This is a genomic window from Streptomyces sp. NPDC001663 (genome assembly GCF_042893105.1).
GTDB lineage: Bacteria > Actinomycetota > Actinomycetes > Streptomycetales > Streptomycetaceae > Streptomyces.
This window is the reverse complement of sequence record NZ_JBIAUR010000027.1, coordinates 56,923-113,234: the sequence shown is the minus strand read 5'-3', so window position 1 is coordinate 113,234 and position 56,312 is coordinate 56,923. Positions and strand designations below refer to the sequence as shown.

The following is a 56,312-nucleotide window of genomic DNA, read 5'->3' as shown; positions in this document are numbered from 1 at the left end:
CTCCTCCTGTATGTCACGGTAGTTGCTGACCAGGAAGCCCTCCATGCGGAGGCTCTTCTCCACGATGTCCGCGTAGTTGAAGCGCGGCGTCGGCGGGTCGGGGTTGTTGTACTGGCTGATCGTGCCGATGCGGACGATGCGCCCGAACTCGCGCAGCGCTCCCACCGCCGCGGCCAGCTGCTCACCGCCGACGTTGTCGACGAAGACGTCGATGCCGTCCGGTGCGACCTTGCCGAGCAGGTCGGCGGCGGGCCCGTCGTGGTAGTCGAAGACGGCGTCGTAGCCGACCTCTTGGATGAGATGGCGGGCCTTCGCCGCCGAGCCCGCGCTGCCCACGAGCCTTCCGGCGCCGAGCAGCCGTGCGAACCGCCCGGTCGCCGTGCCGACCCCGCCCGCCGCGGCCGACACGAACAGGTCCTCGCCCTCCTGGAGCCGGGCGATCCGGGTCAGGCCCACATAGGCGGTGAGGCCGGTGCCGCCGAGGATGCTCAAGTACGCGGTCAGGGGCACCCCGTCGAAGCGGGGCAGCTGCCGGGTCTCCTCGGGCGTGACGACCGCGTGCGTGCGCCAGCCCTGCCGGTGGAGCACGATCTCGCCCTCGGCCAGCCGAGGCGTGCGCGAGGCGATGACCCGCCCGATGGTGCGGCCCTCCAGCGGTGTGCCGAGCGCGAAGCCGCCGGGCAGATCGTCCATCATCTCGCGGTGATAGGGGTCGACGGACCAGTAGAGGTTTTCCACGAGCGCGCTGTCGGCCACGGGTTCGGGAAGCGTGGACTCGACGAAGGCGAAGTGCTCGGCGGTCGGAAAGCCGTGGGGGCGGGCGGTCTGGTGCACGGTGAGCGCGGTCTCGTTCATGACCGGACCGTAGGGCGGGAATGCCCCTGATGGGGAGCCGGTTGGGCTCATGCGAGACCCCCTTCCATGAGCAGTTCTCATACGTTGAGGTGAGCGTCCCGTGGCCCGCACGACCGACTCCGATCTGGCCCCGCACGAACTGCGCGTCCTGGTGGCGGTCGCGGTCACCGGCGGCTTCTCGGCGGCGGCCGGGACTCTGGGGCTGACTCAGTCGGCGGTCTCGCACTCGGTTCGCGGCAGCGAGCGCAAGATCGGTGCCGTGCTCTTCGAACGCGGCCGCACCGGCGCCCGCCCCACCCCTGCCGGTGAGAAGGCCGTGGCCCACGCCCGCCGCATCCTGCGCCTGCTGGACGTCCTGACCACCGAGGTGCGCAGTGCGGCCCGGGCCGATGCCGCGGAGGGGCCACTGCGGATCGCGGCTTTCCGCAGCGCGGCCCTCCATCTGCTGCCGCCCGTCCTGCAGCGGCTGCGCGCCCGGCATCCCGGGATCGAGCCGCAGGTGCGGATCGTACACGAGCTCGGGCGCGGCACCATGGGCGAAGTGGCCGACGGGAAAGCCGACATAGCCATCGCCACGCTGGGCGGCTCCGTACCGCTTCCATCGGGACTGGTCGCGAGCGGACTCTTCGAGGAGCCGTACGCCCTGGTGCACGCGGCAGGTCATGCCGCCCCGCGCTCGCTGCCGCTGGTCGACTGGGCCGAGAACTGCGGCTCGTACACCCGCGACTGGTGGGCCGCACAGGACTGGATCCCGAAGGCGACCGTCGAGGCCGAGGACGACGGAGCGGTGCTCTCCTTGGTGAGCGCAGGTCATGGCATGGCGATCATGCCCTCACTGTCCCTGGTCGGTGCAGCGGACTCGGTCGGGATCACTGATCTCGGCCCGCGGCGCCCGACACGGCAGATCGGCTATGTCACCACCTCCGAACTGGCCGGATCCGCCGTCGTACGCGCTCTGGTCAGGGAATTGCGAGCCACGATTCCCCACAGCGGTACCGGCCGGTTCTGGACATTCACCGGCCCATCATGTCCAGGACGTTGAGAGTGCCCGCATCCCAACTAGCGTCTGGGGGCAGCCCGAACCGACACGAGTGAGGTTTCGATGTCCTCAAGACATGTCCTCGCCGGCCTGGCGCTGGCTCCGCTGTTCGCCTTCCCGGTGGCCGCCCACGCGACGCCGTACGACGGCTCCGAAGTGCCGTACCAAAAGGCCCACTTCGACCTGCAGGCCCATCGCGGCGGCATCGGAATGACGACCGAGGAGTCCCTCGAGGGCTTCGGCAAGGCGATGCGCCTCGGGGTCTCCACGCTGGAGCTGGACACGCACATCACCAAGGACGAGAAGGTCGTCGTCAACCACGACCGGCAGATCAGCTCGGTCAAGTGCCGTGACACGGCGCCGGTCACGCCGGGCGACCCGATGTACCCGTATGTCGGCAAGTACATCAAGGATCTGACGTTGGCTCAGATCAAGACGATGGACTGCGGTTACCAGCAACTGCCCGGCTTTCCCGAGCAGGAGGTGGTCAGGGGCTTCCGGATGGTGGAGTTGAAGGACGTCCTGAACCTGGTCAAGAGCTACCGCGCCAAGCAGGTCAAGCTGAACATCGAGACCAAGGTCGAGGCGGGCGCACCCGAACAGACCGCGCCGCGCGAGCTGTTCGTACGCCGCGTCTACGAGGAGATCCACCGCTCGGGCATCGAGAAGCAGGTCACCATCCAGTCCTTCGACTGGGGCGCGCTGAAGGCGATGCACAAGCTGGCCCCGAAGTGGCCGCTGGTCGCCCTCACCAACTACGACTTCCTCCAGGTCGGGCAGCCCGGCGCCTCCCCCTGGCTCGGCGGGATCGACGCCGACGACTACGGCGGCGACTTCGTCAAGGCGGCCGCCACCATCCCCGGCGTCAGAGCCCTCTCCCCCAACTACGGCTTCCCGCAGTCCGGCAAGGTCGGCGACCCGGACTTCCGCTTCTACGCGGACCGGACGATGGTGCGCGAGGCGCACGCGCGGGGCCTGAAGGTCGTCCCGTGGACCTGCGACGACCCGGCCACCGTGGAGGCGCTCATGGACATGGGCGTCGACGGCATCATCACCAACTACCCCAACCACGTCCGCCAGATCATGGCCGAGCGGGGCATGCGCCTACCCAAGGCGTACGAGCCGCACTGATCTGTCTTCGTACGGCTGTATAGGCCTCGTACCGCCACGGCCGCGATCGTCCTGCTCGCCGGATCACTCGGCCCACGGCCGTCGCTGTGGCGGCCGCCTGCTGGGCAGAGGGAGCCGGCCGCCGTTGATCGTTTACGGTTGAACCGTGATCGTTCTCGCTCTCGGGCAGAGCAACTACTTCCACTCCAAGCTGCGGATGCTCATACCGGCGCTGATCTTCCTGGTGCCGCCGGCCCGCGCTCCGGCCGAGACCGGTCCCCGCTCCGCCGCCGTCGTCCTCGGCTGCGCCTGCCTCTTCGGCTCCTGGTACGGCGCCTATATGCTCACGGCCTGGCGCTATGCGATCTGACCTGCGCAGACTCGCGATCGCCGCCGCGGGCGACGGCCCGGAATCCCGGGGCACCTGCACGACTGCCGTGGTGGTGCCCGAATCCCCGCCCCCGGGCGTACAGAACCTGCATCGTGATCAGCATCGGGGAGCCCCATGACCAGCCAGGCCCCCACCCGCCCGGCATCGAGCCGCACCGCGTCCGCCACCGCGACCCGCTCCACGGGGCGGGCAACGGGCGAGCCGTGCGCGGACAGCAGCGACAGTGCCGCCCCCACGTCACCACCATCCCCACCGGGGTCCGCGGACGAGTCCGCCGCCATGGCCGTACCGAATCCCGGCTCGTAAGGACATCACCCCCGTGCCCAACACCCAGCAGGACGCCCCCACTTCGCTGCTGCCCGAGCCCTCCATACCGGCGCCGGTCGCGCCTCCCCCGCGTGACCGGCGCCCCCGTCCGCCCGGCCGACGCGACCCTTACCTCCTCGCCGGCGTCCTGTTCCTCGCCTACGCGGCCCTGTCCATCGGCCGGTACGAGCATCTGGCCACCCGGTCCTGGGACCTGGGCATCTTCGAGCAGGCGGTCCGCGCGTACGCCCATCTGCAGGCCCCGATCGCCGATCTGAAGGGCCCGGGCTTCAACATCCTGGGCGACCACTTCAGCCCGGTCCTCGCGCTTCTCGCCCCCGTCTGCCGGCTCTTCCCCTCCCCACTCACGCTGCTGCTCGCGCAGGCCGCCCTCTTCGCGCTCTCGGCCGTACCGGTGACCCGTGCGGCCGCCGGGCTGCTGGGCCGACGGCGCGGGCTCGCGCTCGGGATCGCGTACGGCCTGTCCTGGGGTCTGCAGCGGGCCGTCGACTTCGACTTCCACGAGATCTGCTTCGCCGTACCGCTGATCGCCTTCAGCCTGGAGGCGGTGCCGGCCCGCCGCTGGCGGCCCGCGCTGCTGTGGGCGCTGCCGCTGGTGCTGGTCAAGGAGGACCTCGGCGTGACGGTGGCGGCCATCGCGCTGGTCGTCGCCCTGCGCGCCCGCCGCTCCTCCAGGCGGACGGTCCTGTACGCCCTCGCCGTGGCCGTCCTCGGCATCGCCGCCACCCTCGTCACGCTCACCGTCGTCATCCCCGGCTTCAACACCAGCGGTGACTACGACTATTGGACGAAGGTGGACGGCGGCTTCGCCCTCTTCGACGGCACGGGCACCAAACTCCGCACCCTGGCCTGGCTGTTGCTGCCCACGAGCGGTCTACTCGCCCTGCGTTCACCCCTGTTCATCGTGGCCCTGCCCACCCTGGGCTGGCGCTTCCTCTCCTCCGACGAGCACTACTGGGGCACCGACTGGCACTACAACGCGGTCCTGATGCCGGTCGTCGCGCTGGCCCTCGTCGACGCACTCGTCCGGGCGCGCGTGAGCTCCCGGCCCTGGCTGCGCTCGTACGCCCAGCATCTGCCCGCGGCAGTCGCCGGGGCCGCGCTGGCACTCACGACCTCGCTCCCGCTGTCCGCGCTGACGGAGTCCGCCACCTACGAGACCCCGGAAAACGTCCCCCGCATCGAACGCGCCCTGGACCGCATCCCGAACAACGCGACGGTCGAGGCCAACATCGGCCCCAGCAGCCGCCTCACCTCACGCTGCCGCGTCTTCTGGCTCGGCAACACCCGGGGCATCACGCCCGACTACATCGCCCTGGACAACACCACCAAGTGGGTCGGCGACGTGCAGGCGTACGCCCGCCAACTCCATCCGAACACCCGGTACACGATCGACGATGCCGCGTACGGTTACGTCGTCCTCAAGCGCAGTTCGTGATGGGCGAGGAGACCGCCGGCCCCCTGCTCGCCACATCGTGATGGTCGTCATTGACAAGTCGATCATCGAGGGTTGTCATGAGCACATGCTGCGTTGCCCTGGGACCTGCCGCACTCGCCGCGGGTACGGTCGTTGACCGGGCGCCGCGAGCTGCTCGATGCCGCCCGGGCCGAGTTGACGGGTCGTTCGGGAGTGCTCTTCCACGGGCCTGCGGGGATCGGCAAGTCCACGCTTCTGACTGCCCTGTTGGCGTCCTGGGCCGGGCAGGACCGGCCATGCGCGGTGCTGCGCTGCTCGCCCGCCCGGGAGGACGCGCGGCTGCCGTATGTCGGCCTCGTCGACCTGTTCTCGCGGGTGCCGGAGAGCTGCCTGGAGGCCCTGGCGCCGCAGCCGCGAGCAGCGTTGAGGGCGGCTCTGCTGCAGGGCCCCGAACCGGCCGACGACCACAGCCGTCTCGCGGTGCGCGTCGCCGTTCTCGAGGTGCTGCGCGCCCTCGCCGCCACCGGCCCCGTTCTACTCGTCCTCGACAATCTCCAGTGGCTCGACGACCCGAGTGCCGAGGTGCTCGCCTTCGCCGTACGACGTGTCCAGGGCCTCGACATTCGGATGGTCGCCGCCGAGCGGGTGACCGACGGCGAGCAGGCCGAGCGGCTGCGCTGCTGCCCGCCGGACACCGTCGAGTTTCCCGTGCCGCCCATGACGGACGGCGAGGTGGCCCACCTGGTGCGCACCGCGGTCGGGGCCGATCTGCCACCGGCGGTGCTGCGGGCCATTCAGGACACCGCTGCCGGAAACCCTTGGTACGCGCTGGAGTTGGGGCGGGCGGCCCCGCGCGACTCGGCAGCCGTCGGCTTCGGCCGGACGCTGCCCGTACCCCGAAGGCTGCGTGACGCACTGCTGGGCCAGGTGCGTTCGTTGCCGGAATCAGCACGGAGCACTCTCCTCGTCGCGAGCGCCGCCGCCCGGCCCAGCCTCACTGTGCTGCGTGCCGCCGGGCTCCCGGACCCGGCAGCAGATCTCGCGGAGGCCGAGCAGCTCGGCGTCGCGGCGGCGGACGCCGACGGGGCCGTACGTTTCCGGCATCCGCTGATCGGGGCCGCCGTCTACGCCGACGCCCCCGAGTACGGCCGCCGGGAGGCGCATGCCCTGCTGGCGCGCGCGGTCGCCGAGCCGGTGGAGCAGGCCCGCCACCTCGCGCTCGCCCATCCGTACGAGGACGAGGCCACCGCCCGCACGCTGCTGTCGGCGGCCGAGTCCGCACGCCGCGACGGCGCACCCGATGCCGCCTTCGAGCTGGCCGGGCTCGCCGCCCGGCGCACTCCCGGCGACCGTCCCGCGGACCGTGCCGACCGGCTGCTGGCCGCGGCCGAATACGCCTGTGACGCCGGGCAGTTGGAGGAGGCGGGGCAGGCGGCCGAGACCGTCCTCGCCGGGTCGGGCTCCGCACGGCAGCGGGTGCGGGCCCGGCTGATCCTGCTGCGCAACGCCGGGCAGGCCCTCGGAGGCGCCCGTGACCTGATCGAGGAGGGCCTGCGGGACGCGGCCGGCGATCCGGAGGCCGAGGCCTGGCTGCACCACTGGGCGGCCGTACGCGGCCTGCTGTGCGGGGAGTTGGCGGACGCGGCCCGGCACGCCCGGCACGCCGCACGGCAGGCGGAGCGGGCGGACGACACGGACACCCGGATCGGGGCCCTCGCCACCCTCGCCCGGGTGCAGTCCCTGGCCGGGGAACCGGTCGCCGCCGGCGCCGCGATCGAGGAGGCGCTCGCCCTGGCCGGCGGCGCGGGCGCCGGTCCGGAGAGCTGGGGCCTGATCCGGATGCGGGCCATCCTCGCGCTGGACTCCGACAAGGTCACGGAAGCCGGGGAGCAGGTCGCCCAACTCCTCGCGGAGATCGGCGAGTTCGCCGGGGTCGAGGAGGTCATGGCGACCTTGGTCGCGCTGACCCGTATCCAGGTGCGCGCCGGGCACTGCCGGGAGGCGCTGCACACCGCCGCCCGCTGCTCGCGCGCCCAGACCGAGACCGGCGTACAGGCTGCTCCCGCGCTGTATGCGGCGGCGCTCGCGGCGACCGCGGGCGGCAGCGCCGAGGAGGCCCGGAGCCTCGCCGAACAGGCGGTGCGGGCCTCGGAGGCCGACGGCGACCGGCTGTTCCTGCTGCGTGCGCTGGCGGTGCTCGGGCAGGCCGAGCTGCTCGCCGGCGACCCACGGGGTGCGGCGGCCGCGGTCGAGGCGCTGCAACGCGCCAAGGAACTCGGCGAGGCCATGTGCGCCGCCGATCCGCCGTTGCTGCACTGGTACGGCGACCTGGCCGAGGCCCTGGTGGTCCTGGGTGAGACGGACGCCGCCGGAGCCGTGCTCCAGGAGGCCTTTACGCGGATGCCCGGGGACGCGCCCGGGAGCGTACTGGCAGCTCTGGAGCGGGCGGAGGGGCTGCGCGAGGCCGGCCTCGGCCGGGCGAAGGAAGGCGCAGTACGGCTGCGTGCCGCGGTGGACCGTCTGCGTCAACTCCCCCTGCCCGTGGAGCTGGTGCGAACCCTCATCGCGCTCGGCACGGTCGAGCGCCGCGGCCGCCGCAGGAGCGCGGCGCGTGCGGTCCTGGGCGAGGCCATGGAGACCGCGACGCGAATCGGCGCCGCTCCGCTGGCAGTTCGGGCCAGGGACGAGCTGGCGCGCCTGGACGCCGGGGACCGGAGCGGAGAGGCGGGCGCGGGCAGACCCGAACTCACCCCCACGGAAGCCCGGATCGCCGAACTGGTCGGCGGCGGGGCCACCAACCGGGAAGTCGCCGCAGAGCTGTTCATCAGCGTCAAGACGGTGGAAGGCACCCTGTCGCGGGTCTACCGCAAGGTCGGGGTCCGCTCGCGCACCGCGCTCGCCCACGCGATGGCGGTCGCCGTCATCGCATCAGGGGCGGCGGCGTCCGTGAGCTCCGGCGACGACGACCAAGTGCGGCCCACCGTCCAGGCGGTGGCGGTGAGTCAGCCTGGCCGGGTCCGGGGCGGCCGGGCGCTCGACACCCGCCGTTGACCCACCGTTGGCCCGGCGTCCGCGGTCCTGCCTGACATCCGCCGTTGACGTGACATCCGCTGTTAACACGTGATGCAAGGGTTCCCCCGCTTATGCGGGTGGGGCTGATGTTCCTACGTTGAAGCCGTTCCGAACCGCGTTCCGCTTCCGGGACACACCCCCCACTTTCCGGAGGACCTCAGTGAAGTCACGCCTGAAACTGCTCGGTCTGGTCACCGTGCCGGCCCTGCTCGCCGCCGCCGTACCCGCCGCCTACGCCGCCGGCGCCACCCAGTCGCACGCAACTCGCGCGGCCATCACCGGAGATGTCCTGAAGGGCCTGAACAAGAACGCGACCCGCATCGGCAACGTCGCTGCCGGGAAGCGGATATCGGTGGCGATCAGCCTGACGCCCAGAAACGACAAGGCACTGGACACCTTCGTCGCCAAGGTCAGTGACCCGCGGTCGAGTTCCTACGGCCACTACTTGACGAAGCGTCAGTTCGCTGCGCGCTTCGGCCGGACCGACGCCGAGGTCAAGCAGCTCAAGGACTACCTGCGCGCCCAGGGACTCACCATCGGCAAGGTCCACTCCGGCAACCTGCTGGTCGACGCCAGCGGCACCGCCGCCCAGTTGGAGAAGGCCTTCGGCACCAAGCTGTCGACCTTCAAGGACTCGGCGTCGGGCCGCTCGTTCTACGCCAACGACAGCGCACCGACCCTGCCGTCCTCCGTCGCCTCCCTCGTCAGCGACGTGGCCGGCCTCAACAACCGCCTCACGCTGCACCACCAGGCGCCCTCCACCGTCACCCCGCACAACGGCCCGGGCGGCGGCTACACCCCGGCCCAGCTCAAGGGCGGCTACAACGTCTCCGGTACGTACACCGGCAGCGGCCAGAAGATCGCGCTGCTCGAGTTCGACGGCTTCCAGCAGTCCAACATCACCAAGTACGACACCAACTACAGCCTGGGTTCGCCCACGCCGACCGTGCAGAAGGTGGACGGCGGCTCCGGCGCGCTCGGCGACGGCCAGGTCGAGGTCGAGCTGGACATCGAGGTCCTGCACGCGATCGCGCCCAAGGCGAACGTCACCGTCTTCGAGGGCCCCAACTCCGACGCGGGCGAGGTCGACACCTACCAGGCGATCGTCGACAGCGGCATCCCGACCACCTCGATCAGCTGGGGCGCCGCCGAGAGCGCCCGCACCACCTCCGGCATCAACGCCGTGGACGCCGTCTTCAAGGCGGGCGCCGCCCAGGGCCTGGGCTTCTACGCGGCCTCCGGTGACGACGGCTCCGACGACGCGGGCGACGGCGGCACCTCCGTGGACTACCCGGCCAGCGACCCGTACGTCACCGGCGTCGGCGGCACCAAGCTGACGGTGACCTCGTCCAACGCCTTCAGCAAGGAGGTGGCCTGGTCCGGCGGCGGTGGCGGCAAGTCCTCCGTCTTCAAGATCCCCAGCTGGCAGACCGCGGTGCAGAAGAGCGCGGGCGGCGGCTTCCGCCAGGTCCCGGACGTCTCGGCGCACGCCAACCCCAGCCCCGGCGTCTCGATCTACTCGCAGGGCTCCTGGTCCTCGGTCGGCGGTACCAGCGCGGCGGCGCCCGAGTGGGCGGCGTTCGCGGCCCTGTACAACCAGCAGGCCGCGGCGGCCGGCAAGGCCAACCTCGGCTTCGCCAACCCCGCCCTCTACTCGGCGAGCGGCACGGGCTTCCACGACATCACCAGCGGCAGCAACGGCGCCTACTCCGCCGCGACCGGCTGGGACTTCACCACGGGTTGGGGCTCGTACAACGCCGCGACCCTGGCGAGCAAGCTGCTGGGCTGACGGCAAGGCGGCTGAAGACCGACCAACGGGGCGCGGGCCGGGATCACTTCCGGCCCGCGCTCCCGCATGCAAGCGGTCTTGGCCGGGTGAGAAAGTCACCAACTGCGCGCCGCGCAAGCGAGGGCAACCTCGCCGTCCCCTCCGTCGGTCAGTCGACAAACCCGTCCCGTACGGCGTCGAAGACGGGACGGTACGAGTCCCACTGCGCGTTCGGGGCCGACAGGTAGATGTCGTACTCCCGGCCGCCCGCCTTGCCGTACCCGAGGTCGATGGCGCGGAAGGCGCGGGCGCGGCCGTGGAAGGTGAACTCCCAGACCGCGGCCGGCTTGCCCCTGAAGGTGGCCTTCTGGAGGCGCAGCCTGCGGTACGTGGAGTAGTTGGCCTTGGTGTTCGCCTCGATGTCCTTGAAATGCTCGATCGGGTGCGAGCCGGCCGGGTCCACCATGCCGATGGTGATGCCGGCCAGTCCGGTCGGGTCGGCGTAGGTCACCTCGTCGTCCGCCCCCTTCTTCGCCGTCCAGCCGTCCGGCACGGGGAAGGAGACGCCGAGCTTCTGGTCGCGGACCAGGTGGTAGCCGTCGGGGACGGGCGAGGGCGTGACGGATGCGGTGCCGCTGGTCTTGTGCGGGCCCGCCGCGGTCCCGCCGTCGTGCAGGGAGACGTAGAGGGTCACCGCCGTGGCGGACGCGGCCAGGACGGCCACCGCTGCCGGCAGGACACGCCGCCCCCGTCTCCGGCCCCGGCGGCGACCTCGTCCGCCCTTGTCCGGCGGAGCGGGCGGGGCATGCCGGGTCGGGGGCGTGTGCGTCGCGTCCGGGGTGCCGTCGGGCCTGAGGGGGGCGGGAACGGCTGAGGGGGCGGTCGGCGTGCGGCCGGCCCGGGCGGCCTGCAGGGCCCGTTCCGTCTGCTCGGCCGTGGGCCGGTCCTCCGGGTCCTTCGACAGCAGGCTCTCGATCAGCGGTTCCAGCGGACCGGCCTGCCGCATCGCCTCCAGCGGGTCCACGGCAATGGCGTACGCGGTTTCCATGGCGGTGTCGCGGCGGTACGGCAGGCGTCCCTCGACCGCCTGGTACAGCGTCGCGCCCAGCGACCACAGGTCGGAGGCGGGGCCCGGCTTCTGTCCGCGGATGCGCTCCGGGGCCATGTAGTCGATGGAGCCGATCATCTCCCCGGTCTGGGTGAGCGTCGAGGCCCCGGCGGTCTGGGCGATGCCGAAGTCGGTCAGGACGACCCGGCCCCCGTCGCCCAGCAGGACGTTTCCGGGTTTGATGTCGCGGTGCAGGACACCGGCCGCGTGGGCGGCCCGTACGGCGGTGATCATGCCGAGGCCGATGCGGGCGGCCTCCTCGGGCGGCAGGATCCGGCCGTCCTTGAGGGCGTCGCCGAGCGTGGGCGCGGGGACGTACTCCATCACGATGCAGGGCCGCCCATGGTCCTCGACGACGTCGTGGACCACGACCACGTTGGGATGGGCGACCCGGGCCGCGCTGCGCGCCTCGCGACGGGTCCGCTCGTAGAGCGTGGAGACCTCGGCGTCGGACAGGTGTGGCTGCGTATGGAGCTGCTTGAGCGCGACCTGGCGAGCCAGCAGCTCGTCCTCGGCCCGCCACACCGTGCCCATACCTCCACGGCCGATGCGTTCGACCAGCCGGTAGCGCCCGGCGACGAGCCGTCCCTCGTCCGACACAGCCCTGCCCTCCGCCTGCTCTGCCCCCCTTCATGACACTTGGTCCTGCACACTAACCGACCAGGTCAAGAGACCGATGCGCGGTCCGGCATCTGGAGCTGCATGTGGTTGACCTGGGGCTCCGCGGTGTGGGAGATCACTGGCAGGATCCCGCGGCCGGCCGGCGGTATCCGCCCGCCCGATCTCCGTCCTGGCAAGATGGCGGCATGGAACGTGTGCTTGGAATCGGTGGATATTTCATGCGGGCGGCCGACCCGGCGGCCCTGAACGCGTGGTACCGCGATTGCCTGGGCCTGGACGCCGACGAGAACGGCCTGTGGCGTCAGGGAACCGGGCCGACGGTCTTCGCGACGTTCGAGTCGGAGACCGACTACTTCGGGACCCGCACCCAACAGACCATGCTCAACTTCCGGGTCCGCGACCTGGACGCAATGCTCGCGCAATTGCGCGCCAAGGGAGCGGACGTGGCCGAGGAAACACAGGACATGGAGGGAGTCGGCCGATTCGGCTGGGTCACCGATCCCGAGGGCAACCGCATCGAACTGTGGCAGCCCGCCTGACCGGGTCCTCCCGCAGGCGGTGACGCGCTGCCGCCGCAGACGTACCGGAGTTGGGCGTCAAGGGCGCCGCAGGCACCCCTCGGGCAGAGTGGCCCCGTTGCCGCAAAGGTGCTTGATGGCCGCAGCGAAGGAATAGCAGTCGAAGAGTGCCGAATGCTCATTTCCGGCCGCGGGCTTGGGGAGGCCGAGTACCTGCCACAGGCGGCCCACGTTGGCGGCAGTCGTTTCCGGTGCGAGGGTGTTCAGCCAGGGGCGGACATTCAGGAAATGAGCGGCCAGGAAACCGTTCTTGACTTCTTCTCCGCGGGCTCGTGCCCAGCCCACGTTCTCCCCGAGAACAACCATGTCGTTCCCGTAGGAAAGCACCGATTCGCCCCGGCAGAAACCCAGGAAGTCGCCGAGTGCTTCTGCCGGGGAAATCCCTTCCTGATCCACGGTCTCCTGGTCGATACCGGTGAGCTCGGTGAAGTATGCGGACAGGTGCGGGTTCGTCACTGGCCGCACCAGTGCTTCGTACTCCTCGACGACGGAACAGTCCTCGCGCAGGCGCAGCGCACCGATCTGCACGATCTCGCGGAGCTGTCCCGGTGCCCCCCAGTCCCGTTCGAGCGCCCCCGGCCATGACGTGAATTCGAGGTCGAACACAACGAATGTGGGCACAGCAGGTCTCCCTTTGGTGCGAGTCATCGCCAGATTACCCATCTCCATGGCACCCGACCGGCACCCCGCCGTCCGGACCGCAGCAGGTCACAGGGGTCCGGGTAGGGTGCGACAGTCGGCCCAATTGCCGTCAACAGCAGTGGTCGTGCCGTGGACAGCCAGGTCCAGTACAGGAAATGGGATGTGGTGAGAGGTCGAACGGCGAGCGCCCTGTGTGCCGCGGCAGTCGCCCTGCTGGCCGGCGCCTGCGGAGGTGCCCCGAAGGAGCTGCCGCAGGTGACGGCGGCGGACGTCTTGGGTCACTGGACAAGCGACTGCGGATCGACGCTCACGGTCGAACCGGACCGCACCTTCACCGTCCGGGACTTCCCAGTGGATTACGCGCTGGCCTCCGGGGCAGTGAAGCGCCTGGCGGCCGGTCACGGGACCTGGTACCTCTACGCAGGGGGCAAGGGGGTCAGCCCGCAGACTTTCGACCTGAAGATCGGAGAGGAGTTCTACGATCTGGACTACGTCCGCAAGGGGGACTCGATCGGCCTCCGCATCCCACTCGGCGACCCCGACGACAACCAGTGGTGCGAGTTCTCCCGCCGCTCCCGCGCATGACCGGTCAGGCCGGGTGTCCGGCACGCTCACGACTGCCCCCCGCCCCAAGACTGCGCCCCATCTCGCCGAGCGGAACCTCTGCGGCTCCGGGGTGAGAGACCCCGGTGTCGGTTGTCCACGCCGGTTCATGCACCGGCCGACGGGGCGGCAAGCGACTCCCCGGGCAGGGCGTCGACCAGGCTGAGGAGCCCTCGCAGTGCCGGTGCGGCGCCTGCCGGGCGGTGCGCCAGGGCGAGATCCACGGTGGGCACGGGTGCGGTCACGCGTTTGAGTCGTACCCCAGGTATGCGCAGCGCACGGGCACGCCCCTCGGGCACCGGGGCGATGCCCGTGCCCGAGGCGACGCTGAGGAGGAGTTGCTCGTCGTCGGGTTCTTCCCGCACGATGCGTGGCCCACCGTCGGGCCACAGCTGACGGGTGATCAGGTCGTGCATTCCGGGGGCGTTCTCGCGCGGCCAGAGGATCACGGGTTCGGCGGCGATGTGCCCGCGGGTGACCCTTCGTTCGCGGGCGAGGAGATGATCCGCGGGGACGGCCACGAGGAGTTCCTCACGGGCGATGTGCCGGCACTCCAGGCCCTCGCCGTCCAGCGGGGGTCGTACGAAGGCGGCATCCAGCCGTCCGGCGAGCAGCTCGGTGATGTTGTGCGAGGTCCATCCCGTCCGTACGACGAGATCCACGTCCGGATGGTGGGTACGGAACGCACCGAGGAGGGCGTCGACGGGTCCGCCGCGGGCGGAGCGGGTCAGGGCCAGGCGCAGTTGCCCCTGCCGTCCGCCGACGGCGGCACGGATCCGTTCCCGTGACGCCTCCGCGTGAGCCAGCAGTTCGTCGGCTTCACGGGCCACGACCTCGCCGACAGCGGTCAACCGGCAGCCCCGGCTGTTGCGTTCGAGCAGCGGAGCGCCGAAGTCCCGCTCCAGCGCCCTGATCTGCTGGCTCAGGGCCGGCTGGGCGATGTGCAGCCGGTGCGCAGCCCGCGTGAAGTTCAACTCCTCGGCCAGCACGAGGAAGTACCGCAGCCGCCGCAGGTCCATCCGTCAACTATAAGCGCTTCTTATGGCGTTGGACGTTGCTGGTCTTGGACAGGTCGTCAACTCCCCGCCGACAGTGGGAAACACACGGTTCGGCGATCAAGGAGGGGACATGGGCGACAGGTTCGACGCGGTCGTCGTCGGCGCCGGGGTCATCGGGCTCACGACCGCACTGCGCCTGCAACAGGCCGGCGCCCGCGTCGCCGTACTCACGGCCGAGTCGTCGGCCGAGACGACATCCTCCGTCGCCGCGGCCGTCTGGTATCCGACCCGCACCCGGTTCGAGCAGCGCGTACTGGGCTGGGCCGTTCGCACCTACGACGAGTTCGCCCGTCAGGCGGCGGACGGCGTGCCCGGCGTGGTCATGCGCCCCACCCGGATGCTGCTGCGCGGCGAGACCCACGACGTCCCCTGGTGGGCCGCGGCCCTCCCCGACCTCCGTACCCTGCGAAGTGACGAGGTACGAGCCCCGTTCACCGGCGGCTGGGCCTTCACCGTTCCGACCGTGGAGATGTCCCGCTACCTGCCCTGGCTCCAGCAGACCTTCGTCGCAGCGGGCGGCACGCTGATCCGTCGCCGTATCGACGCCCTGGAACAGGCAGGCGTCTGGGCTCCTTCGGTGGTGAACGCCTCCGGCCTGGGCGCCCGCGCCCTGTGCGGCGACACCGAAATGCGGCCGGTGCGAGGGCAGTTGGTGCTCGTCGCCAACCCCGGCTTGCAGATGTCCGTGCGCGACGAGGACAACGCAGACGGCTACACCTACGTCCACCCGCGCAGCAGGGACATCGTCCTCGGCGGCACCTTCGAGATCGGCGAGTGGGACACCACACCTTCCCCGGCCACCGCCGCCGCGATCCTGCGCCGCTGCACCGAACTGCTGCCGGAGCTGGCAGGCGCCCCGGTCCTCGGCCACCAGGTGGGCCTACGGCCGTATCGAGACGGCGGCGTCCGGCTGGAGGCCGACCCGATTCCGCACGGCCGGGTGCGGCGGCTGGTGCACAACTACGGCCACGGGGGCGCCGGAGTCACCCTGGCCTGGGGCTGCGCGGACGCCGCAACCGCCCTTGTGCACCAACCCCGTTAGCACTGCTCCCCTACTCGAGAACCGGGTGTACGCCGATGGATTCCACCGAACCCGCAGAGACCGACACGCCTGCCACGTCGGCCGGTGGGACACGACCGCAACCCGGCCGGCCGCCGATGAGACCCCGCGCCAAGGTGCGGCGCCGCACGCTGCTGCTCGCCGCGCTCGGAGTGACGGCCGTAGCCGTCCCGCTCGCGGTGATCGAGTCGAGAGCCGACGACGACGAACCCCGCAAGGTCGTGTTCACCGTCCCCGACGGCTACGCCTCCTGCGTGGCGTTCAGCCCGGACGGAAAGACGCTGGCTGCCGGCCTGTCCGCGCTCCAGGGCACAGGCAGCACGCTGCGGTTGTGGGACGTGGTCGAGGGCACCGCGACCACTCCCTGGCCCGACCGGATCGAAGACGTGACGAGGATGGCCTTCAGCCCGGACGGCAAGACCCTGGCCACGACCGGCGCCCTCGACGTGTCCCTCTGGACCCTGGGGGATCGCACCGGCATCGCCCTGCCCCATCCCCGGCTCCCCCTGGACCTGGCGTTCGCCCCGGACGGCAGGACCCTCGCCACCGGTGGCCGCTATGGCGCGGCCTGGCTGTGGGACCTGTCGACCCGTACCGTCACCGCCACACTCACGACCCAGGGCATGGCCGTGGTCAACGCCGTGGCGTTCAGCCCGGACGGAAAGACGCTGGCCACGGGCAGCGCGGACCTGACCGTAAGCCCGGTCCGGCTGTGGGACTTGCTCACTCGCACCGTCCAGGCGACCCTCGACGCCCCGCTCTGGCACGGCTTCAAGCCCATCTGTTTCAGCCCTGACGGAAGAAGCCTGGCCACCGGCAGCGCCGACAACATCGTGCGCGTGTGGGACGTGGCGACCGGCACCGTCGTCGCCACGCTCACCGGCCACACAGCCCCCGTGACGACGGTGGCGTTCAGCCCGGACGGAAACACCCTGGCCACCGCCGGCGAGGACAAGACCGTGCGGTTGTGGACACGAGCACGCTCGACGCCGTCCCCATCGACACCCTCACCGGCCACACCGACAAGGTGACATCGGTGGCGTTCAGCCCGGACGGCAAGACCCTGGCCTCGGCCGGCGCCGACTCCACGGTGCGGCTGTGGCCGAGCCGGTGACCCCGACTCCCTTGTAGCCACGTCAGTCGACCATTGAGGGGACCCAGTCATGGCTGTCAGAGATGCGGAGCCCGTAGCCGGAACGATGCTGCGCGGCAGAGGCGGAACCGCGTACCTCGAGCGCGAGGCGGTCGCGCTGGACCGGGCAGGCATCCGGCTGGTCATTCCCCTCGCCGCGATCGAGACCGTCTTTGTCGCCAGGAACAAGCGCCCGTCCGCCGAGATCCTGCTCAACTCGACGGTCGCCGGAGCCGAGCCGGCGACGATCTGTGCGATCAGTTCCCGCAACACCGAGGCTGTGGAGGCCTTCGCATACGCCGTCAACGCGGCGATCCCGCCACGTGACAAGGCCGAAAGACGCATCGACGGTGCGGCCCTGGTGAAGGCGGAGCAGCGTCCCTTCGCGCCCATGACACCGCGCAGACCATTCCTCTCCGCAGGCCAGTGGTGGGCCTGGTCCACACTCACCTGCCTCTTCACCCTCGGCCTGCTGCTCCCCGTGTCGGCGGGCGACGGGCGCCTCGCCCAGTTGTGGGCCGGCACCTTCCCGGTGCTCGTGTTCGGCTGCACCATCGCCCGTGGCACGTGGCGGGCCACGGTGACTTGGTGGCTGTTGCACCGTTACGGCGTGACGACCTCCGCCAGATGTGCGGGCTACAGCCCCCCAGGCGATCCCGCTCACTCCGGAACCGTCCTGTACGCGTTCACCGACACCAGCGGTACGTCCCACACCTTCGAACGCGCGGGCGGCCCGTCGGCGCCCGACATGAGGATCGCGTACGACCCGGCCAGACCCGACTTCGCCAGGGGGCCGGGACACCCGTGGGCCAGAATCCTGATCCTGCTGATCCGCCTCCTCGTCGGCGTGCCGATCACGCTCGTCATGGTGGCCTACCTGGTGTGGTACTTCACGACCGCGACGCACGCGGGAAGCGTGGACTCACCCGGTTGTTTCCAGCGGAACTGGTGACGGAGCGGTCAGGCGGCGCGGCAGAGCACAACCGCGTCGGGCTGCACCTCGGCGTGGGCCACGGCCGCGCGCACGGGACGGGCGGTGCGGGCGGTGGCCGCGAGCTGCAATCGGTTCCGCGCGAAGACGACGAGGCGCAGCACCGCGAACCGCGCGACACCGGCGAGTGCGGAGGCGGACAGGTAGACGACCTGCTCGAGCACCGCACCGGGTGTCGCCACCAGTTGCTGCAGGACCAGCATCGCCACGCAGGTCACCACATACGCGGCCACCGCGGACCCGGCCGACTGCGCATGCTGGCGCCAGGTCGCGCGACCGCCCGCACCGAAGGTGAAGCGGGCGTGCAACTCGGTGGCGAGGAGCGTGGAAGCCGCGGTGATCAGCGCGTTGGCCAGTCCCCAGGGAATCCAGGACGCGAGGGCCGCCACGGCGAAGCTGGAGGCGAGCCCCACGCCGCCGCCGCAGAGCACGAAGCGGGCGAACGCGGTGAAGGTGCCGGGTGCCGCCTGCGGCCGGCTCTGCATTAACCCGTCGTTTCTCATGACAGAAACGCTACGTTGCGTTCACTAATTAGGCAATGAAGTTATTGCGTAGAACCTACATATATGCAGGTGAAAGCCCACAAATTGTTGCAATGACTTGGAGCTAACGCAACAAGCAGACTTCGGTCGTTGCAATGGTGTAAGAGTGAACGCACTAAGCCTCTCCAGGATTGCGTCCACGCGGTGTTCACCAGCTGATTCCGGCAGCCACCGGCAGGTGGTCGCTGCCGGTGGCCGGCAGCACCCACGAGCTGTCCGGCTTCACGCCGTGGACCAGGATCTGGTCGATCCGTGCCACTGGGAACTTCGCCGGCCAGCTGAAGCCGAAGCCGTCCCCGGCCGCGTCCTGGACCGAGTGCAGCTGCGAGGTGATGCCGGCGAACGCGCGGTCGTCCGTGGTGCCGTTCAGGTCGCCGAGCAGCACCACCCGCTCGTTCTTCTCGCCGGCGACGGCCTTGGCGAGCGCCTGCGCGTTTCTGTCCCGGCTGTCCGTCCAGAAGCCCGTCCTGGGAGTCACCCGTACGGACCCCAGGTGGGCCACGTACACGGCGAGAGGCCCGTGGTCCGTGGCCACGGTGGTGCGCAGTGCCCGGTTGTAGGCCAGTTTGACGTCGGCCGGCTTGGTGGCCGCCAGCGGCCCGGCGTCCATCTCGGTGTCGACCGGCCGGATGTCCGACAGTGGCAGCTTGCTCCACAGTCCGACCGTGCCCTGCACCGTGTGGTACTTGTACGCCTTCGCCAGCGTCTTCTCGTATGTGCCCCGGGCCTGCTGGGTGATCTCCTCCAGCGCCAGCAGGTCCGCACCGGTGGCTGCCAGGTCGCGGGCGGTGCCGGCCGGGTCGGGGTTGTCGGCGCCGACGTTGTGACTGACCACGGTGAGGTCACTGCCCGGGTGGGACTTGTCGCCGAGGAGCCCGCCGAAGAGGTTCAGCCACACCAGGACCGGCAACAGCAGCGCGACCACCGCGGAGGCGGAGCGGCGCCACAGAGCGCCGGCAAGCAGCACCGGGACGAACAGGCCGAACCACGGCAGGAAGGTCTCGACCAGGCTGCCGATGCCTCCGGTCCCGTTCGGGATCTTCGCGTGCAGCAGCATGAGCAGGCCGAGCAGCAGCGCCAGCGCCGCGAGCACCGGGCCGCGCTTCCAGGGCCCCGGCCGGGAGGCGATGCGGATCGCCCGGCGGATGCCCGCGCGCCAGGTCCCGCGGCCGGTGTCCCGGTGACCGGCACCGCCCTGTCCGGTGTCCACCGTGTCGACCTGCACCATCGTCTGTCCTCGCTCACTGCCGGTCACTGCTGCATCCTCGGGTCCTGGGTGGGGTCGGCATACATGCGCGGGCAACCGCGATCGGTCGCCTCACTGCGCAATTCGTAATGCCAGGGTTCGTTCCGGTAGATCTGGCACAGCCCGTACGCGGCACCGTGCTTGGACAGCCACGCCATCGCGTCGGCGTGCCCGATGTCGACCGCGTCCCCCGACACGTGAGGAGACGTCGCCGCGGTGGCCACCCATCGGGCGGCCTCTTCTTCGGACCCGTACTTGGCGACGGCCTTCCGAAGAAGCTGATCCTGGTACGCCGGGGAACGCCATCCGCTGGTGACGTAGAACGCGACTCCGTCGTCCGCGGCAGCCGTTGCAGCCTGACGGAGGGCCTTGAGCAGACCTGGATCAAGCTTGGCCACTGCCGGAATCGAGTCGTCGAAAACCGTCACCCTGTCGGGAACGGCACCGTCGGCCTCGCCCAGCGCACCACGGTGCTCGGTGCGAAGAGTGTTCAAGGGCGATGCGGCCGAGGGGAACGAGGGGGACTTCGGCCCCTCGTAGAAGACCGCTGCGGTGATCACTGCTAAGAGGGCCAACAGGCCGACGCCAAGGAGCCATCGAAACCGGCGGGCAGGTGTTCGTGCTGTTGGTGGGGTTCGAGTCATACGGCCAGTCAAGGCAGCGCGGTGTTGCCGACACGTATGCGGTTTTCGATATGCCGACGATATGCGCCGACTCGTAGCCTCAAGAGCATGCGTGTGTTGATTGTCGAGGACGAGCCCTATCTGGCAGAAGCCATCCGCGATGGCCTGCGTCTGGCAGCGATCGCGGCCGACATCGCAGGTGACGGCGACACCGCTCTGGAACTGCTGGGCGTCAACGCCTACGACATCGCCGTCCTCGACCGCGACATCCCCGGACCCTCCGGTGACGAGATCGCCAAACGCATCGTCGCCTCCGGCAGCGGCATGCCGATCCTCATGCTCACCGCTGCCGACCGTCTCGACGACAAGGCCTCCGGGTTCGAACTCGGCGCCGACGACTACCTGACGAAGCCATTCGAACTCCAGGAACTCGCGCTCAGACTCAGAGCACTCGACCGCAGACGCGCCCACAACAGACCTCCGGTGCGGGAGATCGCAGGCCTGCGTCTGGACCCGTTCCGCAGAGAGGTCTACCGCGACGGCCGCTACGTCGCGCTGACCAGGAAGCAGTTCGCCGTGCTCGAAGTCCTCGTCGCCGCCGAAGGCGGTGTCGTCAGCGCCGAAGAACTCCTGGAACGCGCGTGGGACGAGAACGCCGACCCGTTCACCAACGCCGTGCGCATCACCGTCTCGGCGCTGCGCAAGCGGCTCGGCGAACCCTGGATCATCGCCACCGTGCCGGGCGTCGGCTACCGCGTCGACACGCAACCGGAAGCCGGACACAAGGGAGACGGGCGTGGATAGGGCACCAGGGATGAGCGTTCGCCTCAAACTCACCCTCAGCTACGCCGGGTTCCTCATGCTTGCCGGCGTCCTGCTGCTCGCGGCGGTGTGGCTGTTCCTCCTGCGTTACGTCCCCAACCGTGCGATGCTCATCAACCCCGATGACAGGCCCACGGGTGTTTTTCCCATCCGGTCCGTCCTCCTGGACGTCTTCGCTCCGAGGGCAGCCGCAGTACTGGCGTTCCTGCTGGTGTTCGGACTCGTGGGAGGGTGGATCCTCGCCGGCCGCATGCTCGCCCCGCTGACCCGCATCACCCACGCCACCCGCATGGCCACGAACGGATCGCTTTCGCACCGGATCCGGCTGCCCGGGCACAAGGACGAGTTCCGCGAACTCGCCGACGCCTTCGACACGATGCTCGTACGGCTCGAAGCACACGTCGCCGAACAGCGGAGGTTCGCGGCCAACGCCTCGCACGAATTGCGCACCCCGCTGGCGATCTCGAAGTCTCTTCTCGACGTGGCCCGCACCGATCCGAACCGCGACACCGGCGAACTCATCGACCGCCTCCATGCCGTGAACACCCGAGCGATCGACCTCACCGAGGCACTGCTCCTGCTCAGCCGCGCCGAGCAGCGTTCCTTCACCCGAGAACCCGTCGACCTGTCCCTCCTGGCGGAAGAAGCCACCGAAACGCTCCTTCCTCTGGCGGAAAAGCGTGGGGTCACCATCGAGACCGGCGGCGACGTCACCCCCACGAGCGGTTCGCAAGCGCTCCTGCTGCAGCTGACGATGAACCTCGTGCACAACGCGATCGTCCACAACCTGCCCGAACAGGGCACCGTGTGGGTCACCACCCGCGTCCGCTCCACGAGTGTGGTGCTCACTGTCGAGAACACCGGCGATCAGGTCACCCCACAGCTGGCCTCGACCCTCACCGAAGCATTCCAGCGCGGCACCGAGCGCACACACACCGACCACGCGGGCGTCGGCCTCGGCCTGGCCATCGTCAAGACCATCACCCAGGCACACGACGGAACACTCACCCTCACCCCGCGCTCTGGCGGCGGGATCCGCATCACCGTGGAACTACCAGCGATGTCTCCGCACACCGACAGGTGAAGAATCCGGCTCGCCGAACGCACCACGCTCGATGGCAGTTGGAAGCCGTGCGGATGCGGACACGCACCGTTCCGCCTCTACCCGCGCTGCTCGTAGCGCCGCCACTCGCGTCCGCCGTCGCGAGAGATCCACAGCCCTTCGCCGCGTACCAGGTCGTACGTCGACGTCGTCGCGTCCGCGATGCCGTAGAGCGTCGTGCCGTCGACGGTGAACGACGTGAATGTCGCCGGTGTCTTCAGCTCGTGGAAGGCGGTGTTGGTGCGGTCGGCGGCGAGCCAGAAGCGGCCGCCTTCCTCGCCGACGAGCAGCCGCCCGTCGGCAAGCAGTTCCAGGACCAGCGACTCCGGGCCGCGCTTCAGGTCCCTCCAGGGAATGCCGCCGGCGAGGAGCGTCCGCCAGTGCTCGCCGCCGTCCGTCGTCACCAACAGGCCGCGCACGCCCTCGCCTTGGGCGAGGGACAGCGCCGCGGTGCCACCCCGCGCGACAAGGATTCCCCCCGCGTACGGTTTCGGGACGGCCGTGGAGCCGAGGGTGCGACCGTCGCGCTGCCGTACGACGCGCTCGGGGTCCTCGGTCAGGGGCTGCTCCAGGCTCCAGGCGGTGCCTCGCTCGTCGACGGCGAGGCGGACGGCGTCGTCCGGCACTCCGGCAGGGGGCGCCACGGTGCGTGTGGCCGGGCGGTAGATGAGGGTCGGCTCCAGTTCTGCGAGCAGGATGTCGCCGGGGCGGGTGCGCAGCCTGGTCCCCGTGACGACGACCTTGTGCCGCTTGCCGTGCACGTCCAGGGCGTACGCCCCCTCGGCCCCCTCGTCCTGCGGCACCCGCACGAAGCCTCCGTGCACCCCCTTGAACGCGGCCGGTACCGCCTCCGCGTCCCCGTGTTGCGCGTGCTCGGCGACCGTACGGCCGTCGGGGCCGACGATGCGCCAGGCGGTGGCGGCCGGCCCCTCGTCGTCCTCGACGTTGCCGGCGTCGTACGTCAGGAGCAGCGAGCCGTCGTCCGCGAGCACCACGCCGACGGGTGCGCCGGCTGCCTCGATGACGTCGGCGGGGCGCGGGTGCGGGTCTTCGATGACGCGCTTGTACTTCGCCTCGCGGCCTCCGGAGGCAGCGTCGTCGGAGCCACCCGGACCGCAGGCGGTCACCGCCAGCGCCGCACTCGCCGCGGCCACGAGCCCGACCGCCCGCCTCCCGTGTTTCCTCAGCCACGCCATCGCCACATCCTCACATGAGGCGGCCGTGTGATCGACCTTCCCTGGAATGACCTGCCGCGACCGGAATTGGGGGTCTCAGGGGCGCCCAAAACGGGGGCGTACACGGCCTGGGCGGGCCCGCGGACATGCTCCGGACGCGGTGCGCACGCCTGGGGCCGACCATCTCCCGGCAGGCCCGCACCCGCTCTCCCACAGCCTCGTCGTATCGCCTCTGACCTGGTGTTTTACCGGATTCCGCCTAGGCTGGGGTGATCTGCCGGACGCCATGGGAGGGGTCTTCGTGAGTGGAGAAGGCATGAGGTACGACGCTGCCCAGATCGAGGTGCTGGAGGGGCGGGAAGCCGTACGGAAACGGCCCGGGATGTATGTCGGCTCGGTCACGGAACGCGGCCTGCATCACATGGTGTTCGAGGTCGTCGGCCGGGCGGTGAACGAGGTCCTGGCGGCGGGTGCCGGTTCCGTCGACGTCACGCTCACCCCGGACGGTGGGGTACGGGTCGTCGACGACGGGCCGGGGGTCGCCTTCGAGGCCGACACCGGCAGGGACAGCGGCGGCCCGGGCCTCGAAGCGTTGCTGACCAGCCTGCACACCGGGTCCGAGCCGAGTGGTCGGCACAAAGCGGACGTGGCTCCTTTCGGTGCGGGGCTCCTCGTCCCCAACGCCCTGTCGAGCCGCCTGACGGCCAAGGTGCGGTACGAGGAGGTCTGTTGGTCCCAGGAGTACGCGCGCGGTGTCGCGCTCGCCCCGCCCGCCGCCGTGGGACCCGCGACCGGCACCGGGACGACCATCGCCTTCTGGCCCGACGCCGAGATCTTCGAGACGACGTGGTGCTCGTTCGCCGTGCTGGCGGAGCGTTTCCGGCAGGTGGCCTTCCTCAACCCGGGTCTGGGGATCTCGCTGACGGACGAACGCCCGGCGGGAGGGATCCGAGCGGAGCGGTTCCAATTCCCGGACGGGGTAAGGGACTTCGTGGCCGCCCTCGACGCGGAGGCGGGGGCGGTCCTCCATCCGGACGTGATCGGCTTCGAGCGGGAGGACCCGCGGATGGCGGGGACGATGGACGTGGCCCTCCTGTGGGGCCGCTCCCGGGACGAGCGGGTGCGCAGCTTCGCCAACAGCCGGGCCACTGCCGAGGGCGGCACGCACGTGGACGGCTTCCGCGACGGGCTGGCGGCCGCGATCACGGCGTACGCGCGAAGGCTGGGGCTGCTGACGGCGGCGGATCCTGATCCCGTGGCCGACCGGATCGGCGAGGGCCTGACGGCGATCGTGTCGGTGAAACTGGACCGTCCCGAGTTCCTCGGCGCCACGCGCGGACTGCTGGGCGGCCCCGAGGTGCGCAGCTGCGTCGCCGAGGCTGTCCGCGAACATCTCGACGGCTGGTTCGAGGAGCACCCCAAGCGGGCCGCCGAGATCGTCGACCGCATCGTCCGGGGCACCCACCAGGACTGAGGAACAGCGGAAGCCGCCGTCGGAAGAACCGTGCCCTCAGCCGCGCCGAAGCACGGTTGTTCCGGTGGGACGTGGCCAGGCGGTGCCCCGGAAAACGTACGTGCGTACGAGATCCCGGCCGTGCCAGGATGGCGTGGGGAAGCGAGGTCTCGTGGACGAGTTGAGGCGATTTCGCCTGGCGCTGCTCGCGTGGGCGGCCGGCGGAGCGGGTGCGGGTGCGGCCGCGGCGGAGGCGCGGGAGCTGGCCGGCGGTCGTCTGCGGTCGATCATCCTCGTGGAGGGGAGCAGCGATCAGGTCGCGCTCGAAGCGCTGGCCACGCGCTACGGCCGTGACCTCGGCGCGGAGGGCGTCGCGGTGGTACCGCTCGGAGGCGCGACGAACATCGGGCGTTTCCTGGACCTGTGCGGCCCTCCAGGGCTCGGCCTCCCGCTGGCCGGTCTGTGCGACATCGGCGAGGAGCGGCATTTCCGGCGTCATCTGGAGCGGGTCGGGCTCGGGTCCGCTCTCACGCACGCCGGACTGGAGACACTCGGGTTCCACGTGTGCGTCGCCGACCTGGAGGACGAGCTGATCCGCGCTCTGGGGGCCGAGGAAGTGCAACGGGTGATCGAGTCCCAGGGCGAGACGCGCCCCTTCCGCACCTTCCAGAGCCAGCCCGCCCAGCGGGAACGCCCCGTGGAGCACCAGCTGCGGCGCTTCATGGGCACGCACAGCGGCCGCAAGTCGCTCTACGCACAGGCACTGGTCGCACGCCTGGACCTCGAGCGCGTTCCCCGGCCGCTGGAACGCCTCCTCACGCACGTCTGACACGGCCGACGCCGACGAACTGCTCCGCGCCGACGAATGCCGAGCGTGACGCAGGCCATGGCCAACCGGGCGTGGGCCACATCTACCTCCTGCTCTCTGTGTGCAGCGGTGTGCGGTAGGCGGCCGGGGTGACACCGTGGATGCGGGTGAACCACCGGGTGAGGTGGGATTGGTCTGCGAAGCCGGGCTCAGCGGCGGCCACCGAGGGCGCCATGCCCTCGGCCAGAAGCGCCCGTGTTCGACGCAGCCGCAAATCGCGTCGGTAGTCGCCGGGTGCGAAGCCGTACGCCCCTCGAAAGCCCCGGTACGGCGCGAAGCGACGCGGACGCTCGGCCGGAGCTGTTGCGCGCCCGGTCTCGGATTCACCCGCCGTGGGTGAAGTGACGGCCACGGCGCTGTCGAACGCTTGGGAACAGGTACCCGCCCATCGCGGGCCATGGCTCTTCGGCTCCGACGGATGTGCACTCGGAGTGCCGGCGGTCGGATCCGCGCCCGCATGGCGATGCGCGGTCGGGGAGTCGAAAATGAGATCGGGACAAGAGCCACCGGATCATCCGACACGCCGTCGCAGTCAGGTGACCGGCAGCCTCATCGAAGACTCCGCAAGCCGCGAGCGGGACTTAACGGAACTCCCGTAGGTACAGGTAGGAACACAGGTGATCGCTCATGTGCCGATGGCTCGCTTACTCGGGAACGCCCGTGCTTCTCGACACCATCCTGTACAAGCCGGCCCACTCGCTGATCGATCAGAGCCTCCACTCCCGGCTGGGGGTCGAGACGACGAACGGCGACGGTTTCGGCATCGGTTGGTACTCGGAGGAAAGCATCGACACCCCGGCCCTTTTCAAGGACATCGGCCCCGCCTGGAACAACCGCAACCTGAGGGAGCTCGCGGATCATGTCCGCTCCCCGTTGTTCTTCGCCCACATCCGGGCGTCGACCGGCACGGCGGTGCAGCAGACGAACTGCCACCCCTTCCGGCACGGCCGTTGGATGTGGATGCACAACGGTGCCATCTCGGGTTTCCACCTCATGCGCCGCGAGTTGTCCCTGCTCGTCGACCCTGAGCTGTACTCCGACATGGAAGGAACCACGGACTCGGAGGTGATGTTCTTCCTGGCGCTCACCTTCGGCCTGGACCAGGACCCACCGAGCGCCGTGTCCCGGATGGCGGGAGTGGTGGAGCGCACCGGCCGCGAGCACGGTGTGGAGTTCCCGCTCCAGATGACCGTCAGCGTGGCCGACGGCGAGCGTGTATGGGCCTTCCGCTACTCGAGCCAGGGCGATTCCAGGTCGTTGTTCTACAGCACTCGCGTGGACACACTGCGCAAGCTGCATCCCGATATGACGTTCCTGGAGGGAGTGTCCGACGAGACCCGCCTCATCGTGTCCGAACCCCTCGGCGACCTGCCCGGTGCCTGGAACGAGGTACCGGAAAGCAGCTACGGGGTCGTGCAGCCCGGAGCCGACGAGTTGTATCCCTTCGCGCCGGCACCGGCGTGACGCGTCGAGTGAAGCGTCAGACCTCGGCACGGATCAGGACGTTTTCGTGGCGGCCCGCTTCGCGCTTCTGCTCCTGGTGGTGCCCGTGCTGCTTCGACCGGGCTTGGCGGGCACGTTCTTTCGTGTCGTGGCCTTCTCTGTGCCGGCACCCGTCCGCGCTGGCGCTGTAGTGGTCGATGCGGTCGGCCACTTGAACTCGATCTCCAGCTCGATCTCCCCGTCGCCGACCTCGACCTCTATCTCGCTGCGAAGGTCGTCGGGCACCCGCAGGCTCAGCGTCACGGGGCCGAGTTCCAGTTCGGCATCCCCGCCTTCCCTCAGCGCGGCTGCGAGTGCCATGAGCTGGTCGGCTGCCTCGATGCGTGACAGCGAGCCCTTCTGCTCAAACTTGAGGTCCTTCATGGAGGTCTCCGATCCGGAATGGGCAGGCCATAACGCCAATTCTGCGGCCATGCCCGGGATCGGACATCTTCATGGCCGGGCGAAGAACCGGTACCAACGCCTTCGGCGCAATGCGCGAGGCCCGGATCGGCTCTACGGTTGAAGGAAAGCCCCACATTCGCGGAACTCGGTTCCTCTCGCCCCACATCCCTCTCGGGCTCAGAACTCACCAGGAGGACATGCGACATGTCCACTGCGTCGGAAACCCCTGTCCTGGACACCCTCGCCGCCATGACGGTCGACTCGATCGAGCGATGCGGGCTGTCCCCGGACATGCTCATCCTCACGCGCATCGCGGCGCTCGCCGCCTCGGATGCCCCGCCCATCTCCTACGTGGCCCATATCGACCCGGCCCTCAAGACCGGCCTGACCGTCGAACAACTGCAGGACGTCCTGGTCGCCATCGCACCCATCGTGGGCACCGCCCGCGTCATGACGGCAGCAGGCCACATCGCCACTGCACTCGGCATCGCCATCGCCGTCGCCGACGCCGAGATCGAGACCCAGGGCTGAGAGCAGACACCCACCGGCATCGACGATCTGCACGGCCGCCTCGCGACTCAGCGCACAAGACACGGCCGCTTGCTGTCGAACGTCCAGTCCCTGATCAGGTAGCGCATCCCGGCCGCGTCGTCGCGGCCCGACAGTGCCTTCTCGCGGTAGAGGGCTTGGGCCGCGAGGAGGCGGTCGTGGTCGAGGCGGATTCCGAGGCCGGGGGCGTCCGGGACGGCGACCTCGCCGCCGTGGGTCCGCGGCGGTTCGACCGTGAGGCGTTCCAGGCCCTCCTGCCAGATCCAGTGGGTGTCCAGGGCGTTGTACTCCCCCGGTGCGGCCGCCCCGCAGTGCGCCATCATCGCCAGGGAGATGTCGAAGTGGTTGTTGGAGTGGCAACCCCATGTCAGGCCCAGGGAGTTGCAGAGCTGGGCGACGCGGACCGATCCCTGCATGGTCCAGAAGTGCGGGTCGGCGAGCGGGATGGAGACCGACTGCAGGGCCAGGGCGTGGGTCAGCTGCCGCCAGTCCGTGGCGATCATGTTGGTCGCCGTCGGCAGTCCGGTGGCCCGGCGGAACTCCGCGAGGATCTCGCGGCCGGAGTAGCCGCCCTCGGCTCCGCAGGGGTCCTCGGCGTAGGCGAGGGTGCCGAGGAGCGGGCGGCAGAGCTCGACGGCCTCGCGAAGGGACCAGGCACCGTTCGGGTCGAGGGTGATCCGGGCCTCCGGGAAGCGCTCCTTGAGCGCCCGGACGGCCTTGACCTCCTCGCTGCCCGGCAGGACGCCGCCCTTGAGCTTGAAGTCACGGAAGCCGTAGCGCTCGTGCGTGGCCTCGGCCTGGCGGACGATCGCCTCGGGGGTCAGCGCCTCCTCGCGGCGGATGCGGTACCACTCCACCGTCGAGTCGCCCTCGCGGACGTAGTCGAGGTCGGTGCGGTCCGGGTCGCCGACGTAGAAGAGGTAGCCGAGGACCCGTACGGCATCGCGTTGTTTGCCGTCGCCCAGCAGGGCCGCGACGGGGACCTCCAGGTGCTGGCCGAGGAGGTCCAGGAGCGCCGACTCCACCGCGGTGACCGCGTGCACGGTGGTGCGCAGGTCGAAGGTCTGCGCACCGCGGCCGCCCGCGTCGCGGTCCGCGAACGTCCCCTCGATCGTGCGCAGTACGCGCTTGTAGTCGCCTACCCGGGCGCCGACCACCAGGGGCTCGGCGTCGAGCAGGGTCCGCGTGATCTTCTCTCCGCCGGGCACCTCGCCGAGGCCCGTACGGCCTTCGGAGTCCTCGACGACAACCACGTTCCGGGTGAAGTAAGGGGCGTGTGCGCCGGAGAGGTTGAGGAGCATGGAGTCTCGGCCTGCGACCGGATGGACGGAGAACTTGGTGACCACGGGTTGGCTCATGGGCTGGCGATGCCGTTCTGGTGAGGTGGGTCGTGGCGGGAGTGGAGCGTGGGGTCAGGTCTTGACGGTGTCCAGCACCTGTTCCAGTACGAGAACACCGCCCAGGCCGAGGATCGCAAGAACCGTCGTGTAGGTGGTCCGTGCCTTGATCGCGTCCAGGACCGAAAGGTTGAAGTACTCCTTGAACATCCAGAAGCCGGGGTCGTTCACGTGGGAGAAGGCGATCGATCCGCAGGAGACGGCGAGCACCATGACCTCGGGGTGGATACCGCTGCCCGCGAGCAGGGGCAACGCGACGCCGGAGGCGGTGACCACGGCGACGGTGGCCGAGCCGAGCGCGACGCGGAGGATGGCCGCGATCAGCCAGGCCAGGACGATCGGTGAGATGGACCAGTGCTCGGTGGTGTCCTTGATGTAGTCGGATATGCCGCCTTCGACGAGGACGTTCTTGAAGGCGCCGCCCGCGCCGATCACGAGCAGGATCATCGCCATCGCCTGGGCGGCCTCGCGACACGACGTGCCCACCTCGGCGAGGCTGCGGCCGATGCGCGGGCCGAGGGCCCAGATCGCGAGGAGCAGGGTGAGCAGCAGGGCGATGGGTGCGGAGCCGATGAAGGCGACGAAGTGCAGCCACGGGTTCGATCCTGAGGTGGCCAGGTCGGTCACGGCGGCGCCCGCGATCAGCACCACGGGCAGCAGGGCGACCGACAGCGACCAGCCGAGGCCGGGCGTCTCGTCGTCCTCGATGACGCGCTCGCTCACCAGGCCCTGAGGGACCGTCGGATTCAGTTGCCGGACGAACGGCAGCCGGGGCCACAGCAGGGCGATGAGCGCGCCGGCCGGGACGGCGATGAACAGGCCGTAGAACAGGGTGAGTCCGACCGAGGCGTGGAAGGTGGCGGCCACCGCGGTCGGGCCGGGGTGGGGCGGCAGGAAGCTGTGCATGGTGGACAGGGCGATCGACATGGGCAGGCCCACCCACAGCAGGTTCGAGCGGGTGACCCGGACCAGGGTGAAGGCGACCGGGACGATGATGACGAAGGCCACCTCGTAGAACATGGTCACGCCGATGAGCATGGCGGTCAGCACCATCGCGACCTGGACCCAGCGCGGGCCGCAGAGGTCGAGGAGTCCGGTGGCGATCCGCTGGGCGGCGCCGGAGTCCCCCATCACACGGCCGACCATGGCGCCGAGGCCGATGGTGAGCATGGTGTCGCCGATCTGGCCGCCGATGCCCTCGGAGAGAACGTCCGAGATCTTCTCGAGGGGTATTCCCCGGACCAGGGCGACGCCCACTGCGACGAGAAGGAGAGCGGCGAAGCCGTTCAGTCTCAGTTTGGTCATCAGGAAGAGCAGGATCAGGACGCTGATTCCGACAACGACAAGCGGCATGTGTGCCAGTTCTCCCTTGAACTGTCCGACGTTCCCGTTCACTCCATCGAATGGAGTCCCCATATGAAGACACCCGTCCACATATGAAGACGGACGCTAGGGTGATGGGCATGGGCAGGTCAATGGGTGTGCATGACAGATCTACGATCGCCCGGGCCTGAGACAGCGTCAGGCGTACGGGGTCACAGCCAGCCGTTGCGCTTGAAGCCGCGGTGCAGGAGGAAGCAGGCGACGGCGATGACGCCGAGGGCGAGCGGGTAGCCGAAGGTCCAGCGCAGTTCGGGCATGTGGTCGAAGTTCATGCCGTACACGCCGGTCACCATGGTGGGTACGGCGATGATCGCGGCCCAGGCGGTGATCTTGCGGGCGTCCTCGTTCTGGGCGACGGCGACCTGGGCGAGGTGGGCCTGGAGGATGGAGTCGAGCAGGGTGACGAAGCCGGTGATCTGCTCGGTGACGCGGGCGAGGTGGTCGGCGACGTCGCGGAAGTAGGCGCGTATCTCCGGGTCGACGGTGCGCAGCGGCTTGGTGGAGAGCGTCTCCAGGGGGCGGGCAAGAGGGACCACGGCCCGCTTCAGTTCCAGCAGTTCGCGCTTGAGCTGGTACATGCGGCCGGCGTCCGCGGTCTGATTGCCCTGCGGGGAGAAGACCTCGCTCTCGACCTCGTCGATGTCGTCCTGGACGGCGTCGGTGACGGTCAGGTAGTCGTCGACGACATGGTCGGCGATGGCGTGCAGCACCGCCGAGGGGCCCTTGGCCAGTTGCTCGGGCCGGGCCTCAAGGTCCTCGCGCAGGGGGCCGAGGGAACCGTGTCTGCCGTGCCGGACCGTGATGACGAAGTCGCGCCCGGCGAAGACCATGATCTCGCCGGTGTCGACGACCTCGCTGGTCGCGGTGAGCTGTTCGTGCTCGACGTAGGTGACGGTCTTGAAGACGGCGAACAGGACGTCGCCGTAGCTCTCCAACTTGGGCCGCTGGTGGGCCAGTACGGCGTCCTCGACGGCGAGCGGGTGCAGGCCGAAGATTTCGGCGACCTCCGCGAACTCGGTCTCGGACGGTTCGTGCAGGCCCAGCCAGACGAAGTCGTGGCCGCGGCGGCGGACCTGGTGGACGGCCTCTTCGACCGTGTCCGTCACGGGCTGGCGGATGCCGTCGCGGTAGATGACGCAGTTGACGACCGAGGAGCCGAGCGGCGAGCGGGCCGGGTGACTGAGGTCCACGCGGCTGCGGCTTCGCCGCCGCCCCAGGCGGACCGCCTTGCGCAGGTTGCCGACCATCGACATGCGGGAACCTCCTTCGCCGGGTCCGCACAGTCTGCCAGTCGACGGTGAACGGCCGGGCGGAACCGCAGGTCGGGGGTGCGGCGAGGGCAAGGTCACAGCCGCAGAGAGGGCAAGGTCACAGCCTGCCCCCTGCTGCTCCTTTGCGTCTCTGACCTAACATCCGAGCATGACGGTCCTGCCTGACGACGGGCTCGAACTGGCCGCCGAGTTCCCTGACGTTTCCCACGAGCAGTGGCAGCGCCTCGTGGCGAGTGTCCTGCGCAAGGCGGGCAAGGACGTCGAGGGTGCCGAGGCCGAGGAAGCCCTGTCCACCGCGTTGGAGGACGGGTTGCGCACCCGTCCCCTGTACACATCGCGCGATGCCGCGCCCGAGCCGGGCTTCCCCGGGTTCGCGCCCTTTGTGCGCGGCAGCCGAGCCGCGGGGAACACCGTGGGCGGCTGGGACGTGCGGCAGCGGCACACCACCGCCGACGGTGACGCGGTGCTCGCGGACCTGGAGAACGGTGTCTCCTCGCTGTGGCTGGTCGTCGGCGAGAGCGGCATCCCGGTGTCATCCCTCGGCCGGGTCCTCGACGGCGTCTACCTCGACCTGGCGCCCGTCGTGCTCGACGCCGGCTGCGAACTCGAGGCCGCCGCACAGGAGTTGCTGCGGCTGTACGAGGAGCGGGGCGTCGCCAGCGAGGCCGTGCGCGGCAGCCTGGGCGCCGATCCCCTCGGTCACGAGGCCCGCACCGGACAGCCGTACGAATTCGCACCGGTGCTCGGACTCGCCCGCCGGTGCGCCGAGGAGTACCCCGGGCTTCGGACGCTGACCGTCGACGCACTGCCGTATCACGAGGCCGGAGGTTCGGCCGCGCAGGAGCTGGGGGCCTCGCTCGCCACCGGAGTGGCGTATCTGCGGGAGCTGACCGAGGCCGGGCTGAGCGTCGAACAGGCCTGTGCGCAGCTGGAGTTCCGGTACGCGGCGACCGCCGACCAGTTCCTGACGATCGCCAAGCTGCGGGCCGCGCGCCGACTGTGGGCGCGCATCGCCGAGGTCAGCGGCGCACCCGGCGCCGGGGCGCAGGTCCAGCATGCCGTCACCTCTCCGGTGATGATGTCGCGCCGCGACCCGTGGGTGAACATGCTGCGTACGACCGTCGCCACGCTGGCGGCCGGAGCGGGCGGCGCCGACGCCGTCACCGTGCTGCCCTTCGACGACGCACTCGGCCTGCCGGACGCGTTCGCGCGGCGCATCGCCCGCAACACCTCGACGATCCTGATCGAGGAGTCGCATCTGTCCCGGGTGATCGATCCGGCGGGCGGTTCCTGGTACGTGGAGCGGCTGACGGACGAACTCGCCCATGCGGGCTGGGAGTTCTTCCGGTCCATCGAGCGGGACAGCGGCCAGGCCGCCGTGCTGCGCTCCGGCCGGATCCGCACGGACCTGGCGACGACGTGGGCGGAGCGCTCCAAGAGGCTCACCAAGCGGCGTGAGCCCATCACCGGTGTCAGCGAGTTCCCGCTGCTGACCGAGAAGCCGGTGGAGCGCGAGCCCGCGCCCGAGCCGCCGTCCGGCGGGCTGCCCCGGGTGCGGCGCGACGAGGCGTTCGAGGCCTTGCGCGCCCGCTCCGACGCCCATCTGGCCGCGACCGGCTCTCGCCCGCGCGTCCACCTGGCTGCGCTCGGCCCGGCCGCCGCACACACCGCCCGGCTGACCTTCGCCGCGAACCTCTTCCAGGCGGGCGGCATCGAGCCGGTCACCGAGGGCATGTTCGAGGACGGCGGCGCCACAGAGGTCTGCCTCTGCTCCAGCGACGCCCTGTACGAGGAGCAAGCGGAGTCCGTGGCCGCGCAGTTGAAGGCCGCCGGTGCCGCGCACGTGTTCCTCGCCGGGCGGCCCGGGCAGTACGCCGGTGTCGACTCGTACGTCTTCGCGGGCTGCGACGCCGTCGCCGTGCTGTCCGCCACCCTCGACCGCATGGGAGTGTCCTGATGGGAATCCCCGACTTCTCCGGGATCGAGCTGGGGAGTCCGGCCGCGGACGGCACCGCCGACGAGTGGCGTACAGCCGTGAAGCGGGCGACCGGCGGGGACGACCTGCTGTGGGAGACCCCGGAGGGCATCCCGGTCAAGCCGCTGTACACCGGGCAGGACCTGGAGGGCCTTGACTTCCTGGGCACCTATCCCGGTGCCACCCCGTATCTGCGCGGCCCGTACCCGACGATGTACGTGAACCAGCCCTGGACGATCCGCCAGTACGCGGGCTTCTCGACCGCCGAGGAGTCCAACGCCTTCTACCGCAGGAATCTGGCGGCCGGTCAGAAGGGCCTGTCGGTCGCCTTCGACCTGCCGACACACCGGGGTTACGACAGCGACCACCCGCGCGTGACCGGTGACGTCGGCATGGCGGGCGTGGCCATCGACTCCATCTACGACATGCGGCAGCTGTTCGACGGGATCCCGTTGGACCGGATGTCGGTGTCGATGACGATGAACGGCGCCGTGCTGCCGGTGCTCGCGCTGTACATCGTCGCCGCCGAGGAACAGGGCGTTGCGCCCCAGAAGTTGGCCGGGACCATCCAGAACGACATCCTCAAGGAGTTCATGGTCCGCAACACCTACATCTATCCGCCGAAGCCGTCGATGCGGATCATCTCCGACATCTTCGCCTTCACCTCGCAGCGGATGCCGCGCTACAACTCAATCTCCATCTCCGGCTATCACATCCAGGAGGCGGGTGCGACGGCCGATCTGGAGCTGGCGTACACGCTCGCGGACGGAGTGGAGTACATCCGGGCCGGGCGTGAAGCCGGCCTGGACGTGGACGCGTTCGCGCCCCGGCTCTCCTTCTTCTGGGCGATCGGCATGAACTTCTTCATGGAGATCGCCAAGCTGCGGGCCGCGCGCCTGCTGTGGGCGAAGCTGGTCAAGCAGTTCGACCCGCAGAACACCAAGTCCCTTTCCCTGCGCACCCATTCGCAGACCTCCGGCTGGTCGCTGACCGCGCAGGACGTGTTCAACAACGTCACGCGCACCTGCGTCGAGGCGATGGCGGCCACCCAGGGCCACACCCAGTCGCTGCACACCAACGCCCTCGACGAGGCGCTCGCGCTGCCCACCGACTTCTCCGCGCGCATCGCCCGCAACACCCAGCTCCTCATCCAGCAGGAGTCCGGCACCACCCGGGTCATCGACCCCTGGGGCGGCAGCGCCTACGTCGAGAAGCTCACCTACGACCTCGCCCGCCGCGCCTGGCAGCACATCCAGGAGGTCGAGCAGGCAGGGGGCATGGCCAAGGCCATCGACGCGGGCATTCCCAAGCTGCGCATCGAGGAGGCCGCGGCCCGCACCCAGGCCCGTATCGACTCCGGACGTCAGCCGGTCATCGGCGTGAACAAGTACCGCGTCGACAGCGACGAGCAGATCGATGTCCTCAAGGTCGACAACTCCTCCGTGCGCGCCCAGCAGATCGAGAAGCTGCGGCGCCTGCGGGCAGAGCGTGACGAGACCGCCTGCCAGGACTCGCTGGACGCACTGACCCGGGCGGCCGGCGGCGACGGCAACCTGCTGGAGCTGGCGGTGAACGCCGCCCGCGCCAAGGCCACCGTCGGCGAGATCTCCGACGCCCTGGAGAAGGTGTACGGCCGGCACGCGAGCCAGATCCGTACGATCTCCGGCGTGTACCGCAACGAAGCAGGAGAGTCCCCGTCCGTGGACCGCACCCGCACCCTGGTGGACGCCTTCGAGGAGGCCGAGGGGCGCCGCCCGCGCATCCTCGTCGCCAAGATGGGCCAGGACGGTCACGACCGCGGCCAGAAGGTGATCGCCACCGCCTTCGCCGACCTCGGCTTCGACGTGGACGTCGGCCCGTTGTTCCAGACCCCGGCCGAGGTGGCTCGCCAGGCCGTCGAGGCGGACGTGCACATCGTCGGGGTGTCCTCGCTGGCCGCCGGGCACCTCACCCTCGTACCGGCGCTGAAGGAGCAGCTGGCCGAGGAGGGACGCGAGGACATCATGATCGTGGTTGGCGGGGTGATTCCGCCCCAGGACGTGCCCACGCTCCTGGAGATGGGTGCGGCGGCCGTCTTCCCGCCCGGGACGGTGATCCCGGACGCGGCGTACGACCTGGTCGAGCGGCTGTCGGACGATCTCGGGCACGACCTGTGATCGATGTCGACGCCTATGTGAAGGGTGTGCTCGACGGGAAGCGTGCGATCATCGCGCGCGCCATCACGCTCGTCGAGTCCACCCGGCCCCAACACCGGCTGCTGGCACAGGAGTTGCTGACCGAGCTGCTCCCGCACAGCGGCCGCGCCCGGCGGATCGGGGTCAGCGGGGTGCCGGGCGTGGGCAAGTCGACGTTCATCGACGCGTTCGGCACGCTGCTGACGGGACTCGGCCACCGGGTGGCCGTGCTGGCCGTCGACCCGTCCTCCAGCCGTACCGGCGGCTCGATCCTGGGCGACAAGACCCGTATGGAACGCCTGGCCGTGGACCCGGCGGCGTTCGTGCGCCCCTCCCCCACCGCGGGCACGCTGGGCGGGGTCGCCAAGGCCACCCGCGAGTCGATCGTGGTGATGGAGGCGGCCGGCTACGACGTGGTGCTCGTCGAGACGGTCGGCGTGGGCCAGTCGGAGACCGCGGTCGCGAACATGGTCGACTCCTTCCTGCTGCTCACCCTCGCCCGCACCGGCGACCAGTTGCAGGGCATCAAGAAGGGTGTCCTGGAGCTGGCCGACGTGATCGCGGTCAACAAGGCGGACGGCCCGCACGAGCGCGACGCACAGGCGGCGGCGCGTGAACTGGCGGGCGCGCTGCGGCTGATGCACGGCAAGGACGCGGTCTGGGCGCCACCGGTGCTGAGTTGCAGTGCCCGCGAGTCGACCGGTCTGGAGACGGTGTGGGAGCGCCTGGAGCAGCACCGCACGCTGCTGGACTCCACCGGACGGCTCACCGCCAAACGCCGTGACCAGCAGGTCGACTGGACCTGGTCGATGGTCCGCGACGAACTCCTCGGCCGCCTGCACGCCGATCCCGCCGTACGAGCACTCTCCCCCGGTCTCGAACAGCAGGTCAGGGACGGTGAGTTGACGGCGACGCTGGCAGCAGAGCGCATTCTGCGGGCGTTCGGCGAACACTGACCGGACACAGCGCTGGAGGGGCCCGCTCGGCTTGTGACGGCAGCGCGGACCCCTCTTGGCAAGGGGCTTCTACGTCCTACAGGCCCAGGGGCGATTCCTCGGCACCGCCGAAGCCCTGCCCCTCTCCCTGCCCCTGTCCGATGTCCACGCTCCCTTCGCCGCCGAAGGCGGGACCGGCCGGGTCACTGATCGCGGGTCCCGCCCAGCCCTCGTTCCCCTGGCTGCCGGTGCCGCCGCCGACGTTGAACTTGTCGTGGTTGTCCGCGTTGGCGGTGGTGGCGCCGCCGAGGACGACCAGGGCCCCGAGAGCGGTGGCGGCAAGTGCGGTGCGGATACGCATGCGTACTCCTGTGGGTTGGGTGCTGTGCTCTTATGAACACCACCCGGAGGCAACCGGTACACCACCAGCCACTCGGACGAGTGACGCCCGTCCTGGTGCGGAAAGACGGCCCACGGCCCCCGTCACGTCGCCTGGTCCGCCACCGGATAAGGCACGAACGTGCTGCTGTTCTGGTCGATCCGCAGGGGACGGCCCAGAGGCGGCACGGCGCGCTGAGGGCAGTCGAGGCGTTCGCAGACGCGGCAGCCCATGCCGATGGGCGTGGCGGCGGAGGCCTTGGTGAGGTCGAGGCCGTCGGAGTAGACCAGCCGGTGGGCATGGCGGATCTCGCAGCCCAGCCCGATGGCGAACGTCTTGCCGGGTTCGCCCCAGCCGCCGCGGTGGCGGGTGACGGCTCGGGCCGTCCACAAGTAGCGCTGCCCGTCCGGCATTTCGGCGATCTGGACGTGGATGCGGCCGGGCGCGGCGAAGGCCTCGTAGACGTTCCACAGCGGGCAGGTGCCGCCGGCCCGGGAGAAGTGGAAGCCGGTCGCGGACTGCCGCTTGGACATGTTGCCGGCCCGGTCGACGCGGACGAAGGAGAAGGGCACGCCGCGCAGGCGGGGGCGCTGGAGGGTGGACAGGCGGTGGCAGACGGTCTCATAGCCCAGGCCGTAGCGGTCGGTAAGCCGCTCGATGTCGTAGCGCACCTCCTCGGCGGCCGCGTGGAAGGGGCCGTACGGCAGGATCAGCGCGGCGGCGAAGTAGTTGGCGATGCCGATGCGGGCCAGGGCGTGGGTGGGTGAGCCGGGCGGGAAGTCCTCGGCGGCCTGCCGGTCGAGTTCGTCGCCGTACTCGAGCAGGGCGAGTTGGGTCGCCATGCGGAAGGCACGCTGGCCGGGGCGCAGGCGGCCGGACAGGTGGAGGGTGCGGGACGTCGCGTCGTAGTGGTGCAGATGGTCGGCGGTCTCGACGGCCAGGCGTACGCCGTGACGGTCGGTCAGGCGGGTGGTGAGGGCGCGTACGACCTCCCCGGGCCGGATGCCGGTCTCCTCGGCCAGGTGCTCGGCCGCGAGGTCGGTGTCGTGCAGGTAGTTCTGGCGGCGGTAGAAGAAGTCGCGGATCTCCTCGTGCGGTGAGCGGGGGCCGGTCTGTTGGCTGTCGCGGCCGTCGGCGGCTCCGGCGAGCCGCTCGGCCAGGAGCTGGTTGCGGCGGCCGAGGTCGAGCAGAACCTGCGCGACCGCGGGCATGCGGGAGGAGACTTCCGCGAGGTCGGACGGGGAGATCCGGGCCTCGGCGAGCTCGCCGGCCAGCGCCTCCCGCAGATCGGCGACCAGCCGGGTGGTGTCGCGCTCCGAGAAGAAGGCGGGGTCGACACCGAAGGCCTCGGTCAGCCGGAGCAGGACCGGCACGGTGAGCGGGCGGGAGTCGTGCTCCATCTGGTTCAGATAGCTGGGCGAGAGGCCGAGGACCCGGGCCAGTTCTGCCTGACTCATCCGGCGCTCCTCGCGCAGCCGCCGCAGCCGCGCGCCCGCGTAGATCTTGCTCACCCGGACCTCCTTCCGACTGCCCGCAGCCTAGCCGGTCCGAAGCTTCGCAACCTTGGCAGAACGGAGCCGGAAGATTCGCAGAAGTTGGCAGCGGTCTACCCTTGATGGCACTCAGTGCCACTGCCAGAGTCGTGCTGCGACCCGCTGGAGAACTCGGCAGCTCATCGCCATTGCTAACTCTTCGCTCATCAGTGAGGCACGGCGGGCCACCCATACCAGCGAGGCACAGAGCGCTTCGCACTCTTCACCAACGACCTTCGGCTTCCACCCCTTTCAGGAGACGATTCATGGCGCACGCAGGCACATCGACGGCGGCGGACGAGCTGGCCCGCAAGTGGGCGACCGACCCGCGCTGGAGCGGCATCGAGCGCACCTACGGCGCGGAGGATGTCGTACGGCTGTCCGGCAGCGTCCACGAGGAGCACACCCTCGCCCGGCGCGGCGCCGAGCGGCTGTGGTGGCAGCTGCACGAGCTGGACTACGTCCACGCGCTCGGCGCGCTCACCGGCGGCCAGGCGGTCCAGCAGGTCAAGGCCGGGCTGCAGGCCGTCTACCTGTCGGGCTGGCAGGTCGCCGCCGACGCCAACCAGGCCGGGCACACCTACCCCGACCAGAGCCTGTACCCCGCCAACTCCGTGCCGCAGGTCGTGCGGCGCATCAACAACGCGCTGCTGCGCGCCGACCAGATCGCCACCGCCGAGGGCGGAGGCGACCGTACGGACTGGCTGGCGCCGATCGTCGCCGACGGGGAGGCCGGATTCGGCGGACCCCTCAACACCTTCGAACTGACCAGGGCGATGATCGCCGCGGGTGCCGCGGGCATCCACTACGAGGACCAGCTGGCCTCCGAGAAGAAGTGCGGCCACCTCGGCGGCAAGGTCCTCGTGCCGACCGCACAGCACATCCGCACCCTCAACGCGGCCCGCCTCGCCGCCGACATCGCCGACGTACCCACCGTGATCATCGCCCGTACGGATGCGCTGGCGGCCAACCTGCTCACCAGCGACGTCGACGGGCGGGACGCCGAGTTCGTCACCGGGGAGCGCACGGCGGAGGGCTTCTACCGGGTGCGGAACGGGATGGCACCGGTGATCGCCCGCGGGCTGGCGTACGCGCCGTACGCCGATCTGCTGTGGATGGAGACCGGCACCCCGGACCTGGCCCAGGCCCGCGAGTTCGCCGAGGCGATCCGCGCGCGGTATCCCGACCGGATGCTGGCCTACAACTGCTCGCCCTCCTTCAACTGGAAGGCCGCGCTGGACGACGACCGGATCGCCAAGTTCCAGCGGGAGTTGGGGGCAATGGGCTACAAGTTCCAGTTCATCACCCTGGCCGGCTTCCACTCCCTCAACCACGGCATGTTCGACCTGGCCCGCGGCTATGCCGAGCACGGCATGACCGCCTATGTCGACCTCCAGGAGCGGGAGTTCGCCGCGCAGCAGCACGGCTTCACCGCCGTGCGTCACCAACGCGAGGTCGGCACCGGCTACTTCGACCTGGTCTCCACCGCCGTCAACCCGGCCTCCTCGACGACCGCGCTGACCGGTTCCACGGAGGAAGAGCAGTTCCACTAGGCCGCCCCCACCCGAGGAGAACCTGATGTCCACCAGCGCACTGACCCATCGCGCCCGGGTCCTCGCGGCACCGGGCGAACGCCATGACGAGATCCTCACGCCCGCCGCCCTCGACTTCGTCGGCCGGCTGGCCGCCGCCTTCGGCGAGCGTCGTCCAGGACTGCTGAAGGAGCGCCGCCGGCAGGCGATACGCCTCGCGGCGGGCTCCCCGCTCGACTTCCCCATGGTCACCTCCGCCGTCCGCGCCGACCCCGAGTGGTGCGTGGCGCCGCCCCCGCCCGGCCTGGCGGACCGCCGGGTGGAGATCACCGGCCCGCCGAACCGCCGTATCGCCGTCAACGCGCTCAACTCCGGTGCGCGGGTGTGGATGGCGGACTTCGCGGACGCCACCTCCCCCACCTGGGGGAACATCATCGGCGGCCAACTCTGCCTGCTCGACGCCGTCGAGCGCCGGATCGACTTCACCACTCCGGAGGGCAGGGAGTACCGGCTCGGCGCACCCGACCGCCTGGCCACGATCGTGGTCCGTCCGCGCGGCTGGCATCTGACGGAGGAGCACCTGGAGTTCGACGGCGGGCCCGTGCCCGCCGCGCTGGTGGACTTCGGGCTGTACTTCTTCCACTGCGCCCAGCGGCAGATCGACGCCGGGGCAGGGCCGTACTTCTACCTGCCGAAGCTGGAGAACCGCTACGAAGCCCGGCTGTGGAACGACGTGTTCGTCCTCGCCCAGGAGCTGCTCGGCATCCCGCGCGGCACCGTGCGGGCCACCGTCCTCATCGAGACGATCACCGCCGCCTTCGAGATGGAGGAGATCCTCCATGAGCTGCGCGAGCACAGCGCCGGGCTCAACGCGGGCCGCTGGGACTACCTGTTCAGCCTCGTCAAGACCTTCGGGCATCGCAGCGACTTCCTGCTGCCGGACCGGTCGAAGGTGACGATGACCGCCCCGTTCCTGCGCGCCTACACCGAGCTGCTGGTGCGCACCTGCCATCGGCGCGGCGCCCACGCCATCGGGGGCATGGCAGCAAACCTGCCCGGACGGGATCCCGCCGCTCTCGCCGAGGTGCGGCTGGACAAGGAGCGCGAGGCCGAGGCCGGATTCGACGGCTCCTGGGTCTCGCACCCCGGCCTCGTCCCGGTCTGCCGCGAGGTCTTCGACGGCGTCCTGGGCCACCGCCCGCACCAGATCGCGCGCAACCGGGACGACGTGGAGGTGTCCGCCGCCGACCTGCTGTCCGTGGGCCGGATCGCCGGCCCGCCCACACCGGAAGGGGTGCGCACGGCTGTCGCCGTCGCGCTGCGCTACCTCGACGCCTGGCTGCACGGGCGGGGAGCCGTCGAACTGGACGGGCTGATGGAGGACACGGCAACCGCGGAGCTGGCCCGCGTGCAGATCTGGCAGTGGCTGCGGCACCGTGTCGTGGACCGCGAGACGGTGCTACGGCTGCTCGACGACGAGCTGACGGCCCTGGGCGCCGAGCATCCCTGGGCGAAGCTCGACGAAATACGGGCGATCTTCGAACGGACGGCCCTGCAACCGGAGTTGCCGCTCTTCTTCACCGCGGACGCCTACACCCGCCACCTCGTCCGGCACCCGGAGGCTCGGTCATGAGCCGGGACATCCGGCGCGTCGGCGTGGTCGGCGGCGGACAGATGGGTGCCGGTATCGCCGAGGTGTGCGCCCGGGCCGGGCTGGACACCGTCGTGTGCGAGGCGGACGCCCTGGCCGCGCAGGCCGCACACGATCGCGTGGCCGCCTCGCTTGACCGCTCCGTGCGGCACGGCAAGCTCGACCCGGCGGAAGCACGGGTGGCCCTCACCCGAATCGCCTTCACCGGCAGCCTCGAAGACCTCGCCGACCGTCAACTCGTGGTCGAGGCCGTCACCGAGAACCCCGACGCGAAGACGGAGATCTTCTCCGCCCTCGACAAGATCATCGAGGATCCGGAGGCGATCCTGGCCACCAACACCTCCGCCATCCCCGTGATGCGCCTGGCCATGGCCACGTCCCGCACCGATCGCGTCCTCGGGCTGCACTTCTTCAACCCCGTACCGGTCATGCCCCTCGTCGAGGTCGTCACCTCGCTGCACACCCGTCCCGAAGTGGCCGCGACGGCCGAGGAGTTCGTGACGGCAATCCTCGGCAGGACGGCGATCCGCTCCCGTGACCGCGCCGGCTTCGTCGTCAACGCCCTGCTCGTGCCGTACCTGCTGTCCGCGATCCGCATGGCCGAGTCCGGCTTCGCCACCGCCGCCGACATCGACGCCGGCATGGAGCGGGGCTGCGCCCACCCGATGGGGCCGCTGCGGCTGGCCGACCTGATCGGCCTGGACACCGTCGCCGCCATCGCCGAGTCGCTGTACGAGGAGTTCAGGGAACCGCTGTACGCCCCGCCGCCGCTGCTCCAACGCATGGTCCAGGCGGGCCTGTTGGGTCGGAAGTCCGGCCGCGGCTTCCACACGTATGTATAAGCTGGCTGTGCAGCTGGTTCGCCCTGCCCACCAGGCAGGCGCGTCGCAAGAGGGAACCCGGTGGGAATCCGGGACTGCCCCGCAGCGGTGAGCGGGAACGACCGCCGTCATACGCACTGGATCCGGACGTCCGGGCCCGGGAAGCGACGGCCAGTAGGTGCCTCGTACGACACGAGGCGTGCCCGTGAGTCCGAAGACCTGCCACTGCCCGCGTACGACCCACTCGTGCGCGGAGATTCCGGTGACCTCGAGGGCGGTCGGCGAGCACAACGGGCAGGCACGCGCCGCGTGTCGTCGCCCGTTGGCCGTTCCTTCGCGTCCTCACCCCGTCGCCGGGGTCGTTCGACGAACAGAGCTCGCGAAGGAGAGTCTCGTGACAGCGAAGTCCGCAGCCGCGGCAGCACGGGCCACCGTGTACGGCTACCCCCGCCAGGGCCCGAACCGGGAACTGAAGAAGGCGATCGAGGGCTACTGGAAGGGCCGCGTCACCGCCGACGCCCTCCACCGCACGGCCGCCGAACTGCGCCGCGCGAACTGGCGGGAGCTGGCCGACGCAGGCGTCCACGAGGTGCCGACCGGTGACTTCTCGTACTACGACCACGTCCTGGACACCACCGTCATGCTCGGCGCCGTCCCGGCACGCCACCGTGCCGCGGTCGAGGCCGACGCGCTCGACGGCTACTTCGCCATGGCCCGCGGCACGCAGGACGTGGCGCCGCTGGAGATGACGAAGTGGTTCGACACCAACTACCACTATCTGGTGCCCGAGTTGGGCCCGGACACGGTGTTCACGGCCGACTCGGCCAAGCAGGTCGGCGAGTTGACGGAGGCGCTGGCCCTCGGGCTGACGCCCAGGCCGGTGCTGGTCGGCCCGGTCACGTATCTGCTGCTCGCCAAGCCCGCGCCGGGCGTGGCCGCGGACTTCGAACCGCTGACGCTGCTGGACCGGCTGCTGCCCGTCTACGCCGACGTCCTCGCCGATCTGCGGGCCGCCGGCGCCGAGTGGGTGCAGCTGGACGAGCCGGCCCTCGTCCAGGACCGCACCCCGGCCGAACTGAATGCCGCCGCCCGCGCCTACCGCGACCTGGGCGCCCGCACCGACCGTCCGAAGCTGCTCATCGCCTCCTACTTCGACCGGCTGGGTGAGGCCCTGCCCGTCCTGGCCAAGGCGCCGGTCGACGGGCTCGCGCTGGACTTCACCGGACCGGCCGTGGCCAACCTGGACGATCTCGCCGCGATCGGCGGCCTGTCCGGCAAGCGGCTGGTCGCGGGCATCGTGGACGGCCGCAACGTGTGGATCAACGACCTGGGCCGGTCCCTGTCCACGCTGGCCACGCTCCTTGGACTCGCCGACCGGGTCGACGTGGCCGCCTCCTGCTCCCTGCTGCACGTGCCGCTCGACGCCGGCGCCGAGCGCGACATCGAACCGCAGATCGCCCGCTGGCTCGCCTTCGCCCGGCAGAAGACGGCCGAGATCGTCACGCTGGCCCGCGGCCTGGCCCACGGCACCGACACCATCGCCGCCCAACTGGCCGCGAACCGCGCCGACCTGGCCTCCCGCGCCGGGTCGCCGATCACCCGCGCCCCCGCCGTTCGGGCCCGCAGCGCCGCCGTCACGGACGCCGACGCGCGCCGCTCCCGGCCGTACGCCGAACGGGCCGTCGCCCAGCGCGCCCACCTGCGTCTGCCCGTCCTGCCGACCACGACCATCGGCTCGTTCCCGCAGACGGCCGAACTGCGCACAGCCCGCGCCGACTTGACGGCCGGACGGATCGACACCGCCGGATACGAGGAGCGCATCAGGGCGGAGATCGGCGAGGTGATCGCCTTCCAGGAGAAGATCGGCCTGGACGTCCTCGTGCACGGCGAGCCCGAACGCAACGACATGGTGCAGTACTTCGCCGAGCAGCTCACCGGCTACCTGGCCACGCAGCACGGCTGGGTGCAGTCCTACGGCACCCGTTACGTCCGTCCGCCGATCCTCGCCGGCGACATCTCCCGGCCCGAGCCGATGACGGTGCGCTGGACGACGTACGCCCAGTCCCTCACCGCGCGCCCGGTCAAGGGCATGCTCACCGGTCCGGTCACGATGCTGGCCTGGTCCTTCGTCCGCGACGACCAGCCCCTCGCGGAGACCGCCCGGCAGGTCGCCCTCGCCCTGCGCGACGAGGTCAACGACCTCGAGACGGCGGGCACTTCGGTCATCCAGGTGGACGAGCCCGCACTGCGCGAGACGCTGCCGCTGCGGGCCGCCGACCGCCCGGCCTACCTGGCGTGGGCCACGGAGGCCTTCCGGCTCACCACGAGTGCAGTGCGTCCGGACACACAGATCCACACGCACATGTGCTACGCCGAGTTCGGCGACGTCGTCCAGGCGATCGACGACCTCGACGCGGACGTCATCAGCCTGGAGGCGGCCCGCTCCCACATGCAGGTCGCCCGCGAACTGGCCGCCCACGGCTACCCGCGCGAGGCGGGACCCGGCGTGTACGACATCCACTCGCCCCGGGTGCCGAGCGTGGCCGAGGCAGCCGCCCTGCTGCGCAAGGGACTTGAGGCGATCCCCGCCGAACGGCTGTGGGTCAACCCCGACTGCGGCCTGAAGACCCGTGGTTGGCCTGAGACCCGCGCGTCGTTGGAGAACCTGGTCGCCGCGGCCCGAACGGTCCGTGCGGAGCGGGCCGGTTCCTGACGGGACACCGGCCCGGCACGTTACGCCGTCACGGCGCGAGCAGCAGGCTGTCGCCGCGCTCCTTCGCGGCGGCGTAACGCCGGGCCACGTCCCGCCAGTTGACGACCTTCCACATGGCCTCGATGAAGTCGACCTTCTGGTTCTTGTACTGCAGGTAGAAGGCGTGCTCCCAGGCGTCGAAGACCAGGATCGGGGTCGAACCCTGGCCGACGTTGCCCTGGTGGTCGTAGACCTGCTCGACGATGAGCCGGCCGCTGAGCGGCTCGTAGGCGAGCACGCCCCAGCCCGAACCCTGGGTCGTGGCCGACGCCTTGGACAGCTGCGCCTTGAAGTTCGCGAACGAACCGAACGACTCGGCGATGGCGTCCGCGAGCTCGCCGACACCGTCCTTCTCCAGCGGCTCGCCGCCGCCGTCGCCGGTCATGTTGTGCCAGTAGATGCTGTGCAGGATGTGCCCGGAGAGGTGGAAGGCCAGGTTCTTCTCCAGGCCGTTGATCGAGCCCCACGACTCGTTGTCGCGCGCCTCGGCCAACTGCTCCAGAGTGTCGTTCGCGCCCTTGACGTACGCCGCGTGGTGCTTGTCGTGGTGCAGTTCGATGATCTCGGGGCTGATGACCGGGGCGAGCGACGCGTAGTCGTACGGGAGCTCCGGGAGCGTGTAAACCGCCATGTCCAACGTCCTCCGACGCTATTGCCTATGATGTGCAACTGCACGCTAGCAGCAGAAGTGTGCGCCCGCCGATCAGGCCTTGGTCCTAGGACCCTTGTCGCTCCTGGGTATGCTCGCCGCCGTGTCCGCCCTGGTGGGGATGGCCGCAGAACCCGTACGACGAACGAGAGCAGCGAGAAGACCACCGTGACCACGTACGACTACGAGAAGGACGGCGCGGCCATCTACCGCCAGTCCTTCGCCACCATCCGCGCGGAGGCCGACCTCGCGGGGCTGCCCGCCGACGTCAGCCAGGTCGCGGTGCGGATGATCCACGCCTGCGGAATGGTCGACCTCGCACGGGACTTGGCGTACACCCCCGCCGTCGTGACCCGCGCCCGCGCGGCCCTGCGCGCCGGCGCGCCCGTCTTCACCGACGTGCAGATGGTGGCCAGCGGCGTGACCCGCAGGCGACTGCCCGCCGACAACGACGTGATCTGCACGCTCTCCGACCCCACCGTGCCGGACCTCGCGGCGAAGCTCGGCACCACCCGCAGCGCCGCCGCCCTGGAGCTGTGGCGGGATCGGCTGGAGGGCGCGGTGGTCGCCGTCGGCAACGCGCCCACCGCGCTGTTCCGGCTCCTGGAGATGATCGAGGAGGGCGCGCCCCGGCCCGCCGCCGTCATCGGTGTGCCGGTCGGTTTCGTGGGCGCCGCCGAGTCCAAGGACGCGCTGGCCGCCAACGCGTCCGGTCTGGAGTACCTGGTCGTGCGCGGCCGCCGGGGCGGCAGCGCCATCGCGGCCGCCGCGCTCAACGCGATCGCGAGCGAGGAGGAGTGAGCGGCAAGCGGCCCGCCGGGGGCGGCTGAACGGGGTCAGTCCAGGCAGAGAGCGGCAATCCGCCGCAGTCGGGCGGCGGTTCGGTCGGCGACGACTTCGCTGCCGGTCGAATCGGTGGCGCCGCAACCGGCCCTACTCGGCGCCCTGTTCGGCGGGCCGGGCCAGCCGTCCACTTCTCCTCGATGCGGCCGACCTTCCACACCAGCAGGGCCGCGCGTCAGGATTCAGTCAGCCGGGCGGAAAGCAGGCAGGTCGAGGCGTTCCGCGAGCCAGCGGGCTGCTCCTTCCGGGTCGGATACGACCGGGACTCCCTCGGGCACCGCAGGCCGCCGGACCACGACCACCGGCACTCCGGCCTCCCGGGCCGCGGCCAGCTTCGGCGCGGTGGCCGCTCCCCCGCTGTCCTTGGTCACCACGACGTCGATGCGATGGCGGCCGAGCAGCTCGCGCTCGCCGTCGAGGGTGAAGGGGCCGCGGTCGAGCAGCACCTCCATCCGGGGCGGGTGCGGGGGCTCGGGCGCTTCGACGGAGCGTACGAGGAACCACAGCTCCGTCAGGTCCGCGAAGGCGGCGAGGCCCGTCCGGCCGGTGGTGAGGAAGATCCGCCGTCCGAGTCCGGGCAGCAGTCCGGCGGCCTCCTCCAGCGAGCCCGCGTCGTGCCAGTGGTCACCCTCGACGGGGACCCAGCCGGGGCGGCGCAGGGCGAGCAGGGGAACATGGGCGGTGGCGGCGGCCCGCGCCGCGTGGCAGCTGATGGTTCCGGCGAAGGGGTGGGTGGCGTCGATGAGCGCGTCGACGGCGTGCTCGCGCAGCCATTGCGCCAGCCCCTCGCTCCCGCCGAACCCGCCGACGCGCACCTCGCCCGGCGGCAGCCGGGGACTTGCGACCCGCCCGGCGAGGGAGCTGGTCAGCCGCAGGCCGGGCGTGCCGTGCAGCAGCTCGGCGAGGCGGCGGGCCTCCGTGGTGCCGCCGAGGATCAGTACGTGCATGGGAGTTCGGGTCCGTTCATGAGCAAGAGTGAAGGCGGAGGCGTCGGTGCGGCGAAGGGCGGTCGCGGTGCCCAACTCAAGCACACCGGTCTGCGGCCGGGCTGGACCACCGGTGCCTGTGCGACGGCGGCCACGACGGCCGCGTACACCGCGCTGCTGACCGGCGAGTTTCCCGACCCGGTGACGATCACCCTGCCCAAGGGGCAGACACCGTCGTTCACGCTGGCGGCCGAGGAGCGGACGGACGCGTCCGCGACGGCGGGCATCGTGAAGGACGCGGGCGACGACCCGGACGTCACGCACGGGGCACTGATCAGGGCCACGGTACGGCGGCTGCCCGCCGGGGCCGGCGTGGTCTTCAGGGCGGGCCCCGGCGTGGGGACGATCACCCGGCCCGGCCTGCCGCTGCCGGTCGGCGAACCCGCGATCAACCCCGTTCCCCGTCGGATGATGCGCGACCACATCGCCGAGGTCGCCGCCCGGCACGGCGGCACCGGTGATGTCGAGATCACCGTCTCCGTCGACCACGGCGAGGAGATCGCCCGCTCCACCTGGAACCCGCGCCTGGGCATCCTCGGCGGCCTGTCCGTCCTCGGCACCACCGGGATCGTGGTGCCGTACTCCTGCTCGGCGTGGATCGACTCCATCCGGCGGGGCGTGGACGTGGCACGGGCGGCCGGGCGTACACATGTCGCCGGCTGTACCGGGTCGACGTCGGAGAAGACGGTCGTCGCCGAGTACGGCCTGCCCGAGGACGCTCTGCTCGACATGGGCGACTTCGCGGGCGCGGTGCTGAAGTACGTCCGCCGCCATCCCGTCGACCGCCTGACGATCTGCGGCGGCTTCGCCAAGCTCTCCAAGCTGGCTGCCGGCCACCTCGACCTCCACTCGGCCCGCTCCCAGGTGGACAAGGGCTTCCTCGCCGAACTGGCCCGACGCGGCGGCGCCCACGAGTCCCTGGCCGCCGAGCTGGCCGAGGCCAACACCGCGCTCGCCGCGCTCCAGTTGTGCATGGCGGCCGGGGTGCCGCTGGGCGACCTCGTGGCGACGGCGGCCCGCGACGAGGCACTGGCGGTGCTGCGGGGCGCGCCCGTCGCGGTGGACGTGATCTGCATCGACCGGGCGGGAGTGGTGGTGGGGCGCAGCACGGTAGCCGGTACGCGATGAGCATCGGACCAGTGCGGCGGATGTGGTGCCGGGAGCCTGCGAGGATGACGGGCATGACAACAGACCGTGCGGAAAGGCAGGTTGACCCGGCTCCCGGTGCGACGGAACCTCTGGCGGTGGTGGCGGCCGCGATCGTCGAGGAGGGGCGCCTGCTCGTCGTGAGCAAGCGGGCCGCCCCCGACGTCTTCTATCTGCCGGGCGGCAAGCCGGACGCGGGTGAGGAGCCGCTGGACACCCTGTCCCGCGAGCTGGACGAGGAACTGGGAGTTCAACCCGTGGAGCCTCGCTTCCTGGCGGAGGTCGAAGCCGTAGCGGCCCTCGAGGGGATCCCGATGAGGATGACGGTCTTCGCGGCGCGGCTCGACGGGCTGCCCGAGCCCGCCGCCGAACTGGCGGACCTGCGCTGGGTTTCGGGCCACGAACGGGACATCCACCTCGCTCCCGCCGTTCAGGACCATGTCCTTCCGCTGCTGCGGCACAGCGGCTTGCTAGCGCAACGCGGAACCGGCTCCGGCGGCCGTTGCGGTACCGCGCCGCCACTGAACTGACGCGTCAATCGTCCTTGCAGGCCGTGGCTTTGAATTCCGCCAGGGGGACGATGGCCGTGGACTCGTCGCCATTGGCCGAGATGTCGTCGTAGAGGACCGTGGCTGGGGTGAGCCGGGACCGGTCGGTCAGGGTGAAGGAGACGCTGCTCGAGGACCACGAGTTGTCCTTGGTCCAGCCGTAAAGGGCATACGTGGTCCTGGCGTTGAGCCGAGGAAGAGACGTGGTCGTGGTCCAGTCGGCAGCAGGTGCATCGAGGGGCCACGTGGTGAGACCGGCCTTGAGGGGGCGGTGGGCGGTCCATGAGCCGACGGTCCGTTCGTCGTCGGCATCTTCGCTTTCCACGTAGACGGTCGCGCCATCGATCTGATGCCCGCACACCATCATGACGCCGAGCAGATGGCCGTCGTCGGTCACGGAGATGCCGGCGACGGCGTCCTCGGGAACCGTGCAGCCTGCTGTCGCGGTCAGGGCCAGGCCGGCCGCCACGAAACCGACGACTCGCCGGAACACCGACGGCAAAGCGATCGACCGCATAGAGCCCCCCCTGCCCCCGGGGGCGCTTCCAGTTCCCCCTACACCTCGGATCGTAAGGACGTTCCGTGCCGAGTCGGAGCGTCGCCGCCCACACGTTGCGCCCTCGTTGTGACCTCGTAGCCCACCGGCGAAATCAGGCAGCGGGATCCGTCGAGGGCGCCCCCGATGAGCCCTGCGGTGTGTAGGAGCTGATGACGTACAAGGCTTCGTCGTCGATGGCGTTCTTTTCCCAGTCCAAAGAGATCCGCACCGGTCGCCCGTCGGCCGCGTAGTCCGCCTCCGCCGTGTCCGCGCCTTCGCTTCGCGCCTTGTCGAGCCTCTTCAACAGCTCGCCGATCGTCGGCACTTCACCGGGCAGCTCCCGCACCTGGCGCCGACTGTCCTCGTCGACCCCGACCGCCTCCGTCACCTTGCCGTCCCGGACCTTGACGCGGAAGGTCCCCGCCAGGACCTGGGTGGTCGACGTCAGCGTGTAGGAGTACGAGGAGGGCTCTTCCCAGGTGTCCTTCGGCTTGTTCTCCATGGCGGATTCCGGGGACGCCGAGGAGCCGCAGGCGGTGGCCGCGCACAGCACAGCCCCGGCCAACGTGGCGGCGGACACGGAACGAGCACGGTAACGACGTCCGGCGGTCATGGTGGCTCCCTCGGTAGCGGTCACCACTGTGACGCCGACGGGCCGAAGAGCGTTCACGGCATTGGGCGGACCGTCGCCCCGGGGCGGTGCTGCCGCGGGGCGACGGCGGTGAACGTCAACTCTGCGACGACGCGTTGCGCCGCTGCACGAGCCACCACGCACCGCCACCGAGCACCGCCAGCCCTGCGAGGACGACACCGATGATGACGCCGGTCGAGCTGTTGTCGTCCGACTCTGCGGTCTTGGCGTCGGTGTCGGAGGCTGCGGCCGCGGCCGCGGCCTCCGACTCGGTGGCCGACGGCGTCGGGCTGAGCGTCGTGCTCCCGCTCGGGCTGGGACCGACCGTCTTGGCACCCGGGGCCGCGGCCTTCAGCTTCAGGACCGGCGCGGGCTGCTCGGGTTCCTTGCCGCCGGTGGGCAGTTCGATCCAGCGGGAGACTTCTCCGTCGCTGTACGTCTCGACGGTCTTGAAGACCAGTTCCTTCTCGTCCGGCAGCTGCCGGACCTTGATCTTGTGCTCGGCGTCGACGCCGGTCTTCAAAGCGGGTCCGCCGAGGCTGTAGCCGTCGCTGGTGGCCGTCAGCTTCCAGCCCTTCGGCGCCTCGTCGAGCGTCACGTCGGCGGCTGCGATGCCCTCGGGCAGCACGATGCGGAGCTTGGTGAAACCGGCCGAGTCGGACTCGGCCTCGGAGACGAAGCTCAGGGTGACGTTCTCGGCGAGGGCCTGGGGACGGTCGGCCTCGACCTCCGCGTGTGCGGCGGCCGGTGCGGCGAGGGCGAGCGTGGCCGTCAGGGCGGCGGCACCGGCGAAAGCTATACGGCGGCCGACACGGGCCAGGGGGTGGGTGGGCATGGACACAGGGGAACTCCTTGCAGATACGGGAGAATCCGGCCCCGTACGTGCCGGGGCCGGTGAAGAATCGGAAGGTGCTCCCGTCGCGGTGGTCCCCTGCGCACCACCGCGTGCTCCAACACCCCCTCCCGCGCCTGTGCCGCCCCCGCGAAGAACCCTCCCGTACGACCGTCGGGTAGCCGGGGCAACGCGCGATCCGGGTCGGCCATCGACCGCGGCAGGACCTGAGCCACGACGGCCGAGGCGGCCCGGGCCAGCGTGCGCAGCGTGCCGAGCGCGGCCGTCATCCGTACGTCCGCCCGGTGCAGCAGCCAGGCCACCACCAGCGCGGCGGCCGTGTGCACCGTCGTCATTGCCGCTCCGGCTTGATGCCAGGCATGACCGTCCTCGGTGGCAGCAGTCATGTGCCCGGCGTGCTGTGGCATCCCCATCGAGGTGTCGCCGTCCGTGCAGGACAGCGCGAGATGCAGCAAGCCCTGCATGGCCAGCGTGACCATGACCGTCGCGACCGGCGCGTAACGGCGGCGAGCGAGCGGCCAGACCGCCGCGAACTGCACCGCGATCAACGCGGCCAACTGCCGCCACGGCACCGTGACTTCGGCGACCGCGTGGTGCCCGAAGGTTGCGAGCACGGTGCCGAGCACGGCGAACAGGCCGGCCCGCGCACACGCTCCCGCATGGCTGGCTCGGCCTGCTCCGGCACGTTGCTCGTGCCCGGTCATGTGATCAGGCGGCACGGTCGCCCATCATTCCCTACGGACAGTCAGGACTGGGCGCCGAGCTCTCAGGTCGGGCGCTGGGCGAAATCGCGGTCCCGTGACACGTGGCTCACGGGCGAACCCCCTACGTTCCCGTGACCATGGCAAAGAGGCTCTCTGCGAAGTGGCAGGGCGAGGCCAAGTCGGCGGTGTAGGCCGAACCTTGGTCCGAGGAGCGTCCTTCGGGCTGTCCAATCACCGCCGGAGCCGTGGCCGGGGCGGTGCGCCGGGAGCGCTGACACCACTCGCACGCGGCCTGCCTACGCCCGCCGCCCCTCCGCTCCGCCGCCCTTCCGCAGGACCCGGCGAATTCTGGCCGTCGGTACCGCCGGCGCGTTAGCGCTCGGTGCAAGCGTCGTGGCCATGGCGTCGGCGGTCGGGCCGCTCACGGCGAAGGCCGCCGACTGCTCGTCCGGCATCGTCTTCACCCAGTCGGACACCGCCGCCGCGGTCGGTGACAACCCCCGGCACGTGGTGACCGGCGATCTCGACGGCGACGGGAACGCGGACGTCGTCAAGGCCGACAACGACGCCGGCGCGGTGTCCGTGCTGCTGGGCAACGGCGACGGCACTTTCGGCGACGCCACCACGTACACGGTGGGTGACAAGCCGTACCAGTCCGTGATCGCCGACTTCGACGCCGACGGCAACCCGGACATCGCCACCGCCGACGTCGCCACCGCGGGCGGTGTCAGCGTGGCGCTCGGCAACGGCGACGGCACATTCGGCGAGGTCACGGAGTACTCCAGCGTCGCCCGCCTGTACTCCATCACGCACGGCGACTTCGACGGCGACGGCCGGCCCGACCTGGCCACCGTCAGCAACGGCTCCAACACCCCCGACGATGTGATCGACGTACTCGTGTCCTCCCTCAACGGGAACTCCGTCTCCGTCTTCCAGGGCACGTCGGGAGGCGGCCTGAGCGAGCTCACCGGACTGACGGCCGCCTGCGCCTACGAGGCCGCGGCCGCGGATCTGACGGGCGACGGCACTCAGGACCTGGTGGTGGCGAGCAGCAGCAACAACCAGGTGGACGTCTTCACCGGCCCCTGCGGCTGACAGCCGCTCGCACGGTCGGCCACGATCGGCTGCGCAGGTCACACCCGAGTCTGTATAACTGTGAAAAAATTACAGATACGGCATCAAAGGAGAAGCTTCGTGAGCAGCCCTGCCGACAAGCTCGGCTACGGGAGCATACGGCTCGACCGCACCGGCCAGGCCGAGGCCTTCGACGCCATCGGCGACCGCTACGACGAGGCCTTCCCGCACAAGGAAGGGCAGATCGCGGCCGCCGAGTGGCTCATCAAGTCCCTCCCGGCCGACTCCCGGGTGCTGGACCTGGGGTGCGGCAGCGGGCTCCCGACCGCGCGCCAAATGGTGGAGGCGGGCTCCCAGGTCGTCGGCGTCGACCTGTCGGCCGGGATGGTCGCGCTTGCCCGCCAGAATGTACCGGCCGGCGACTTCCGGCGGGCGGACATCGCGGATCTGCGGCCCGGAGGCCCGCTGGACCTCGGCCGCTTCGACGCGGTGACGGCCTTCTTCTCGCTGCTCATGCTGCCGCGCGCCGAGATTCCCCTGGCGCTGCGCACCGTCCACCACCTGCTGCTTCCTGGCGGTCTGTTCGCGCTGTCGATGGTGGAGGCGGACGTGGACGACTTCTCGATCCCGTTCATCGGCAACACCATCCGGGTCTCTGGCTATCTGAGGGACGAGCTGCGGGAGGTCGTGGAGGCGGCGGGCTTCGAGATCGCCGAGGAGTCCTCGTTCACGTACGCTCCCGCGACCGCGGACGTCCCACCGGAGGTGCAGATCTTCCTGCGCTGCAGACGGCAGGACTGACACCCCCTGATCCGCCCGCCCGGCGCGGGCCCGCACGGCCGGAAGGACACGCGTGACCAAGCACCCCGGAGCCAAACCAGGCACCGGCACGCAGGCGTCCGGCGTGCGTGGTCGTGCCGCCCTCGACTCGACCGAGGGCGGCACGGCGAGGCTCCTTCCGGCCGCGGACGCCGCCGGACATCCGAGGGGCGACCGGCCTGACCTCGCCGAGCCGCAGACCGACCGGCTCCGCTACCTCGATGCGGCGACCCGGCAGATCGCCCGCGGCATGAACCTCGACGAGACGCTCCACGAACTGTGCCGGGCGGCCGTCCCGGCATTCGCCGATACGGCGTTCATCCATCTGTACGATCCGCTTCCGGTCGCCGACGAGACCGCCGACGCCTCCCCCGGCGTCCTGCGCCTGCACACCACGGACCGCGCACCGCCCCGGGAGGACGCCACGCGCGGATCCGAGCCGCCCGCCCTTGCCACCGTCCGGGCGGCAGAGGTCGTACACCCGGCCGCCACCGGTCCGCTCACCGACCTCCTGCGAACCGGGCGCCCGGTGTTCGGGGACACCCCGGGCATCCCTTCCATGGTCGCCGAGCTGTTGGAGACGGCACACGCTCCCGGCGCGCTGCCGCCCGGACGGCGGCTGATCCTCGCCCCGCTGCACGGCCACAGCCACGCCATGGGCAGCGTGCTCCTCGTCCGCGGCCCCGGCCGCCCGGACTTCACCGCCGACGACCTGCTCGTCGCCTCCCAGCTCGCCACACACACCGCTCTCGGCATCGACAAGGCGGTGCTCTACGCCCGCGAGGCATCCGTCGCGGACACGCTGCAGCGCACGATGCTCCCGCCGTCGCTGCCCGAGCCGACGGGCGTCCTGCTGGCCAGCCGCTATCTGCCGTCCTCCCGGACCGCGCAGGTCGGCGGCGACTGGTACGACGCGATCCCGCTGCCCGGCAACCGCGTCGCCCTGGTCATCGGCGACGTGATGGGCCACTCCATGACCTCGGCCGCGATCATGGGCCAGTTGCGCACCATCGTGCAGACCCTGGCCGGGCTCGACCTGCCGCCGGACGAGGTCCTGCACCACCTCGACGAGCAGGCGGAGCGCCTGGGCAGCGAGCACACGGCCACCTGCCTGTACGCCATGTACGACCCCGTACTGCGCCGGCTGCTGGTGTCCAATGCCGGCCACCTGCCGCCCGTACTGCTGCACCCCGACGGCCGCACGGAGGTCCTCCAGGTCCCGCCCGGCCCGCCGATCGGCGTCGGCGGTGGGGATGGATTCGAGTCCCACGAGATGCACGCACCGGCCGGAGCGACCCTGCTGCTGTACACCGACGGCCTGGTCGAATCCCGCGACTCGGACGTCCTGACCGGGGTGGAACGCCTGCGCACCCGCCTGCACACAGCCGCCGCGAGATCCTCTCCCCCTCCTCTGCAAGACCTGTGCGACGAGGCACTCGGCACCCTGGGGACCGGCGACCGCGACGACGACATCGCACTGCTCGCCGCCCGCTTCGAGGGCATCCTGCCGGAGACCGTCGCCTACTGGTACCTGGCTCCTCGCCCGCAGACCGCGGGACGCGCCCGCCGACTCACCCGCAGAACACTCCACAACTGGGGCCTCGACTCCCTGGTCGAATCCGCCGAGCTCATGGTCAGCGAGGTGGTGGCCAACGCCGTGCGTTTCGCCTCCCGCCCGAT

Annotated in this window: 52 protein-coding genes and 1 riboswitch (2 of these 53 only partly in view); of the genes, 31 read left to right on the top strand and 21 right to left on the bottom strand. The window is 70.5% G+C overall.

Translation table 11 applies throughout. From position 1 onward, the window contains the following. A protein-coding gene (locus tag ACFY1L_RS51790) for an NADP-dependent oxidoreductase (protein WP_388842376.1) crosses the window boundary here: on the bottom strand, positions 1-855 show its 5' portion. It extends 168 nt beyond the left edge of the window; only the first 855 of its 1,023 coding nucleotides appear in the window; its start codon is at positions 853-855; the stop codon falls past the left edge of the window. 100 nt (positions 856-955) lie between these two features. Here ACFY1L_RS51790 and ACFY1L_RS51785 point away from each other — a divergent pair, with 100 nt between their 5' ends. From ACFY1L_RS51785 to ACFY1L_RS51760, 6 genes are all read left to right on the top strand, one after another. Then, a complete protein-coding gene (locus ACFY1L_RS51785) occupies positions 956-1,897 on the top strand; it encodes a LysR family transcriptional regulator (protein ID WP_388842374.1) in 942 nt (313 codons plus the stop codon). 60 nt (positions 1,898-1,957) lie between these two features. Next, the gene (locus ACFY1L_RS51780) at positions 1,958-3,025 is read left to right on the top strand and encodes a glycerophosphodiester phosphodiesterase family protein (protein WP_388842372.1); all 1,068 of its coding nucleotides are present in this window, start codon (positions 1,958-1,960) and stop codon (positions 3,023-3,025) included. Positions 3,026-3,170: 145 nt separating this feature from the next. Further along, positions 3,171-3,374, top strand: coding sequence for a hypothetical protein (locus ACFY1L_RS51775; RefSeq protein ID WP_388842370.1), 204 nt, complete (start codon positions 3,171-3,173; stop codon positions 3,372-3,374). Between the two features lie 340 nt (positions 3,375-3,714). Next, positions 3,715-5,160 (top strand): DUF2079 domain-containing protein, encoded by a 1,446-nt coding sequence (locus ACFY1L_RS51770; protein ID WP_388842369.1) that lies wholly within the window; start codon positions 3,715-3,717, stop codon positions 5,158-5,160. Positions 5,161-5,292: 132 nt separating this feature from the next. Further along, entirely contained in the window at positions 5,293-8,190 is a 2,898-nt protein-coding gene (locus ACFY1L_RS51765; RefSeq protein ID WP_388842367.1) for an AAA family ATPase, read from the top strand. A 181-nt stretch (positions 8,191-8,371) separates the two neighbouring features. Further along, positions 8,372-10,000 (top strand): protease pro-enzyme activation domain-containing protein, encoded by a 1,629-nt coding sequence (locus ACFY1L_RS51760; RefSeq protein WP_388842365.1) that lies wholly within the window; start codon positions 8,372-8,374, stop codon positions 9,998-10,000. A gap of 148 nt (positions 10,001-10,148) precedes the next feature. Here ACFY1L_RS51760 and ACFY1L_RS51755 read toward each other — a convergent pair whose 3' ends face one another. Further along, the gene (locus ACFY1L_RS51755; RefSeq protein WP_388842363.1) at positions 10,149-11,687 is read right to left on the bottom strand and encodes a protein kinase; all 1,539 of its coding nucleotides are present in this window, start codon (positions 11,685-11,687) and stop codon (positions 10,149-10,151) included. A 206-nt stretch (positions 11,688-11,893) separates the two neighbouring features. Here ACFY1L_RS51755 and ACFY1L_RS51750 point away from each other — a divergent pair, with 206 nt between their 5' ends. Continuing rightward, positions 11,894-12,247 carry a VOC family protein gene (locus ACFY1L_RS51750; RefSeq protein WP_388842361.1) on the top strand — a complete coding sequence of 118 codons (354 nt, stop codon included), beginning with the start codon at positions 11,894-11,896 and terminating at the stop codon, positions 12,245-12,247. Between the two features lie 57 nt (positions 12,248-12,304). Here the strand turns inward: ACFY1L_RS51750 and ACFY1L_RS51745 are convergent, their stop codons facing one another. Then, positions 12,305-12,907: an exonuclease domain-containing protein gene (locus ACFY1L_RS51745; protein WP_388842359.1), complete on the bottom strand. Its 603-nt coding sequence runs from the start codon at positions 12,905-12,907 to the stop codon at positions 12,305-12,307. A 186-nt stretch (positions 12,908-13,093) separates the two neighbouring features. Here ACFY1L_RS51745 and ACFY1L_RS51740 point away from each other — a divergent pair, with 186 nt between their 5' ends. Further along, on the top strand, positions 13,094-13,513 hold the full coding sequence (locus ACFY1L_RS51740) for a hypothetical protein (RefSeq protein ID WP_388842357.1): 420 nt from the start codon (positions 13,094-13,096) through the stop codon (positions 13,511-13,513). Between the two features lie 125 nt (positions 13,514-13,638). On the opposite strand, the gene ACFY1L_RS51735 is transcribed toward ACFY1L_RS51740, so the two are convergent. Then, positions 13,639-14,550 (bottom strand): LysR family transcriptional regulator, encoded by a 912-nt coding sequence (locus ACFY1L_RS51735; protein WP_388842355.1) that lies wholly within the window; start codon positions 14,548-14,550, stop codon positions 13,639-13,641. Positions 14,551-14,659: 109 nt separating this feature from the next. Between ACFY1L_RS51735 and ACFY1L_RS51730 the strand changes: the two genes are divergently transcribed. From ACFY1L_RS51730 to ACFY1L_RS51715, 4 genes are all read left to right on the top strand, one after another. Continuing rightward, positions 14,660-15,631, top strand: coding sequence for an FAD-dependent oxidoreductase (locus ACFY1L_RS51730; RefSeq protein ID WP_388842353.1), 972 nt, complete (start codon positions 14,660-14,662; stop codon positions 15,629-15,631). A gap of 116 nt (positions 15,632-15,747) precedes the next feature. Next, positions 15,748-16,680: a WD40 repeat domain-containing protein gene (locus tag ACFY1L_RS51725; protein ID WP_388842351.1), complete on the top strand. Its 933-nt coding sequence runs from the start codon at positions 15,748-15,750 to the stop codon at positions 16,678-16,680. Next, a complete protein-coding gene (locus ACFY1L_RS51720; RefSeq protein ID WP_388842349.1) occupies positions 16,617-16,763 on the top strand; it encodes a WD40 repeat domain-containing protein in 147 nt (48 codons plus the stop codon). Before ACFY1L_RS51725 ends, ACFY1L_RS51720 begins: the two co-directional genes overlap by 64 nt. Before the next feature lie 49 nt (positions 16,764-16,812). Continuing rightward, complete coding sequence (locus tag ACFY1L_RS51715; protein WP_388842347.1) at positions 16,813-17,733, top strand: hypothetical protein; 921 nt, start codon at positions 16,813-16,815, stop codon at positions 17,731-17,733. Positions 17,734-17,741: 8 nt separating this feature from the next. Here the strand turns inward: ACFY1L_RS51715 and ACFY1L_RS51710 are convergent, their stop codons facing one another. The 3 genes from ACFY1L_RS51710 to ACFY1L_RS51700 all read right to left on the bottom strand — a co-directional run bounded on the left by ACFY1L_RS51710 (position 17,742) and on the right by ACFY1L_RS51700 (position 20,204). Beyond that, positions 17,742-18,257 (bottom strand): hypothetical protein, encoded by a 516-nt coding sequence (locus ACFY1L_RS51710; protein ID WP_388842345.1) that lies wholly within the window; start codon positions 18,255-18,257, stop codon positions 17,742-17,744. Positions 18,258-18,462: 205 nt separating this feature from the next. Further along, the gene (locus ACFY1L_RS51705; protein ID WP_388842343.1) at positions 18,463-19,542 is read right to left on the bottom strand and encodes an endonuclease/exonuclease/phosphatase family protein; all 1,080 of its coding nucleotides are present in this window, start codon (positions 19,540-19,542) and stop codon (positions 18,463-18,465) included. 23 nt (positions 19,543-19,565) lie between these two features. After that, positions 19,566-20,204, bottom strand: coding sequence for a M15 family metallopeptidase (locus ACFY1L_RS51700; RefSeq protein ID WP_388842341.1), 639 nt, complete (start codon positions 20,202-20,204; stop codon positions 19,566-19,568). 87 nt (positions 20,205-20,291) lie between these two features. Between ACFY1L_RS51700 and ACFY1L_RS51695 the strand changes: the two genes are divergently transcribed. Both ACFY1L_RS51695 and ACFY1L_RS51690 read left to right on the top strand, forming a co-directional pair. Then, complete coding sequence (locus ACFY1L_RS51695) at positions 20,292-20,987, top strand: response regulator transcription factor (RefSeq protein WP_388842339.1); 696 nt, start codon at positions 20,292-20,294, stop codon at positions 20,985-20,987. A 10-nt stretch (positions 20,988-20,997) separates the two neighbouring features. Then, positions 20,998-22,089, top strand: a complete 1,092-nt coding sequence (locus tag ACFY1L_RS51690; protein ID WP_388842337.1) for a sensor histidine kinase — start codon at positions 20,998-21,000, stop codon at positions 22,087-22,089. A gap of 77 nt (positions 22,090-22,166) precedes the next feature. On the opposite strand, the gene ACFY1L_RS51685 is transcribed toward ACFY1L_RS51690, so the two are convergent. Beyond that, positions 22,167-23,303, bottom strand: coding sequence for a hypothetical protein (locus ACFY1L_RS51685; RefSeq protein WP_388842335.1), 1,137 nt, complete (start codon positions 23,301-23,303; stop codon positions 22,167-22,169). Between the two features lie 295 nt (positions 23,304-23,598). On the opposite strand from ACFY1L_RS51685, the gene ACFY1L_RS51680 reads away from it, so the two are divergent. After that, on the top strand, positions 23,599-24,756 hold the full coding sequence (locus ACFY1L_RS51680; protein ID WP_388842333.1) for a DNA gyrase subunit B: 1,158 nt from the start codon (positions 23,599-23,601) through the stop codon (positions 24,754-24,756). 151 nt (positions 24,757-24,907) lie between these two features. Further along, positions 24,908-25,564 (top strand): TOPRIM nucleotidyl transferase/hydrolase domain-containing protein, encoded by a 657-nt coding sequence (locus ACFY1L_RS51675; RefSeq protein WP_388842404.1) that lies wholly within the window; start codon positions 24,908-24,910, stop codon positions 25,562-25,564. An 82-nt stretch (positions 25,565-25,646) separates the two neighbouring features. Here ACFY1L_RS51675 and ACFY1L_RS51670 read toward each other — a convergent pair whose 3' ends face one another. Next, positions 25,647-25,955 carry a helix-turn-helix domain-containing protein gene (locus tag ACFY1L_RS51670; RefSeq protein WP_388842331.1) on the bottom strand — a complete coding sequence of 103 codons (309 nt, stop codon included), beginning with the start codon at positions 25,953-25,955 and terminating at the stop codon, positions 25,647-25,649. A gap of 275 nt (positions 25,956-26,230) precedes the next feature. Here ACFY1L_RS51670 and ACFY1L_RS51665 point away from each other — a divergent pair, with 275 nt between their 5' ends. After that, positions 26,231-27,067: a class II glutamine amidotransferase gene (locus ACFY1L_RS51665; RefSeq protein ID WP_388842329.1), complete on the top strand. Its 837-nt coding sequence runs from the start codon at positions 26,231-26,233 to the stop codon at positions 27,065-27,067. Between the two features lie 33 nt (positions 27,068-27,100). Here the strand turns inward: ACFY1L_RS51665 and ACFY1L_RS51660 are convergent, their stop codons facing one another. Further along, on the bottom strand, positions 27,101-27,469 hold the full coding sequence (locus ACFY1L_RS51660; protein WP_388842327.1) for an amphi-Trp domain-containing protein: 369 nt from the start codon (positions 27,467-27,469) through the stop codon (positions 27,101-27,103). Between the two features lie 225 nt (positions 27,470-27,694). Here ACFY1L_RS51660 and ACFY1L_RS51655 point away from each other — a divergent pair, with 225 nt between their 5' ends. Continuing rightward, positions 27,695-28,021: a carboxymuconolactone decarboxylase family protein gene (locus ACFY1L_RS51655; RefSeq protein ID WP_388842325.1), complete on the top strand. Its 327-nt coding sequence runs from the start codon at positions 27,695-27,697 to the stop codon at positions 28,019-28,021. A gap of 47 nt (positions 28,022-28,068) precedes the next feature. Here the strand turns inward: ACFY1L_RS51655 and ACFY1L_RS51650 are convergent, their stop codons facing one another. From ACFY1L_RS51650 to ACFY1L_RS51640, 3 genes are all read right to left on the bottom strand, one after another. Continuing rightward, entirely contained in the window at positions 28,069-29,397 is a 1,329-nt protein-coding gene (locus ACFY1L_RS51650) for an enolase C-terminal domain-like protein (protein ID WP_388842323.1), read from the bottom strand. 54 nt (positions 29,398-29,451) lie between these two features. Further along, the gene (locus ACFY1L_RS51645) at positions 29,452-30,789 is read right to left on the bottom strand and encodes a gluconate:H+ symporter (RefSeq protein ID WP_388842321.1); all 1,338 of its coding nucleotides are present in this window, start codon (positions 30,787-30,789) and stop codon (positions 29,452-29,454) included. A 182-nt stretch (positions 30,790-30,971) separates the two neighbouring features. Then, positions 30,972-32,072: a magnesium and cobalt transport protein CorA gene (locus ACFY1L_RS51640; protein WP_388842319.1), complete on the bottom strand. Its 1,101-nt coding sequence runs from the start codon at positions 32,070-32,072 to the stop codon at positions 30,972-30,974. A 166-nt stretch (positions 32,073-32,238) separates the two neighbouring features. Between ACFY1L_RS51640 and ACFY1L_RS51635 the strand changes: the two genes are divergently transcribed. Genes ACFY1L_RS51635 through meaB form a run of 3 tightly spaced genes read left to right on the top strand, consistent with a single transcriptional unit; the run spans position 32,239 to position 37,195 of the window. Continuing rightward, positions 32,239-34,047, top strand: coding sequence for a methylmalonyl-CoA mutase family protein (locus ACFY1L_RS51635; RefSeq protein ID WP_388842317.1), 1,809 nt, complete (start codon positions 32,239-32,241; stop codon positions 34,045-34,047). Then, positions 34,047-36,221, top strand: a complete 2,175-nt coding sequence (gene scpA, locus ACFY1L_RS51630) for a methylmalonyl-CoA mutase (RefSeq protein WP_388842315.1) — start codon at positions 34,047-34,049, stop codon at positions 36,219-36,221. Before ACFY1L_RS51635 ends, scpA begins: the two co-directional genes overlap by 1 nt. Next, complete coding sequence (meaB, locus tag ACFY1L_RS51625; RefSeq protein WP_388842313.1) at positions 36,218-37,195, top strand: methylmalonyl Co-A mutase-associated GTPase MeaB; 978 nt, start codon at positions 36,218-36,220, stop codon at positions 37,193-37,195. The genes scpA and meaB overlap by 4 nt, the downstream gene beginning before the upstream one ends. Before the next feature lie 76 nt (positions 37,196-37,271). Here the strand turns inward: meaB and ACFY1L_RS51620 are convergent, their stop codons facing one another. Together ACFY1L_RS51620 and ACFY1L_RS51615 are read right to left on the bottom strand one after the other, a co-directional pair. Then, the gene (locus ACFY1L_RS51620) at positions 37,272-37,535 is read right to left on the bottom strand and encodes a hypothetical protein (RefSeq protein ID WP_388842311.1); all 264 of its coding nucleotides are present in this window, start codon (positions 37,533-37,535) and stop codon (positions 37,272-37,274) included. 122 nt (positions 37,536-37,657) lie between these two features. Beyond that, positions 37,658-39,064, bottom strand: coding sequence for a short-chain fatty acyl-CoA regulator family protein (locus tag ACFY1L_RS51615; protein WP_388842309.1), 1,407 nt, complete (start codon positions 39,062-39,064; stop codon positions 37,658-37,660). A gap of 287 nt (positions 39,065-39,351) precedes the next feature. On the opposite strand from ACFY1L_RS51615, the gene aceA reads away from it, so the two are divergent. The 4 genes from aceA (at position 39,352) to metE (ending at position 45,802) form a co-directional block, all read left to right on the top strand. Then, the gene (aceA, locus tag ACFY1L_RS51610; protein WP_388842307.1) at positions 39,352-40,638 is read left to right on the top strand and encodes an isocitrate lyase; all 1,287 of its coding nucleotides are present in this window, start codon (positions 39,352-39,354) and stop codon (positions 40,636-40,638) included. Between the two features lie 25 nt (positions 40,639-40,663). Then, positions 40,664-42,250, top strand: a complete 1,587-nt coding sequence (gene aceB, locus ACFY1L_RS51605; RefSeq protein WP_388842305.1) for a malate synthase A — start codon at positions 40,664-40,666, stop codon at positions 42,248-42,250. Further along, positions 42,247-43,110: a 3-hydroxybutyryl-CoA dehydrogenase gene (locus tag ACFY1L_RS51600; protein ID WP_388842303.1), complete on the top strand. Its 864-nt coding sequence runs from the start codon at positions 42,247-42,249 to the stop codon at positions 43,108-43,110. Before aceB ends, ACFY1L_RS51600 begins: the two co-directional genes overlap by 4 nt. Next, positions 43,108-43,331, top strand: a riboswitch (cobalamin riboswitch). Its footprint overlaps the gene before it by 3 nt. 152 nt (positions 43,332-43,483) lie before the next feature. Then, a complete protein-coding gene (metE, locus tag ACFY1L_RS51595) occupies positions 43,484-45,802 on the top strand; it encodes a 5-methyltetrahydropteroyltriglutamate--homocysteine S-methyltransferase (protein WP_388842301.1) in 2,319 nt (772 codons plus the stop codon). A gap of 28 nt (positions 45,803-45,830) precedes the next feature. Here metE and ACFY1L_RS51590 read toward each other — a convergent pair whose 3' ends face one another. Beyond that, a complete protein-coding gene (locus ACFY1L_RS51590; RefSeq protein ID WP_388842299.1) occupies positions 45,831-46,472 on the bottom strand; it encodes a superoxide dismutase in 642 nt (213 codons plus the stop codon). Positions 46,473-46,658: 186 nt separating this feature from the next. Between ACFY1L_RS51590 and ACFY1L_RS51585 the strand changes: the two genes are divergently transcribed. After that, positions 46,659-47,291 (top strand): precorrin-8X methylmutase, encoded by a 633-nt coding sequence (locus ACFY1L_RS51585; RefSeq protein WP_388842297.1) that lies wholly within the window; start codon positions 46,659-46,661, stop codon positions 47,289-47,291. A gap of 224 nt (positions 47,292-47,515) precedes the next feature. On the opposite strand, the gene ACFY1L_RS51580 is transcribed toward ACFY1L_RS51585, so the two are convergent. Continuing rightward, the gene (locus ACFY1L_RS51580; protein ID WP_388842295.1) at positions 47,516-48,280 is read right to left on the bottom strand and encodes a cobalt-precorrin-6A reductase; all 765 of its coding nucleotides are present in this window, start codon (positions 48,278-48,280) and stop codon (positions 47,516-47,518) included. 18 nt (positions 48,281-48,298) lie between these two features. Here ACFY1L_RS51580 and ACFY1L_RS51575 point away from each other — a divergent pair, with 18 nt between their 5' ends. Together ACFY1L_RS51575 and ACFY1L_RS51570 are read left to right on the top strand one after the other, a co-directional pair. Continuing rightward, the gene (locus ACFY1L_RS51575) at positions 48,299-49,447 is read left to right on the top strand and encodes a cobalt-precorrin-5B (C(1))-methyltransferase (protein ID WP_388842293.1); all 1,149 of its coding nucleotides are present in this window, start codon (positions 48,299-48,301) and stop codon (positions 49,445-49,447) included. Positions 49,448-49,500: 53 nt separating this feature from the next. Then, the gene (locus tag ACFY1L_RS51570; RefSeq protein ID WP_388842291.1) at positions 49,501-49,995 is read left to right on the top strand and encodes an NUDIX domain-containing protein; all 495 of its coding nucleotides are present in this window, start codon (positions 49,501-49,503) and stop codon (positions 49,993-49,995) included. A 4-nt stretch (positions 49,996-49,999) separates the two neighbouring features. Here ACFY1L_RS51570 and ACFY1L_RS51565 read toward each other — a convergent pair whose 3' ends face one another. The 4 genes from ACFY1L_RS51565 to ACFY1L_RS51550 all read right to left on the bottom strand — a co-directional run bounded on the left by ACFY1L_RS51565 (position 50,000) and on the right by ACFY1L_RS51550 (position 52,739). Continuing rightward, a complete protein-coding gene (locus tag ACFY1L_RS51565) occupies positions 50,000-50,530 on the bottom strand; it encodes a hypothetical protein (RefSeq protein WP_388842289.1) in 531 nt (176 codons plus the stop codon). 133 nt (positions 50,531-50,663) lie between these two features. Then, entirely contained in the window at positions 50,664-51,164 is a 501-nt protein-coding gene (locus ACFY1L_RS51560) for a DUF6174 domain-containing protein (protein ID WP_388842287.1), read from the bottom strand. Between the two features lie 115 nt (positions 51,165-51,279). Next, a complete protein-coding gene (locus tag ACFY1L_RS51555; RefSeq protein WP_388842285.1) occupies positions 51,280-52,017 on the bottom strand; it encodes a DUF1775 domain-containing protein in 738 nt (245 codons plus the stop codon). Continuing rightward, a complete protein-coding gene (locus ACFY1L_RS51550) occupies positions 51,978-52,739 on the bottom strand; it encodes a hypothetical protein (RefSeq protein WP_388842283.1) in 762 nt (253 codons plus the stop codon). The genes ACFY1L_RS51555 and ACFY1L_RS51550 overlap by 40 nt, the downstream gene beginning before the upstream one ends. Positions 52,740-53,138: 399 nt before the next feature. Between ACFY1L_RS51550 and ACFY1L_RS51545 the strand changes: the two genes are divergently transcribed. The 3 genes from ACFY1L_RS51545 to ACFY1L_RS51535 form a co-directional block, all read left to right on the top strand. After that, the gene (locus ACFY1L_RS51545) at positions 53,139-53,834 is read left to right on the top strand and encodes an FG-GAP repeat domain-containing protein (protein WP_388842281.1); all 696 of its coding nucleotides are present in this window, start codon (positions 53,139-53,141) and stop codon (positions 53,832-53,834) included. Between the two features lie 99 nt (positions 53,835-53,933). After that, a complete protein-coding gene (locus ACFY1L_RS51540) occupies positions 53,934-54,614 on the top strand; it encodes a class I SAM-dependent DNA methyltransferase (protein WP_388842279.1) in 681 nt (226 codons plus the stop codon). A gap of 52 nt (positions 54,615-54,666) precedes the next feature. Next, positions 54,667-56,312 carry the 5' portion of a SpoIIE family protein phosphatase gene (locus ACFY1L_RS51535; RefSeq protein WP_388842277.1) on the top strand. The gene runs 217 nt beyond the window's last position, so 1,646 of the gene's 1,863 nt are visible here — the first part of the coding sequence; its start codon is at positions 54,667-54,669; its stop codon lies beyond the right edge, outside the window.

Coding starts and splice junctions, on each gene's coding strand:
- ACFY1L_RS51600 (WP_388842303.1), top strand. CDS start 42,247: ATGAGCCGGGACATCCGGCGCGTCGGCGTGGTCGGCGGCGGACAGATG.
- ACFY1L_RS51725 (WP_388842351.1), top strand. CDS start 15,748: ATGAGACCCCGCGCCAAGGTGCGGCGCCGCACGCTGCTGCTCGCCGCG.
- aceB (WP_388842305.1), top strand. CDS start 40,664: ATGTCCACCAGCGCACTGACCCATCGCGCCCGGGTCCTCGCGGCACCG.
- ACFY1L_RS51750 (WP_388842361.1), top strand. CDS start 11,894: ATGGAACGTGTGCTTGGAATCGGTGGATATTTCATGCGGGCGGCCGAC.
- ACFY1L_RS51695 (WP_388842339.1), top strand. CDS start 20,292: ATGCGTGTGTTGATTGTCGAGGACGAGCCCTATCTGGCAGAAGCCATC.
- ACFY1L_RS51730 (WP_388842353.1), top strand. CDS start 14,660: ATGGGCGACAGGTTCGACGCGGTCGTCGTCGGCGCCGGGGTCATCGGG.
- ACFY1L_RS51680 (WP_388842333.1), top strand. CDS start 23,599: ATGAGGTACGACGCTGCCCAGATCGAGGTGCTGGAGGGGCGGGAAGCC.
- ACFY1L_RS51560 (WP_388842287.1), bottom strand. CDS start 51,164: ATGACCGCCGGACGTCGTTACCGTGCTCGTTCCGTGTCCGCCGCCACG.
- ACFY1L_RS51685 (WP_388842335.1), bottom strand. CDS start 23,303: ATGGCGTGGCTGAGGAAACACGGGAGGCGGGCGGTCGGGCTCGTGGCC.
- ACFY1L_RS51700 (WP_388842341.1), bottom strand. CDS start 20,204: ATGACTCGAACCCCACCAACAGCACGAACACCTGCCCGCCGGTTTCGA.
- ACFY1L_RS51640 (WP_388842319.1), bottom strand. CDS start 32,072: ATGTCGATGGTCGGCAACCTGCGCAAGGCGGTCCGCCTGGGGCGGCGG.
- ACFY1L_RS51645 (WP_388842321.1), bottom strand. CDS start 30,789: ATGCCGCTTGTCGTTGTCGGAATCAGCGTCCTGATCCTGCTCTTCCTG.
- ACFY1L_RS51570 (WP_388842291.1), top strand. CDS start 49,501: ATGACAACAGACCGTGCGGAAAGGCAGGTTGACCCGGCTCCCGGTGCG.
- ACFY1L_RS51690 (WP_388842337.1), top strand. CDS start 20,998: ATGAGCGTTCGCCTCAAACTCACCCTCAGCTACGCCGGGTTCCTCATG.
- ACFY1L_RS51715 (WP_388842347.1), top strand. CDS start 16,813: ATGGCTGTCAGAGATGCGGAGCCCGTAGCCGGAACGATGCTGCGCGGC.
- ACFY1L_RS51550 (WP_388842283.1), bottom strand. CDS start 52,739: ATGACCGGGCACGAGCAACGTGCCGGAGCAGGCCGAGCCAGCCATGCG.
- ACFY1L_RS51580 (WP_388842295.1), bottom strand. CDS start 48,280: ATGCACGTACTGATCCTCGGCGGCACCACGGAGGCCCGCCGCCTCGCC.
- ACFY1L_RS51545 (WP_388842281.1), top strand. CDS start 53,139: ATGGCGTCGGCGGTCGGGCCGCTCACGGCGAAGGCCGCCGACTGCTCG.
- ACFY1L_RS51555 (WP_388842285.1), bottom strand. CDS start 52,017: ATGCCCACCCACCCCCTGGCCCGTGTCGGCCGCCGTATAGCTTTCGCC.
- ACFY1L_RS51635 (WP_388842317.1), top strand. CDS start 32,239: ATGACGGTCCTGCCTGACGACGGGCTCGAACTGGCCGCCGAGTTCCCT.
- ACFY1L_RS51655 (WP_388842325.1), top strand. CDS start 27,695: ATGTCCACTGCGTCGGAAACCCCTGTCCTGGACACCCTCGCCGCCATG.
- scpA (WP_388842315.1), top strand. CDS start 34,047: ATGGGAATCCCCGACTTCTCCGGGATCGAGCTGGGGAGTCCGGCCGCG.
- ACFY1L_RS51705 (WP_388842343.1), bottom strand. CDS start 19,542: ATGGTGCAGGTCGACACGGTGGACACCGGACAGGGCGGTGCCGGTCAC.
- ACFY1L_RS51710 (WP_388842345.1), bottom strand. CDS start 18,257: ATGCAGAGCCGGCCGCAGGCGGCACCCGGCACCTTCACCGCGTTCGCC.
- ACFY1L_RS51735 (WP_388842355.1), bottom strand. CDS start 14,550: ATGGACCTGCGGCGGCTGCGGTACTTCCTCGTGCTGGCCGAGGAGTTG.
- ACFY1L_RS51565 (WP_388842289.1), bottom strand. CDS start 50,530: ATGCGGTCGATCGCTTTGCCGTCGGTGTTCCGGCGAGTCGTCGGTTTC.
- ACFY1L_RS51620 (WP_388842311.1), bottom strand. CDS start 37,535: ATGCGTATCCGCACCGCACTTGCCGCCACCGCTCTCGGGGCCCTGGTC.
- ACFY1L_RS51590 (WP_388842299.1), bottom strand. CDS start 46,472: ATGGCGGTTTACACGCTCCCGGAGCTCCCGTACGACTACGCGTCGCTC.
- ACFY1L_RS51665 (WP_388842329.1), top strand. CDS start 26,231: ATGTGCCGATGGCTCGCTTACTCGGGAACGCCCGTGCTTCTCGACACC.
- aceA (WP_388842307.1), top strand. CDS start 39,352: ATGGCGCACGCAGGCACATCGACGGCGGCGGACGAGCTGGCCCGCAAG.
- ACFY1L_RS51650 (WP_388842323.1), bottom strand. CDS start 29,397: ATGAGCCAACCCGTGGTCACCAAGTTCTCCGTCCATCCGGTCGCAGGC.
- ACFY1L_RS51660 (WP_388842327.1), bottom strand. CDS start 27,469: ATGAAGGACCTCAAGTTTGAGCAGAAGGGCTCGCTGTCACGCATCGAG.
- ACFY1L_RS51780 (WP_388842372.1), top strand. CDS start 1,958: ATGTCCTCAAGACATGTCCTCGCCGGCCTGGCGCTGGCTCCGCTGTTC.
- ACFY1L_RS51575 (WP_388842293.1), top strand. CDS start 48,299: ATGAGCAAGAGTGAAGGCGGAGGCGTCGGTGCGGCGAAGGGCGGTCGC.